Source organism: Sphingomonas sp. BAUL-RG-20F-R05-02, assembly GCF_022662305.1.
Taxonomy (GTDB): Bacteria; Pseudomonadota; Alphaproteobacteria; order Sphingomonadales; family Sphingomonadaceae; genus Sphingomonas.
Genome location: NZ_JAKNQH010000007.1, coordinates 57,528 through 112,920, shown reverse-complemented (window position 1 = coordinate 112,920; position 55,393 = coordinate 57,528). Strand labels below are relative to the sequence as shown.

Below are 55,393 nucleotides of genomic sequence, written 5' to 3'. Positions count from 1 at the left end.
AGCGAATAGGCCGGTGCCTCTTCGATCAGCTTCGGTCCACCCGGTAGCGGCCGATCGCTTCCCGCCTTGACCTGACCGCTGAAGCGCTTGCCCGTGTAGCTCACCCCGACATCGGTAGCCTCGCGGCTGCCCGGCAGGCCGGCAAGATCGATCTTGGTCATATCACCCGATACGGCGAAACGCCGCCAACCGACCGCAACACCAAGATTGTACGCGATCGGCGCGAGCTGTACCGCCGCAACCGACGCGCCACTGGTCCGTTCCGCCGCCAGCACCCCACGCGAGGATCGCGCCTGCACGGCCACGGTAACGGCACGGCTGCCTTCACGATGCGATTCGGCTGGCGTGAAGCGAAAACCCGCCGGGTCAAGCCCGCCCTGCGCAAGCAGCGCGGCCAGCCGGGGATCGGCCGACGCGGGGGTGAACGCGCCGATACCGCCATAGACCGGCGCGGTCGTGCGGACGGCACGCAGCTTGGCATCGTCCGATGCGCCGATTGCGGGCGCCACGGCGAGGCCGACGGCGATCAACGCCCCCACCCCTATTCCCGATAGCAGCCGAATCGAAATCACCGAACAGTCCCCGTTTCCCTTTGCCGGCAAAGCCTTGCGCTTACCCGCTCTTATAAGTTGGAACGCGCCTATCACGATTCCATTCCCGCCTGCCACTATACTGACGCAATTTATCCGGCATGTGGTTCCCGGGCCACAGGGTGCCGGTCGCGCTCGCGGCTTGCGGCGGGGCCGGTACATTCTATAGAGACAGGCTTCTTCATGACCACGCTCAGGAAACCGCCCATGTCCCGCCCGTTGCGCACCGCGATCGTGGTCTCGCTGCTTTTGTCGTCTGCCGCCTGCGCCCACAAGGGTGGTCATCCCAAATCGGCGGCGTTGGCGCCGTCGAAGATCACCACCATCGGCGTCAACGCCTATCTGTGGCGCGCCAGCCTCGACACGCTGAGCTTCATGCCGCTTCTCCAGACCGATTCCAACGGCGGCGTGATCGTCACCGACTGGTATGTAAACCCGGCCGCGCCGACCGAGCGGATGAAGGTCACGGTGACGATCCTAGACCAGGATCTGCGCGCCGATGGCCTCCGGGTCGCAGCGCTTCGCGAAGTCAACCAGAACGGCCAGTGGGTCGAATCGCCGGTGCAGGCCGCGACCGTGCAGAAGCTGGAAGACATCATCCTCACCCGCGCACGCGACCTGCGCAGGGCCGCGATCACGAACTGAACCGCCCCTAGCGGAGTACCAATACCATCATGTCACGCTTCAACAGCCTGAAGTCGGACGCGGCGTGGCAGGCGGCGTGGGACCAGCACCGTACCTTCGCCGCGCGCGACGATTCCTCTAAGCCGCGTAGCTATGTGCTTGAGATGTTTCCCTATCCTTCGGGGAAAATCCACATGGGGCACGTCCGCAACTATACAATGGGCGACGTGCTGGCGCGCTTCCGGCGGATGACGGGCCACGAAGTGCTTCACCCGATGGGCTGGGACGCGTTCGGCATGCCCGCCGAAAACGCGGCGATGGAGAAGCACGTCCACCCCGGCGGCTGGACCCGCGACAACATCGCGACGATGAAGGCGCAGTTGAAGCGGCTCGGCTTCGCGCTCGACTGGAGCCGCGAGTTCGCGACCTGCGATCCTGAATATTACGGGCAGGAACAGGCACTATTCTTGGATCTGTTCGCGCACGATCTCGTCTATCGCAAGGAATCGTCGGTCAACTGGGACCCGGTCGACATGACCGTGCTCGCTAACGAACAGGTGATCGACGGACGCGGCTGGCGCTCTGGTGCTTTGGTCGAGCGGCGCAAGCTGTCGCAGTGGTTCCTGAAGATCACCGACTTCGCCGACGAGCTGCTCGCCGGTCTGGGTGAGCTTGAGCACTGGCCCGACAAGGTCAAACTGATGCAGGAGAACTGGATCGGCAAGAGCCAGGGGTTACGTTTCACGTGGAACCTAAGCGACGGCGAACAGGTCGCGGTGTTCACCACCCGGCCCGATACGATGTTCGGCGCGAGTTTCGTCGCGGTGGCGGCGGATCACCCGATCGCGCAGAAGCTAAGCGCCGGAAATTCTGAGGTCACCGCATTCATCGAGCGGTGCAAACAGGGTGGTACCACCGCCGCCGAACTGGAAACGCAGGAGAAGCTCGGCTTCGACACCGGGCTGACCGCGACTCATCCGTTCGACCCAAACTGGCAGGTGCCGGTCTACATCGCCAACTTCGTTCTGATGGACTATGGCACCGGCGCGGTGTTCGGCGTGCCCGCGCACGACCAGCGCGATCTCGATTTCGCGCGCAAATACAATCTTCCGGTGCGCCGCGTCGTGGCGGAGGGTGACGACACCGATCCGGTGTTCGTCGGCGACACAGCATATACCGGGCCGGGCACGCTGGTGAACTCGCAGTTCCTCGACGGGCTTGAGATCGAGGATGCCAAGCGCGCTGTTATCCAGCGTGCCGAGGCCGAAGGCTGGGGCACAGGGTCGACCGTGTTCCGCTTGCGCGACTGGGGCGTCAGCCGTCAGCGCTACTGGGGCACGCCGATCCCGATTATCCACTGCGATGCCTGTGGCGCGGTGCCGGTGCCGCGCGAACAGTTGCCGGTGGTGCTGCCCGAGGACGTCAGCTTCGACATCCCCGGGAATCCACTCGATCGCCATCCGACCTGGAAGCATGTCCCCTGCCCGTCTTGCGGCGGTGATGCGCGGCGGGAGACCGATACGCTCGACACGTTCGTCGATTCGTCGTGGTACTTCATCCGTTTCGCCAGCCAGCCGGGTGACAAGCCGTTCGACCGGGCGGCGGCGGAAAAGTGGCTGCCGGTCGCGCAATATATCGGCGGGGTGGAGCATGCCATTCTCCACCTGCTCTACGCACGGTTCTGGACGCGCGCGCTTAAGCATATCGGCATGCTCGACATCGCCGAGCCGTTTGCCGGATTGTTCACGCAAGGCATGGTGACGCACGCGAGTTACTACCAGCGCGGCCAAGAGCACGAACGGCCAACGTACTTCGAACCGTCGGCGATTTCACGGCGTGCGGACGGCAGCGCCTTCGTTACGGACACCGGCGAGGATGTGATCGTCGGTCGCGTCGAAAAGATGTCGAAGTCGAAGAAGAACACCGTCGACCCGACTGAGATCGTCGATCAGTATGGCGCCGATGCGGTGCGCTGGTTCGTGCTGTCCGACTCTCCGCCCGAGCGCGACCTCGAATGGAGTGAGGCCGGTATCGAAGGCTCGTGGCGGTTCGTGCAACGGGTCTGGCGGTTGTTCGAGAACGACGGCACGTCAACGGAAGCGGTGAGCGATACCGACATGCCGCTGCGCCGGCTGGTCCACCGCACCACCGATGCGGTCGCCAAAGCGATCGAGGGGCTGCAGTTCAACAAGGCGGTGGCTGCGCTCTACACACTGGCGAATGCGATCGAGAAGGCACCCGCATCGCCCGATCGGCAGAATGCCGCGATGACCATGCTCCGGCTGGTCGCGCCGATGACGCCGCATATCGCGGAGGAACTGTGGTCGATGGCAGGACAGGATGGGCTGATCGCCGACGCCGCCTGGCCGGAAGTCGACCCTGCCCTGCTTGTCGAGGAAGAGGTGACGATCGCCATTCAGGTCAACGGCAAGCTGCGCGACACGCTCACCGCCGCCAAGGGCGCCGACAAGGCAACGCTGGAGGCAATGGCACGCGGATCCGAAAAGGTAATCGCCTTTTTGGAAGGCAAGGAGCCGCGCAAGGTCATCGTCGTGCCTGACCGCCTCGTGAACCTCGTCGCATGAGGGTGCGTGCCGCCGCTCTGTTGCTTGCGCTGGCGCTGCCAGGGTGCGGGCTCCATCCGCTGTACTCCGGCGGCAGCAGCGGGGCCGTCGCGACGATGCTGACCCGTGTCGAAGTCGCGCCGATCGCAGGCAAGTCCGGCTGGCTGATGTCCAATGCGCTACGCGATAAGCTGGCGGCAAATGGCGAGGCCCCGCTGTACCGGCTTGAGGTCCGCCTCGACGACAAGATCATCGGCCTGGGCGTGCGGAGCGATGACAGCGTGTCGCGTGAACGGCGCACGCTGCGGGCGCGCTATCAACTGGTCGAGCTTGCCAAAGGTACCGTGGTGTTGGACGCGACAGCCGGATCGGATGCGGGCATCGACGTGGTCAATTCCGAATATGCCACGATCGCGGCCGAAAACACGGCTTTGGAAAACCTCTCGGCCATCGTCGCAGATCAGATTGTGTCGCGCGTCGCGCTATACGCCGAACACGCGCCCGCGTCCGAGCCGTGAAGGCAAACGCCAACCAGATACGCACCGCCATCGATGCGGCTAGTCCCGACGTTCGCTTGTATCTCTTCCATGGACCCGACGAGTCCGGCGCACGCGAGTTGGCGGCGCGGCTCGGACGGGCGCTTGGCCCGGAAGCCGAGCGGATCGATCTCGAACCCGCCCAACTGCGCAGCAACCCCGGACTACTTGCCGATGAGGCGGCAGCGCTGTCGTTGTTCGGCGGCGCACGTCATATCCGCGTCGCCGGCGCGGGCGAGGAAAGCCTAGAAGCGCTGACGTTGCTCCTAGACGCTGATCGGAGCGGCAACCCGGTGGTGGTGCTCGCCCCCACGCTCAAGGCCACGGCCAAAGTCGTCAAGCTTGCACTCGCCCACCAACGCGCGATGTGTCTGGCCTGCTACCTGCCAGAAGGTGGCGATGCCGACCGTCTCGCGACCGCGATCGCGCGTGAGCATGGCCTGCGAACGACCGGCGGCACCGCTGCAAGGCTCGCAGCGGCAAGCGGTGGCGATCGCGCCGTGATGACACGTGAGCTGGAAAAGCTTGCGTTGTATCTTGACGCGGCACCGGAGCGGCCACGCGAACTGGACGATGCCGCACTGGACGCAGTCGGCGCCAATCTCGGCGACAGCGAGATGTCGCGCGCGATCGAGGCTGCGCTCGACGGTCATCCCGACACGCTCGCGGACGAACTCGCCGGCCTCGCGGAAGCGGGCGTATCGCCGATCCCGGTGTTGCGGCAACTCACCCGGCGCCTGATCGCGCTAGCCGAGATGCAGGCGGACATCGACGCGGGTGCAGACCCGAAGGCGCTGATCGAGCGCGTGTTCTTCCGCGAGCGGGCTAGCACGACACGTGCGCTACGGCTGTGGGATACTGCCCGGATCAGCGACGCGATCGAGCGGATCCGCCAAGCCGAGCGTGCGATCATGTCGCCGAATAATCCCGGAAACGTGGTCGCCGATGCTGCGATGACCGTCATCGCGCGGATGGCGGCCCGGCAACGTTGAACGTCAGATCCGCTCGCCGCTGAGGCGCTGGCACAGCATGTCGAGTTGATCGAGAGTCGAGAAGCCGAGCGTCAACGAACCTCCCTTGGCACCATAAGCGATCCGCACCGACAGCCCGAGCAGATCGCCAAGCTGATGCTCCAGCGCGCTGAGATCGGCATCGCGCTCGCCGCTACCGTGACCACGTACCCGCGCGGTTTCAGGCTTGACCGTCCGCGCGAGCTTCTCGGTATCTCGGACCGACAGCCCTTTGGCGACAACCTGGTCGGCCAGCGCCTCAACGTCCGGCGCGCCGATCAGTGCGCGGGCATGGCCCATGCTGATCGCGCCATCGACGACACGATCCTGCACCGGCTTCGGCAGTTCCAGCAGGCGCAGCAGATTGGCGATATGGCTGCGCGACTTGTGCACGATCTTGCCGAGCGCTTCTTGCGTGTGGCCGAAGTCGGCAAGCAGGCGCTGATACGCCTCCGCTTCTTCGATCGCATTGAGATCCTGGCGCTGGATGTTTTCGATCAGCGCGACTTCCAGCGTCTCGGTGTCGCTGAAGTCACGCACGATCACCGGGACTTCGTGCAGCCGTGCACGTTGCGCAGCGCGCCAACGGCGTTCGCCCGCAACGATCTGGTATCCTGTGCCATGCGGTCGCACGACGATCGGTTGAATCAATCCGCGTGCACCGATCGACTCTGCCAGTTCGTCCAGTGCCTCTTCCTTGAAGTGACGACGCGGCTGGCCCGGGTGCGGTGCAATCGACCCCACCGGGAGCATGCGCACGCCTTGCGCGACCGGTTGGCTCGCGCCGACCGGTTGCTCGCGCGTCATCTCGCCCATTAGGGCGCCTAGACCGCGCCCTAGGCCTGATCGACCTTTGGGACGGCTGATCGGTGTGGTGCTGTCGTTCATGCCGCCGCTTTGGTCGAGTGGTCAGGTGTGAAGGAGTCGGGCAAACGCGTCAGCAACTCACGAGCAAGCGCGATATAGGCCTCCGATCCTGAACAGCGGAAATCATAGATCAGTGCGGGCAAACCATGACTGGGTGCCTCGGACAAGCGCACGTTACGCGGGATGACGGTGTCGAAAACGACGCGGCCAAGCACAGCGCGCACGTCCGCTGAAACCTGCTCGGTAAGCCGGTTGCGGCGATCATACATGGTGAGCGCAACGCCGATGATCGACAGACCAGGGTTGAACCGCTCCCGGATACGTTCGACCGTGTTGAGCAACTGGCTTAACCCCTCCAACGCGAAGAACTCGCACTGCAACGGCACGAGCAGCGAATTCGAAGCTACCATCGCATTCAGCGTGAGCAGGCCCAACGATGGCGGACAGTCGATCAGCACCACGTCCCAGCGCTGATCCGAACGACTGATCGCGCGGCTGAGCCGGTGGGTGCGCTCTTCATACTCGACCAACTCGATCTCCGCGCCGGAGAGATCGACGGTAGCGGGCACGAGATCAAGACCAGGAACACAGGTGCCGATCACCGCTTTTTGCAGCGGCACCTCGCCCAGCAGGACATCGTAGATCGAGCACTCACGCTCGTTCCGGCCGACGCCGAGCCCGGTCGACGCGTTACCCTGCGGATCGATATCGATCAGCAATACGCGCTTGCCCGTCGCGGCGAGCGCGGTACCAAGATTGATTGCGGTGGTCGTTTTACCCACACCACCTTTTTGGTTGGCGACCGTTATGACTTGCATCGACGCGCCACTCCTCGTGCTACCACGATCAGAGATTCTGTGTTGGTAAGGCTCTGTTCCACGTGAAACGCTCCATGCCATGCATGCCGGGCGATTGCCACCTCTTCACGCGCCGACTGGCCTTTTGGCAGCAACCATAGAGTGTCTGGGGCAGCACAGTATGATGCCGCGCCAAACAGATCGATCAGCGGCGCAACGGCACGGGCGGAGATCACCGTTGCGCGTTCACGGACGGTTTCAACTTTGCTGGCGATCACCGTGACCCGGCTTTCGAGGCCTAGACTTTGCGCTGTCTCTTGCAGGAACGCGACACGACGCTTGCGCGGTTCGACGAGCAGCACGGGCCGGTCTGTCAGTGCTGCTACAACCAATCCGGGGAAGCCGGCGCCGCTGCCGATATCGAGCCACGTCCCAGACTGCCCTTCCGCGAAGCCAATCAACTGCGCTGAGTCTACGATATGCCGAGCCCAGATCGTCTCCAGAGTCGAACGCGCGACTAGGTTTTGTTGCCCAGCCTCCGCTTCGACAAGCGCGACCAACCGCTCCATCTGATGCTGTGCCGTCGAACCGAACCGCTGTACGATCCAGTCCCGTGCTTCCTCTTCCGTCATGCTGCCTGCCGCCCGCGCGCGTGCAACAGGATCGCGGCGAGCGCAGCCGGTGTGATCCCGCGCAGTCTGCTGGCCTGTCCTAAGGTTGCCGGACAGGCTTTACTCAAGCGCTCTACCATCTCGTTCGATAACCCCGGGATCACGGCATAATCCAGATCGCCAGCGAGGCTGACGGTGTCGTTTTGCCGGACTTGCGCGACTTCCTGCTCCTGCCGTGCGAGGTAAGGCGCATACCGCACGTCCTCGATAACCTCCCCCAACAGGTCCGCATCAGTACCGGTGAGGAGGTCCGCCGCGACATGTTCGACGGTCACGCCCGCGATGCGTAGCCATTCTGCGCCGGAACGCTTGTGCGGCCCGTCGCCGAGAGGAGCGCCGCGTGCAATGAGATCCGCAGGCGATGCCGGTTGCTCTAAACGCTCCATAATCTCGCCACGCGCTTCTTCACGTTGACGCATGCGTCTTAGCCGCGCCGCACCAAGACACCCTGCAGCAGCCGCAATCGGGTTCAACCGCGTCTCGGCATTGTCCGCTCGCAATCGTAGCCGATACTCCGCACGCGCGGTCAACATTCGGTACGGCTCTGTCACACCTTGCAGTACAAGATCGTCGATCATCACGCCAAGGTAGCTGCTCGCGCGATCCAGCACGACGGGCGCAAGCTCCAGTGCGTGTGCGGCTGCGTTAATCCCGGCGAGCAGACCCTGCCCCGCTGCTTCCTCATAGCCGGTGGTGCCGTTGATCTGCCCACAGCAAAACACACCGGAGATCGCGCGCAACTCGAGGGTCGGCGCGAGCGCGCGGGGGTCGACGTAATCATATTCTACCGCATAGCCTGGCGTCAGGATACGCGCTCGCTCCAGCCCCACGATCGACGCGATCAGCGCGGTTTGTACGTCGAGAGGAAGAGATGTCGAAATGCCATTGGGATAGATGACGGGATCATCCAAACCCTCCGGCTCCAGGAAAATCTGATGGCCCTCGCGATCGCCAAAGCGATGGATCTTGTCCTCGATCGAGGGGCAATAGCGTGGTCCCGCTCCTGCAATCGCGCCGCCAAACAATGGTGAGCGATCTAGGCCCGCGCGGATAATGTCGTGGGTCGTCGTGTTGGTCCGCGTGATCGCACAGTGCAGTTGCGGCAGAACGCGCGAGGTGGTGAGCGGCGACATTGTCCAAGGTTCGGCGTCGCTTGGCTGCTCGTCGAGCCTCGCCCAGTCGATCGTGCGACCATCGAGACGCGGCGGCGTACCAGTTTTCAGGCGTGCCATCGGTAGGCCGGCGCCACGAAGCTGCTCAGCCAAAAGGCTAGCTGCACCTTCATCGATACGGCCCCCCGTGGCGCGCTCTTCGCCGCGGAAGATCTTCCCGCCGAGGAACGTGCCGGTTGCCAAAACGACCGAATGCGCGACAAGGGAGGTATCGTCACCTAGAACCACCCCGGTGACGCGGTTCCCTTGAGTAACAAGCGCAGCGGCTTCGCCGGCAACAATCGTAAGGTTAGGTTGCTCCGCCAGCATGTGCTGAATCGCCGCGGCATAGCGCCGCCGATCGGCCTGAACGCGTGGCCCCTGCACCGCCAGCCCTTTGCTGCGGTTGAGCATGCGGTAATGCAGCCCCGCCGCGTCGGCCGCACGGGCAATCAACCCGTCGAACGCATCGACTTCGCGGACCAGATGGCCTTTGCCCAATCCGCCAATCGCGGGGTTACAGGACATCGCGCCGATCTTAGTCGGATCGAAACTTACCAGCGCGGTACGCGCACCACGCCGCGCAGCCGCAGCGGCGGCTTCGGTCCCGGCATGGCCGCCACCGATGACGATCACGTCAAATCTGCTCATGCCGCTTCGCTATGCCGGAGTAGCGGGCAAGTCAAAGCGTTCCACGTGGAACGCTCATTTGCCGATGCAAAATCGGCCGAACAGGGTGTCGAGCACCGCCTCGACATTGGCACGTCCCGTAATCGCGTCGAAGGCAAGCCGGGCGCTGCGGATCGCCTCTGCTCGCAACAGGATATCCTGCTCGCCCGCCCCCTCGCGCAGTACCACCTCTGCTTGTGCGAGGAGTTTCCGCTGTCGGGCGTTGATCGCCATATCGTCTGAAACGCCGCCGATCTCCGCAGCCCGTTGACCAAGCACATCCCAGAGCTGCTCGATCCCCACGCCGCTATGCGCCGATACCGAAAACGCCGGTCCATCTGGCATGTCCTCCCGTCCGGGCAGATCAGATCGGCCATGCAGCCACAGCGCGTGTTCTATCGAAGGTGCCGCATCGTCGAGCCAGATCACGATATCGGCTCCAGCGATCGCAGCCTCCGCTCGTTCGATCCCGATCCGTTCGATCTGATCCGCGTCGGCATCACGCAGACCTGCGGTATCGGTCAGCACGAACGCGATCCCGGCGCGAACGACAGGCGCTTCGATCCGGTCGCGCGTCGTCCCCGCGATCGGCGAGACGATCGCCACGTCGCGCCCGACCAGACGGTTGATGAGCGTCGACTTGCCGCTGTTTGGGGGACCGGCAATCACGACACGGATACCGTCGCGCAAGCGTTCGACCGACGCCGCAGCGACGAGTGCCGCAAGTTCGTCGGCCAACACGACCATAATCTGCCCCGAAGACTGTGTGACCTCGGCCGGAACATCGTCCTCATCCGAGAAGTCGAGCGCTGCCTCGATCCCGGCGGCAAGCGCGAGCAGTCGGTCGTTCCAGCCCTCGATACGCTGACGGAGACCACCTTCCGACAAGCGCAATGCCGCACGACGTTGCTGTTCGGTTTCGGCGCTAAGGAGATCGCCCAGCCCTTCCGCCTCAGTCAGATCGATGCGGCCGTGTGCCAACGCTCGGCGGGTGAACTCGCCCGGTTCGGCAGGTCGCAGACCCTGGATGCTCGCCAGCGTATCCTCGAGCGCACGCTGCGTCGCACGGCCACCGTGGATGTGCAGTTCGACCAGATCCTCGCCGGTTGCACTGTTCGGTCCCGGAAACACCAGGACCAATCCACGATCGAGCAATATACCGGTAGAGGGATCGCGCAGCGATCGTACGCGGGCATTGCGTGGCGATGGCAGCGAGCCGGCCAGCTGTGTGGCGGCTGCGAGCGCCTGCGTGCCGCTGATCCGGAGGATCGAAATGGCCGCCGGTGCAACACCACTGGAAACCGCGAAAATCGTATCCATCATGGTTTGGACGACGCACCTTCGAACATCTTGCGCCAGAAGCTCATGCCCGCGTCGTTGACCGGCGCCCAGCTCCGCATCATGTTTTCCATCACGTCAGGCGATACCACGCCGTCCATCGACTGAGTCAGCATCTCGATATATTTGTCATGCACCGGCGTGAAATCCGGCAGGCCCATCACGCGGCGCGCTTCTTCCGGGGTGCAATCGACCTCGACATTGATCTTCATCGCCGCGTCCTTGGCTTGAGCGTCGGAATTGACGGCTCCATAGTCGCGCCATGTATGCGCGCGACTTCGCCCGGATCGCAACGCCCATCGGCGTGGTGCGGCTGATCGGCACGCCCGACGTGATCGAGCGCGTGATGATCGAAGCAGATTCGGGTGAGCGGGTCGCGGGGTCAGGTGCGCTGGCGGATGGCGCCGCGCAAATCGCGGCATATTTTGCGGGTAGGCTAACGGTATTTGATCTGCCGTTGGCGGTGTCGCCCTCCCCGCGTGGGGAAGAGATGCGGGCGGCGATGGTCGCGGTGCGGTTTGGCGAGACGCTCAGTTACGGGGCGCTGGCGCGGACGATCGGCACCGGTGCGCGCGCGATCGGGCAGGCGTGTGCGCGCAACCCGCTGCCGATCATCGTGCCGTGTCATCGGGTGACCAATGCGGACGGGTCGCTGGGAGCGTATTCGGCTGGCGACGGGGTGGCGACCAAGCGGTGGTTGCTGAACTTCGAGGGTAGTGGCTCGCGGCTGCTTTGAGCGCGTAAAAAAAAGCGCGGGCACAGCCCGCGCTGCCGTCGGTCGGTGCGGTGCACCGCCGGCCGGATCGACGCGAGTCCTGCGCCCGCATGGCGCAGGCCGCATTCGATCACTGGTTCATGCTGTCGAAGAAATCCTCGTTGGTCTTCGAGTTCTTCATCTTGTCGAGTAGGAACTCCATCGAATCGATCGTGCCCATCTGCATGAGGATACGGCGCAGCACCCACATCTTGGACAGCTTGCCCTGATCGACCAGCAGCTCCTCCTTGCGCGTGCCGGACTTGCCGACGTCGAGCGCCGGGAAGATGCGCTTGTCCGCGACCTTGCGGTCGAGCACGATTTCGGAGTTACCGGTGCCCTTGAACTCTTCGAAGATTACCTCGTCCATGCGGCTGCCGGTATCGATCAGCGCAGTCGCGATGATCGAAAGCGAGCCGCCCTCCTCGATGTTGCGCGCCGCACCGAAGAAGCGCTTCGGGCGCTGGAGTGCGTTCGCGTCGACACCACCGGTCAGCACCTTGCCCGACGACGGCACCACCGTGTTGTAGGCGCGGCCGAGACGGGTAATCGAGTCAAGCAGGATCACCACGTCCTTTTTGTGCTCGACCAGCCGCTTGGCCTTTTCGATCACCATCTCGGCGACCTGGACGTGGCGGGTGGCGGGTTCGTCGAAGGTCGACGACACCACCTCACCCTTCACCGAACGTTGCATGTCGGTGACTTCCTCGGGCCGCTCGTCGATCAGCAGCACGATCAGGAACACTTCCGGGTGATTGTCGGTGATCGCCTTCGCGATGTTCTGGAGCATCACCGTCTTGCCGACGCGCGGCGGCGCGACGATCAGCGTGCGCTGACCCTTGCCCTGCGGCGACACGATGTCGATCACCCGCGCCGACTTGTCCTTCATCGTCGGATCGGCGGGATCGAGCGTCAGCTTCTGTTCGGGGTACAGCGGCGTGAGGTTGTCGAAATTGACGCGGTGGCGGACCGCATCGGGATCGTCGAAATTGACCGCGGTGAGCTTCACCAGCGCGAAATAGCGTTCGCCGTCCTTCGGCCCGCGAATTTCCGCCTCGACCGTGTCACCGGTGCGCAGGCCGAACTTCCGCACCTGGTTGGGCGACACATAGATATCATCCGGCCCGGCTAGGTAATTCGCCTCGGGCGAGCGCAGGAAACCGAAGCCATCCGGCAGCACCTCGATCGTACCCAGCCCCATGATCTGCTCGCCATTTTCGGCGGCGACCTTGAGGATCGCGAACATCAGATCCTGCTTGCGCAGCGTCGAGGCGCCCTCGATGCCGAGGCCTTCCGCCATCTCGACCAGTTCGGCGGGTTTTTTGTTCTTTAGGTCTTTGAGATGCATGGGGGCGTGTCCGCAGGATGTGCTGGATGGGTACGCGTCGGTCGGCGAGGATCGCACGACGATGCTGCAGGGAGGATGCCGTAAAACGAACGCCAGGACGGCGCTGCGCAGCGACATGCCACGCAGAGCTAGGTCCCGCCTTGCCGCAAGTCAAGTCAGAACGGCTGGACGATCACCAGAATGACGATCAGCGTGACGAGGATCGCGGGAACCTCGTTGACCATGCGCAATGTGCGCCCCGCCAGCGTCGCCTGTCCACGCGCCAGCTTCTTGGCATAGCCTACCGCCCAGCCGTGATAGCCTGTCAGGATCACCACCAGCGCAAGCTTGGCGTGCAGCCAGCCCAGCCCGGGCGCACCCTTGAACAACCCTGCGTTCGCCGCCAGCAGCAGCCCCAGCAGCCACACCAGCACCATCGCCGGGGTGAGAATGATCGATCGCAGCTTGCCCTCGCGTTCGACCCAGCGGGCGGCTTCCTCGGGCTGTCCGAGCGCCTCCTGATGATAGACCAGATAGCGTGGCAGCATGAACAAGCCCGCCATCCAGAAGATCACGAAGATCAGGTGCGCTGCCTTGACCCAGGGATAGGCGTTGCCGAGGAAATTCATCGCGCGCTCCGAACCAGCGCCAGCAAGCGCTCGACATGGGCAATCGGCGTATCCTGAAGGATACCGTGCCCGAGGTTGAAGATATGGGGCCGATCCGCAAACGCCTCAAGCACGTTTGCGACGGCACTCTCCAGCGTCTCGCCGCCGGCAATCAGCGCGAGCGGATCAAGATTGCCCTGCACCGGCATGTCGGCGGGCAGGTGCGTGGCCGCCCAGTGCGGATCGACCGTCTCGTCCACGCCGACCGCATCGACCCCGGTCTCGCGCGCATAGGCGGGCAGCTTGCCGCCCGCGCCCTTGGGGAAGCCGATTACCGGGACATGCGGGTAGCGCGCGTGCAAGGCGCTGACGATCGCCGCATTGGGGGCGATCACCCAACGTTCGAACTGTGCGGGTGCGAGCGAGCCGGCCCAAGAGTCGAACAACTGCACCGCCTCCACCCCGGCTTCGATCTGCGCCGAGAGGTATTCGACGGTCGACTCCACGATAGCATCGACGATCGCCGCGAAGCGCACCGGATCGGCATAGGCAAACCGCCGCGTCTCGCTCTGGTCGCGACTGCCGCGCCCCGCGACCATATAGGTAGCGACCGTCCAGGGGCTTCCCGCGAAGCCGAGGAACGTCGTCTCGGCCGGCAGGGCTGCCGCCACCCGCCGCACCGTTTCGTACACCGGATCTAGGAAGCCCGGGTTCGCGGTCAGCGCCTCAAGCGCGTGATCGACCAGTGGCGGGCTGAGCGCCGGCCCCTCCCCCACCCCGAAGGTCAGCGTTTGGCCGAGGGCTGCCGGCACCATCAGGATGTCGGAGAACAGGATCGCCCCATCGAAGCCGAAACGGCGGATCGGTTGCACCGTCACCTCCGCGGCGGCTTCAGGATCGGTGGCGAGTGCGAGGAAGCCGCCCTTCTCCGCTCGCAGCGCACGATACTCCGGAAGGTAACGCCCGGCCTGCCGCATGAGCCACACCGGCGGCACCGGCTGTCGCCACCCCCGTAACGTCGCGAGTAAGGGCTTCAACGGATGGTCTCGGGGCTCAAGGACGGTCTACCTCTTACTATAAAGAAGAATCTAAAAGGATGTGGAGGTGATTGGCACGTGGAAGCCGGGGCTTATGCCGCCGTCCCCGAAATGCCAACAGCTTGACGCCCCGAACACCGCCAAACGCATCGGATTCGATTCCGTCGCACCCGCTTTCCACAGGCTGTGGACAAATCGCCGCGATGTGCACGCCGCTGTGGAGAAAACGCGGCTTTTCCACCGTCCGATCGGCCTTTTCGCAAAAGCAAAGTTCCGCTAGCGATCGTCCCGATGTTATCCACACTTCTGTCCTGCTGAGGCTCCGCGGATGCGGCTGCACCTCCATCTCCTCTCGGATTCGACCGGCGAAACGCTGGAGAACATCGCCAAGGCCGCGCTTGCGCAGTATGACGACGTCGAGACGATCCGGCACTTTTGGCCGATGGTGCGGACCGAGGGGCATCTCGAACGCATCCTTCAGGAGATTTCGCAAAATCCAGGCCTCGTCGTGTTCACGTTGGTCAACAGCGAGACGCGGCGAGCGCTGGAGATGCGCTGCCACGCGCTCGGCCTGCCGGCGGTGGCGCCGCTCGATGGCGTGACCAACGCGCTGTCCGGCTTGCTCGGCCAGCAGGCGAAGGCGCGGCCGGGGCGGCAGCACGTGCTCGACGCCGCCTATTTCGCGCGGGTCGATGCGATCCAGTTCACCATCGCACATGACGATGGTCTGGGCGCGGAGGACTGGGAGGAGGCTGATATCGTGCTGGCCGGCGTCTCACGCTCGTCCAAGACGCCGACCTCGATCTATCTCGCCAACCGCGGCTACAAGACCGCCAACATCCCGGTGGTGGTGGAAAGCCCGCCGCCGCGCGCGTTGTTCTCGCTGAAACGGCCGCTGGTGGTTGGGCTGACCACCAGCGCCGACCGGCTGATCCAGGTACGGCGCAACCGGTTGCTGTCGCTTAATCAGGCGCCGGAGACGGATTACGTCAACCAGGAAGCGGTCGCGCGCGAAGTGGCCTGGGCGCGGCGGATGTTCGCGGATAACGGCTGGCCGGTGATCGATGTTACGCGGCGATCGATCGAGGAAACGGCGGCGGCGATCATCGCGCTGGTCGCGGAACGGGGTGACGCATGAAACTGCTGCTCGCATCGAAAAGCGCATCGCGGCGGGCGATGCTGTCGGCGGCAGGCGTACCGTTCGAGGCAGTGTCGGCGGGGGTCGATGAGGAGAGCGCCAAGGCGGCGCTGCGCGCGGACGGTCTGCCGGCGCGCGATCTCGCAGATGCGCTCGCTGAGCTGAAGGCGCTGCGGGTGTCGCAGCGGGTGCCGGGGGCTTTGGTGCTGGGATCGGATTCGATCGTGGAACTGGACGACGGCACCATGCTCGACAAGCCGATTAGCCGTGAGAATGCCGCCGAGCATCTCCGCCGGATGTCGGGCAAACGCCACGATCTCGTCAGCGCGGCGGTGATCGCCGAAGTCGGGCGGCCGGTGTGGCGCGTGGTCGATCGCGCCAAGATGCACGTCCGGACGTTATCCGACGCGTTCATCGAGCAGTATCTCGACGCGGAATGGCCGGAGATTTCCGGCTGCGTCGGCTGCTACCGGATCGAGGGGCCAGGCGCGCAACTGTTCTCACGTATCGAAGGGAGCCAGTTTACCGTGCTCGGCCTGCCGCTGCTCCAGGTGCTCGATTATCTGCGCATACGAGGGGTGATGCAGACATGACGATGTACGCGGAAGTGATCGGTGATCCGATCGCCCATTCCAAATCGCCGCTGATCCACGGCTTCTGGATCGATGCGCTTGGGCTGGATGCAACATATGCCCGCCGGCATGTGTTGGCGGCGGATCTCGCCGGCTATTTCGCCGAGCGGCAGGCCGATCCCGACTGGCGCGGGTGCAACATCACCGTGCCGCACAAGCTCGCCGCGCTTGATCATGTCGGTGATCCCGGTGACGTGCGCGCGTCGATCGGCGCGATCAACACCGTGCTGCGGCAGGGCGACGGGCTGATCGGCACCAACACCGATGCCGCCGGCTTCTATACGCCGATCGCCGACCGCGATCTGGCGGGTAAGCCGGTGGTGGTGATTGGCGCGGGCGGTGCGGCGCGCGCGGTGCTGTTCGCGCTGGCGCGAGCAGGCGTCGGGCCGGTGACGTTGCTCAACCGCAACGTGCTGAAGGGCGCGGCGCTGCTGTCGGCGTTCGGTCTGAAGGGCAAGGCACTCCCACTCGGCAGTGCGATCCCGGCGGCGGCGTTGCTGGTCAACACCAGCACGCTCGGCATGGTCGGCCAGCCCGATCTCGACGTGGATCTCACCCCCCTGCCCGACGATGCGCTGGTATATGACGTAGTGTACGCGCCGATCGAGACGCCGTTGCTCGCGCAGGCCGATGCGCGCGGGCTGGAAACGGTCGATGGCCTGGAGATGCTGGTCGGACAGGCGGCAATCGCGTTCGAGCTGTTTTTCGGCGTCGCCCCGCCGCGCGACCGTGACGAGGAACTGCGCGCGCTGTTGCTGGCGTGATTGCGCTGGGCCTGACCGGCTCGATTGGCATGGGCAAATCGACGGTGGCAGCGATGTTCGCGGACGCCGGCGTGCCGGTGTTCGATGCCGATGCGGTGGTCCACCGGTTGCAGGGCGCGGGCGGGCGGCTGGTCGCGGCGATCGAAGCCGCGTTCCCCGGCACCACTGCGGCGGACGGCGTGGATCGCGCCAAGCTCGGCAGGGCGGTGCTGGGCGACGCTGCGGCGTTGCGGCGGCTGGAGGCGATCGTCCACCCTGCCGTCGCGGAGGAGCGCGCCGCCTTCCTCGCCGCCAACCGCGACGCCGCGATCGTGCTGCTCGACGTGCCATTGCTGTTAGAAACCGGCGGCACGCGGTATGTCGACAAGGTGGCGGTGGTCGATGCGCCGCCCGAGGTGCAGCGCGCCCGTGTCCTCGCCCGGCCGGCCATGACGGCGGAGAAATTCGCGGCGATCCTCGCGCGGCAGATGCCCAACGCGGACAAGATCGCGCGCGCCGATTTCGTCATCCCGACCGGCGGCACGCTGGCCGAGACGCACGCCGCCGTTGCGCGCGTGATTGCTTGCCTGAGCGGACCCGAAGCCCGATAATACCGCCATGCGCGAGATCGTCTTCGACACCGAAACCACCGGATTCAGCTTTGCCGACGGCGACCGTCTGGTCGAGATCGGCTGTATCGAGATGTTCAACCGCGTCGAGACCGGCAAGAGTTTCCACGCCTATTTTCATCCCGAACGCGCGATGCCGGCGGAGGCGCAGCGCGTCCACGGCCTCACCGATGCGTTCCTCGCCGACAAGCCGCTGTTCGCCCACGGCGTCGACGCGCTGGTCGATTTCCTCGGCGACGCGCCGCTGGTGGCGCACAATGCGACCTTCGATTTCGGCTTCCTCAACGGCGAACTCGGGCGGTGCGGACGGCCGCCGGTCGGCATGCACCGCATGGTTGATACCATCGTCATCGCGCGGCAACGCCACCCCGGTGCCAAGCACAGCCTCGACGCGCTGTGTTCGCGCTATGGCATCGACCGCAGCGCACGCACGTTTCACGGCGCGTTGCTCGACGCGCAATTGCTCGCGCAGGTTTATGTCGAACTCACCGGCGGGCGGCAGATCGGCCTTGGGCTGCTCACCGATACGCCGGTTCTCGAGCCTCAGGTCACCGTCTCGAGTGGCCCGGTCACGGTGCGGCCGCCCCGTACCTTTACGGCGAGCGCGGCGGAACTTGCGCGCCACGCCGCGTTTTTAAAGAATGTCACCGACCCGTTATGGGGTGCGGCGGCATCTGGTTGACGATAGCGGACGGAGGGTTCAGCCTTCCCGCCCGACATACAAGGAGAATACACATGGATATCCGAGTCTCCGGCCATCAGGTCGAAACGGGCGAGGCGATCAAGGTCCATGTCGACGAGCGCCTCCAGGCGATCGCCACCAAATATTTTGCCCGTGCCATCTCGGCGCAGGTCACCTTCAGCCCCGCCCCGCACGGCGCGTTCGCCTGCGACATCGTCGCGCACGTCATGCAGGGTCTGGTGCTGAAAGCTAACAACAGCGGCATGGAGGCGCACGTCGCCTTCGACGGTGCCGCCGACAAGATCGAGAAGCAGTTGCGCCGCTACATGCGCCGCCTGAAGGACCGCAGCGCCGTGCCCGCCGGTGGCGCCTCCATCGCTGACGACGGCACGGTCACCGACAACGCCGGCTACACCGTGTTCCAGGACAATCCCGCCGAGGAGGAGATTGAGGGCGATTACCCGCTGATCGTCGCCGAGACGCGGGTCGACGTGCCCGACGCCACCGTGTCGGACGCGGTGATGATGCTCGACCTGCGCAACACCGCCGCGCTGCTGTTCCGCAACGTCGGATCGGGCGCGTACAACATGGTGTACCGCCGGGGCGACGGCACGATCGGCTGGGTCGAGCCGCACCGCGCTGCGACTGGCGCGACAAACGGCATCGCCTGACGCTTTCGCCGGCGCGCATTCCGGTCTATGCGCGCCGGCGGAGAAGCGCCGGTGAACGGCCGAAGGAATGTCATGACTGAGTTCAGCGATCTGCTACTGCCCGGTGCGGTGGTGGCGGATCTTGCCGTTAGTGCAAAAAAACCGTTGTTTCAGCAGATCGGTATGATCGCCGGGTCGGCCTATGCGCTTGATCCGGTGACGGTGACCGACGCGCTCTCCGCGCGGGAGAAGCTGGGTAGCACCGGCTTCGGTGGCGGTGTCGCGACGCCGCATGGACGTATCGACGGGCTGCCCCACGTGGTCGGTATCTTCACCCGGCTGGCGCACGCGATCGATTTCAGGGCGGTGGACGATCTGCCGGTCGACATCATATTCACGTTGCTGTCGCCGCCCGATGCCGGAGCCGCACACCTGAAGGCACTCGCGCTGGTGTCGCGATCCTTGCGCGATCGCGCGCTCGTGGCAAAGTTGCGCGGTGCGGGATCGCCCGATGCGCTGTACGCGCTGTTCAGCACCGGCGAGGCGCGTGACGCCGCCTGATCCTGCCACGGCAGGGGAAGCAGCGCATTTCCGCGCGCTGGAGCATCTCTATGCTGCCGCACCGATCAATCGGCTGTTCGAGTCACGCCTGGAGATCTTCGAGGCGGGGGTCGCACGGATCCACTTCCAGGTGGATGAACGCTATTTCCATGCCGGCGGGGCGGCGCACGGTACAAGTTATTTCAAGATGCTTGACGATGCCGCCTTCTACGCGGCGAACAGTCTGGTGTCGGATCGCTTTCTGCTCACCACCGCGTTCAACCTGCTGTTGACCAAGCCGCTGCGGAGTGGGCCGGTCATCGCCGAGGGTCGCTGGATCAGCGGGCAGCGGCGGGTGTTCGTCGCAGAGGCGCGGCTGATCGACGAGCAAGGCGATGAAGTGGCGCGGGGTACCGGCACGTTCATGCGCTCCCGAATCGCCCTGGCAGCGCTTCCAGGCTACCGGGTGGATGCATGAACGACCGCTTGCCGAGCGGCATATTGGTCTCCGCGCTGCTGCGGCGCGTCAACGACGCTGGCGGCATGGCCATGGTCTTGGCTAAAGGACACCAGCAAGCTGGCTCTATACTGCTAATTTTGAACGATAAAGGCCGGTTTGACGGGTTTGTCGAGCCCGGTCGGGATCTCTCCGGCAATCCTGTCCTCGTTTCCGCCGGTCCGGGCGATATCGATTCGCCGGCGGAGGTGACCGCATACTGGCAGCGCCGTCGTAGCCGCGACCCGGATCTGTGGGTCGTCGATCTCGACATCCCGTTTGCGCAACGAGTCGCCGCAGAAACAATCCTGCCGCGTTGACCATTTAACGTTCTCGCTGGCAAGGCGCGGACAACGTTTTCGCGTTGTGTCAGTCCGGGTGCGATCCGGAGTGGTTACGCAGTCGGGGGATGTCCGGGGGGACCGGCCTGTAACAGGGCAGGGTCGCTTGCGCGCACCACCGCACATTAGTCGATCGAATGTCGTTTCTGCATCGCGCTGCCACACTGGCAGCGATCTTGACCAGCTTCACCGGCCTCGCCGGGGCCAGCACTCCCGGCTTTGCTGTTCAAATCAATCAAAGTTATAACGCCCCTGCGGCAAAAATGGTTCCTGCCGTCCTCGTGACGCAAACCACACCAGATTCCAGCACTGCTCCCGCGGTTGATCGTGCCGATCCCGCCGAAGTCCAGCCTGCTCCCGCTCCCAGCTACGCCTCGCTCGACGATGCGGTCGCCGCACAAACCGATACCGCCCATTCTGACGACATCGCGCGCAACGATGCGCTGCAGTGTCTCGCTGGTGCGATCTATTTCGAGTCAAAGGGCGAACCGCTCAGCGGCCAACTCGCCGTTGCCGAAGTCATCATCAACCGCAGCAAGTCGGGCAAGTTTCCCACGTCGATCTGCTCGGTGGTGACGCAGCCCGGCCAGTTCTCGTTCGTGCGCGGTGGCCGCGTTCCCGACGTATCGGACAACCACAATTACCGTGTCGCGCTCGCCGTTGCGCGCGTCGCGCTCAACGATGCATGGGACAGCCCCGCGCCCAAGGCGCTGTTCTTCCACGCGCGTCACGCAAGCTTCAGCGCCAGCCGCACGCAGATCGCGTCGATCGGCAACCACATCTTCTATCGCTGAACGATCGTTACCGAACGGGCGGAATTGACCTGTTCGCGGAATGTTCTAGTGTCGAGTGATGCTCGCCACGCCTGATCTCGATACCGTCCGTCAGTCGCTGTGCGCCGCCGAGGTGGCGCGCGGCACCGTGCGGATGTTGCTACGCCACGATCTCGTCGCCATCGCCGAGGTGCCGCTCGACGGCGGCCGGCGGGCCGACCTGATGGCGCTCGACACGCGGGGCAACGTCGTGATCGTCGAGATCAAGGTGTCGCGAGCCGACCTGCTCGGGGATGGCAAATGGACCGACTATCTCGGCTGTTGCGACCGCTACTATTGGGCGGTGCCGGCCGGCTTCGATGTGTCGCCGCTCGACGGGGCGGCGTTCCTGCCTGAACGTACGGGCATCATCGTCGCGGATCGCTACGATGCGGTCATCACACGCGAGGCCCATACCACCGCCCTGCCTGCCCCGGCGCGGAAGCGCATAACACTGGCGTTTGCGCGCCGCGCGGCACGCAGGCTTATCGCTGTGCTCGATCCGGATGCGGTGGAGGGGTTCTGATCCGCTTTACAGTTTCGGCCCGGACACGACGCGCTTTGCAGCCTTCGGCGTCTCGTCGATCAGCTTGGCGATGGCAGGCGAGCGGGTGTCCTGATGCGCATAGTCGCGCGCCGACATGCCGGCGACGTTGTCGGTCTGGTCGGGATCGGCGCCTTCGCTGAGCAGCGTGCGCACCGTCGCCAGATCGCGGTGCTGCACCGCGCGGATCAACGGGGTTTCACCGCTGTTGTTGGCGAGGTTGACGTTTGCACCAGCCTTTTTGAGGATTTCGAGGATATCGCTGCGCCCGTTACCGGCGGCGATCAGCATTGCCGTCTCACCCTTGTTGTCGCGCAGGTTCACGTCGGCTTGGCTGGCGATCAGGAAGTTGAGGTAGGCCGTATCGCTCCGCTTCGTCACGATATGGATCGCACCCTCCCCCGTGCTGAAGTCGCGCGTGTTGACGATGGTCTGGCCGGGCTTGGAAAGGATCGCGATGACGTCGTCGTTCTTCGCATCGCGGATCGCCTGGAGGAATTTGTAACCCGCCGACTGGTTGAGCTGCGCGGTGGCAGGTGCGGTAGGGAGCGCCAGCGCGGCGACGAGAAGGGAAAGACCCGCAAGACGTGCGTTCATTGGTGAAATCGACCTTTTGCCTGTACGGTCCGGACTTGCGCCTGCGCCGCTATCAGATCAAGGCTGCCTGCACCATGAACGCAAATGTCCGCGCAATCACCGCGCTGCTCGCCGCGTCCCTGCTGGCCAGCATGCCAATAGCCTGTTCGCGAGCGCCCGAAGCTACCCAGTCGCCACCGCTCGCCGGTGCGAAGATCGGCGGCCCTTTCACGCTGACGGACCAGAACGGCCGCACGGTCACCGATGCGCGCTTCGCCGGTCAGTATCGGGTGATGTATTTCGGCTATACGTTCTGTCCTGACGTGTGCCCGACCGACATGCAGACGCTTGGCGCCGGCCTGCGCGCGTTCGAGGCGAAGGATGCCGCGCGCGCTGCGAAGGTGGTGCCGGTTTTCGTCACGGTTGACCCCGAGCGGGATACGCCGGCGGTGCTCAAACCCTTCGTTGCTGCCTTCCACCCGCGCATGGTCGGACTGACCGGCAGCCCGCAGGCGATCGCGGCGGTGACAAAGGAATATGCCGTGTTCTACCAGAAGCAGCCGCCCGCCCCCGGCGGGGGGTACATGGTGCAGCATTCGCGCGTTGCGTATCTGATGGATCCCAAGGGCCAGCCTGTGGCGCTGATCCCGGTCGACAAAACGCCTGACGCGGTGGCCGGCGAACTGGCGCGGTGGGTGAAGTGAGCAACCGGTTCTGGGAAAACACCCCGATCGAAAAGCTCGATCGCGCGCAGTGGGAGGCGCTGTGCGATGGCTGCGGCAAATGCTGCCTGCACAAGCTGGAGGACGATGAGACTGGCGAGCTCTTCCCGACCAACGTGTCGTGCCGGCTGCTCGACCGCCGGACCGCGCAGTGTTCGGATTACCGGCACCGCCATGCCTATGTCAGCGAATGCGTGCGGCTGAACCGGGACAACGTCTATTCGATCGACTGGCTGCCGACGACCTGCGCGTACCGCCTGCGTGCGGCGGGTGAGCCATTGCCGGGCTGGCATTACCTCGTCTCGGGGGATCGCGACGCGGTGCACCGCGCCGGTGAATCGGTAAAGGGCTGGACGATCTCCGAGGACGATGCCGGCGACTTCGAAAACCATGTGATCGATCGCGTATTGTGAGCGACGCGCTCGAGGTGGTGCGCCACCCGAGGGCGCGGCGGGCGCGGCTGTCGGTCGATCCGGCGAGCGGGCGCGTGCGGCTGACGCTGCCGCCGCGCGCGCCGGTGAAGGCGGCTCTGAAGTGGGCGGCGGGGCAGCAGGCCTGGATCGATGCGCAGCGTGCCCGCCTGCCGGAGCCGCGACCCTTCGCGCCGGGTGTGACCATCCCGATCGGCGGTGTGCCGGTGGGTTTGGACTGGGATCCCGGACGCCCCCGCAAGATCACGCTCGACGGCGATCGGCTGCTCTGCGGCGGTCCGCTCGATGGATTGTCGCGGCGTGTTGAATTGTGGCTGCGGCGCGAGGCGCTGCGCGTGTTGACGCTTGAAACCGCCGAACATGCCGCGCGCGCCGGCGTGACGGTCACCACCGTTAGTATCGGCGATCCGCGCGGGCGTTGGGGCAGCTGCGCGTCCAGCGGTGCGATCCGCTACAGCTGGCGGTTGATCCTCGCGCCGGCGTTCGTGCGGCGATCGACCGTGGCGCATGAGGTCGCGCACCGTGTGCACATGAACCACGGGCCGGATTTCCACGCGCTTGCCGCCGATCTCGACGACGGTGAGCCTGAGGAATCGCGGGCATGGCTCCGCGCGCACGGTGCCGCGCTTCACTGGTTCGGGCGCGGGTCCGCATAGCCGGGTTGCGGGCGCACCGGCGGCGGTGCGCCGACCGGACGATCGCCGCGCGGGCGGTTCGGCTGCTGATCGCGACCGAGCACATGATCCATCCACTGCTGATCGAGCTTTTCGGGGCGGGGTTGCGCGTCCTCGTCCGGAGCGACGGCGCCGTCGCCGATCGGATTGCCATCCGCATCGACGCGCTGGTCGCGAGACTGACGGGGTTGCGGTGCTTCGGGCTGCACCGGATTGCCGTCGTCATCGACGAACACACCGTTGTCCGGTTGGCCGTAGTAGCTTTCTTCGTCGGGTTCGATCGACATGTCGGGCAGCGTCACCTGCGTGTCGAACTGCTCGACCGGACGATTGGCGACTGCCACCGCCATGAAGTCGTGGAACGCCCTGGCTGGCGCGGTGCCGCCGTGCAGACCGGCGACGGGCCTGGCGTCGTCGCGCCCCATCCACACGCCGGTGGTAAGACCTGAGGAGAAGCCGACGAACCAACCGTCCTTGCTCGACGAGGTGGTGCCGGTCTTCCCCGCCACCGGGCGGCCGATCTGCGCGGCCTTGCCGGTGCCGGTGTTGACGGTGGTTTGCAGCAAATCGGTCATCTCGGCGGCGACATAGGGCGCGACGAGGACGTGGCTGGTGTCGATCTGCTGCGTATAGATGACCTCCCCGCCGGCAGTCACCTTGGTGATGCCATAGGGCGTTACCGCCACACCCTTGTTGGCGACGCTGGCAAACGCGCGCGTCAGATCGAGCAGATGCACTTCCGACGTACCGAGCACCATCGAGGGGTGGGTGTTGACCGGCGTGGTGATGCCGAAGCGCCGCGCCATATCCGCGACGGTGCCGAAACCGACCTCCTGCCCGAGCTTCGCCGCGACGGTGTTGATCGAATAGGCGAAGGCGGTGCGCAGTGTGGTCTGGCCGATGTTATGGCGCGCATCGTTGCGCGGGCTCCAGCCGTCGATCGTGATCGGCTCGTCAACGATCGAATCGTCAGGCTTGTGGCCCGCCTCGAGCGCGGCGAGATACACGAACAGTTTGAACGCGGATCCCGGCTGCCGCACCGCCGTGGTCGCGCGGTTGTAGATCGACGACACGTAATCCTTGCCGCCGACCATCGCGCGGACCGCGCCGTCGCGGTCGATAGCGACCAATGCGCCCTGCGCACCCGCCGGCGCATTGGTGCGCACCGCCGTATCGGCCGCGCGCTGCATGTTGAGATCGAGCGTGGTCCACACCTCGAGCGGGCGGGTCGGCTCGTCGATCAGCGTGGCGAGCTGCGGCAGCGCCCAGTCGGTGAAGTAGCGTACGCTGTTCTGCTTGGGCTCGGGCGCGAACTTGACGTTCTGGATATCCGCGTCGGCGGCTTCGCCCGGCGTGATCGCGCCGGTTTCCTCCATCAGCGAGAGCACCACGCCGGCGCGGTCCTTGGCGGCGGTCTCGTCGGCGGTCGGCGAATAGACGGACGGCGCCTTGACCAACCCGGCGATGATCGCGGCCTCTGCCAGCGAGAGGTGATCGGCACCATGACCAAAGAATTTGCGCGACGCTGCGTCGATGCCATAGGCGCCGCCGCCGAAATACACCTTGTTAAGGTACAGTTCGAGGATCTCGTCCTTCGAGAACTTGCGCTCCAGCGCGAGTGCGAGGAACGCCTCGTGCAGTTTGCGGCCGAGATCGTATTTGTTTGACAGGAAGATGGTCCGCGCAACCTGCTGCGTGATCGTCGACGCGCCCTGCTGACGCCTCCCGGTGCCGCGATTGGCGATGCCGAGCTTGATCGCGCGCGCCATGCCGACGGGATCGACGCCGATGTGGGAGCGGAAGCGGCGATCCTCCACCGAAATCATCGCCTCACGCATCACCGCCGGGATATGGTCGTAGGTCAGCCAATCGCCGTAGCTTGGGCCCAGCGAGACAATTACCGTGCCGTCGGCGGCATGCACGCGGATCATCTGTCCGTTGGGCGAGGACTTGAGCTGGTCGAAACTCGGCAACTGCGCACGCGTGACATAGACGGTGATCGCCATCGCCGCGAAGGCCAGCACGGCCAGCCCCACACCGATCTGGATCAGCAGGACGAGACGGCGGCGCCACAGCGGCTTGGTCGGGCGCGCGGGCGTGCGGGAACGGGTCTGGGAAGGTCTGGCCATGCTTGCGTCTCGCGATTACGCGCTTAACCGCAGCCGAACAAGCGGCCGCGTGGTATGCATCTACAGTTCGCACCGCTTCGGCGCCGATCCGCGTGGCGTGCACGTTGTTTGCTGCATTGCAATGTGTAAGGGCGTGGACATTGGCGACGCTTATGGGGGATCGCGACATGCAGATTACGATGATCGGCACGGGCTATGTTGGACTGGTGTCGGGCGCGTGTTTCGCCGATTTCGGCCACCGCGTGACGTGCGTGGACAAGGACGCCGGCAAGATCGAGCGGCTCCACCAGAACATCATGCCGATCTACGAACCCGGTCTCGACGCGCTCGTCGCCGATAATGTCGCCGCCGGCCGGCTGACCTTCACCACCGATACCGAGAGCGCGGTGGCGGAGGCCGACGTGATCTTCATCGCGGTCGGCACGCCGTCACGGCGGGGCGATGGCCATGCCGATCTGTCGTACGTCTATGCGGCGGTGCGCGAAGTGGCGGCGGCGGTCAAGAAGCCGGTGGTGATCGTCAACAAGTCGACCGTGCCGGTCGGTACCGGCGACGAGGTCGAGCGGATCGTGCGCGAAGTCGCGCCCGACGCGGACATCTGTGTCGTCTCCAACCCGGAATTCCTGCGCGAAGGCGCCGCGATCGACGATTTCAAACGGCCCGACCGTATCGTCGTCGGCACCGAGGATGCGCGTGCGCGCGAGGTGATGTCGGAAGTGTATCGTCCGCTGTTCATCAACCAGTCGCCGCTGATGTTCACCGCGCGCCGCTCGTCCGAGCTTATCAAATATGCCGCCAACGCTTTCCTGGCGGTGAAGATCACCTTCATCAACGAAATGGCGGATCTGTGCGAGGCGGTCGGCGCCAACGTGCAGGACGTGTCGCGCGGCATCGGCCTCGACAACCGCATCGGTTCGAAGTTCCTGCATGCAGGACCGGGCTATGGCGGGTCGTGCTTCCCCAAGGATACGCTCGCGCTGCTCAAGACCGCCGAGGATCACGAGGCACCGGTCAAGATCGTTGAGGCGACGGTCGCGGTCAACGACAGCCGCAAGCGCGCGATGGGGCGCAAGATCGTCAAGGCGATGGGCGGCGAGATCCGCGGCAAGACGGTCGCGCTGCTCGGCCTGACGTTCAAGCCCAACACCGACGACATGCGCGATTCGCCCGCGATCGCGATCGCGCAGACTCTGATCGACGAGGGCGCGCACGTCCGCGCCTATGATCCCGAGGGGATCGAGCAGGCCAAGCTGGTGATGAAGGACGTCGAGTTCGCCACCGACGCGTATAGCTGCGCGGAGGGTGCGTCGGCGCTGGTGATCGTCACCGAATGGAACGAGTTCCGCGCGCTCGACCTAAAACGCATCAAGTCAATCCTAGCCGAGCCGGTGCTGGTCGATCTGCGCAACATCTACACGCCGGCGGAAGTTCGACGGATCGGGCTGGACTATACGTCGGTCGGTCGCGGCTGACACACTGCGCCAGCGCTGACGATGAAGGGGCGGCCGTGCGAACGGTCGCCCCTTCATTGCGGCCATTCGAGCGGCGCTGCGGATTGGCGTGGTTCGGGCATTCCAGCCGTGGCAGGTGAGGTACCACGAAAAAGGGCGCCCGCGAACGGACGCCCCTTTTTTTAAACCCATTACCTCGGCTCAGCCGTCGTAATCGGCGCCCAGGTTCTGGTTGCGCGGCGGGGCGGCGGCAGTGAGGCGTAGCGCCTCGGCCGATGCTGCCAGCGAGCCGACCTCGTCCGGTGCGTCGTCGTCGTCGACCTGAACCTTCTGCATGCCGGAGATGACCGACTCTTCGAGGTGATCGGGACGAACCAGTTCCTCGGCGATCTCGCGCAGCGCGACGACCGGGTTCTTGTCACGGTCACGGTCGAGCATCAGCTCGGCGCCGCCGGAAATCTGCCGCGCACGCTGCGCGGCGAACAGCACCAGATCGAACCGGTTCGGGATCTTGTCGACGCAATCTTCGACGGTGACGCGCGCCATGAACGGCTTCCTTCGTGGATAATGCTGGGGATAAGCGTGGTGACCTACGCGCGTCACGCCGCCAAGTCAAGAAATGCGCCATGCCGGCGACTGAGGGTGCCGATTGCGACGCGAGCCTTGTGCGGTGGTGACGGCGGTACGTGATCGAAGCGACACTTGCCCAACCGTCTCCTGCGCGCCACGACGCCACCATGGCAGTGTCTGACTCACAACCGACGTTTACGGTCGACGGCAATCGTCTGCGCATGCTCGTCACCGGGCCGGAACGTTTCGATATGCTGATCGCGTTGATCGACGGCGCGCGAACCACGCTGCGCATGCTCTACTACATCTATGTCGACGATCGTGTCGGCGAGGCGGTGCGCGCCGCGCTGCTGCGGGCGGCGGCGCGCGGCGTGACGGTGTCGCTGATCGTCGACGGGCTTGGCAGCGAACATGCCGCGCAGCATCACTTCTTCGATCCGCTGCGCGATGCGGGTGTGCGCGTCTGCCGCTTCGTGCCGCGATGGGGGCGGCGTTACCTGCTGCGCAACCATCAGAAGCTGGCGCTGGCTGATGGCGAAGCGGTCGAGACGGCGCGCGCTATCATCGGCGGGTTCAACGTCGAGGACGGATATTTCGGCACACCGGCGGAACAGGCGTGGCGCGACCTCGGTCTGCTTGTCGAGGGGCCGGCGGCACACCGCATCACCGGCTATTTCGACGCGTTGTCGCAGTGGGCGCAGCTGCCCAAGGCACCGCTACGCGCGCTCGGCCGCGACCTGTCGAACTGGAGCGAGCCGCACGGGGCCGCGCGTTGGCTGTTCGGCGGTCCGACGCGGCGGCTGTCACCATGGGCGCGGGCGGTGAAGCACGACATGGACGGCGCACGCGACATCGCCCTGATCGCCGGCTATTTCGCGCCGAGCCCGGGGATGCTCAAGCGGCTCGATACCGTGGGCATGCGCGGGCGCGTGCGGATCGTACTGGCATCGAAGAACGATCACGGCGCGGCGATCTGGGCATCGCGCTTCACCTATGCCGGGTTGCTGCGCAAGCGTGTGGAAATCTACGAATATCAGCCGACCAAGCTGCATACCAAGCTCTTCGTCATCGACCACGTGGTGTATATCGGTTCGGCCAATTACGACGTGCGCAGCCTGTTCCTCAACCTCGAGATGATGCTGCGGATCGACGATGCCGCCTTCGCCGCGCATGTTCGCGGCTATTTCGATCGCGAAGTGGTGGATTCGGAGCGGATTACCCCGGAACTCTATGCCGAACGCACCAGCTGGTGGACGAAGATCAAACAGGCAGCGGCGTTCTTCGTGATGACGGTGCTGGACTATAACGTCACGCGCGGTCTCAATTTCGGACGCGAGCGGCAGCAATGATCGGCCGGATCGCGAACGATCCGGCCGACCCCGTTACTTGGCGCCGATGAACGGCAAGGGTGCACTCGCGCCGGTATAGGTCGGCAGCCGGCCGTCCCACTTCTCCACCGCGCGGAGGTTGACGATCTCCGGGTTGGTGCGGATCGCCTCCGCCTCGACCTGGATCGCCTTGGCGTCGCCCTGCGCCTTGGCGGCGCGGGCCTGCGCGTCGGCGGTCGCGGTGGCGACGTTGGCCTGCGCCGCGAGCGCCTGTTGTTCGTTGGCGATCTTGGCGTTGATCTGCGCCAGCACCGCGTCGGGCACCACGATGTTGCCCGCCCAGTAAAGCTGCTCGATCTGGAGCCCGAACGGCGCGAAATACGCTTGTACGTGGCGCAAGGCGGTCTGGATCAGCTCGCTCTTGTGCGGGCCGTAGATTTCCTCGACGCCGAGCTGCGCGGCGCGTTCGACCACGGCGTTGCGGATCGCATTGCGCACCGGCCCCGCCACGATCGCGTCCATCTCGGTGCGATAGCGCTGGAACAGCACCGGCGCGCGGCTGGCATCGACGTGATAGGCGACCGCGACATCGGCCGACAGACCGAGGCCGTTCTTGTCCTGGAAGCTGAACGACTCATCCGTGCCGTTCTGCTCGGTGGTGGAGTGCGTCCAGGTGTAGGTGCGCGTGAACACCGGATATTCGTAGATGTTGGTACCCGGAGGCGCGAAATACCAGCCGACCGGCAACGCTTGTGACGCGACGCCCGCGTTGCCGCCGATGTTGTTGACGCGGATGCCGACATAGCCCGGTTGCACCCGCGCGAACGCACCCATGAGGAAAATCGCCAGCACGCCGAAGGTGATGACCAGCATCACCGCCGTGCCCGTGCGCCGGACCGCGAAGCGACGCAACACGCCGCCTCCGATCCCGTCATCCTCGAAGTCCATGCTTCACTCCTGTTCATAGCCCAGCATGCGGACCACCCGCGCGAAGATGCGCGCAAGACCGGGCGGCACGAGCAGGAGCAACAGGATCGATAGCCAGAGGCCGGTCGACGTATGCGCGTTGAACAGCGCAGGCGCGACGAAAAGCAACAGCCAGAAGGCGGCGACCACAAGTGCAGTCGTCCCGATCCAAAGGCCCACGCCAGTCCGTCTGATGTCCTGCTCCGATCTACGTTTTGCTGCGATCGCCCTTATACTCCCGCCAGAAATCGGGCGAAATCGGAATCGCTCATCTTGCGCGCGTTGCACGATCGATTGCGTGGCTTGCAGCATGACCGGTTCCGTCGCGAGGAACGATGGGTTAGGCGAGGGGCATGACCAAGACGATCACCACGAGAGCAGGCTCGGTACTGCGCGATTTCCTGCGGCAGGAGGCGGCGGGCGGCATCGTGCTGATGGCGGCAGCAGCGCTGGCCCTGGTAATCGCGAACTCGCCCTTCAGCGACGGCTATTTCCACCTGCTGCACATGCGCACCGGACCTGTGCTGGCGCCGGCGCTCGGGGGAATGACGGTGCATCTGTGGATCAACGATGCGTTGATGGCGGTGTTCTTCCTGTTCGTCGGGCTGGAGATCAAACGGGAGCTTGTCGACGGGCGCCTGTCCAACCCCGCGCGGCGGCGGCTGCCGGTGATCGCGGCGGCGGCGGGGATGCTGGTGCCGGCCGCGCTGTTCCTCGCGGTCGCCGGCGGCGATGCGGCATTGCGGCCGGGCTGGGCAATCCCGGCGGCGACCGACATCGCCTTTGCCATCGGCGTGATGGCGCTGCTCGGCCCACGCGTGCCGCCATCGTTGAAGCTGTTCCTGACCACGGTGGCGATCGTCGACGACATGGGCGCGGTGGCGATCATCGCGGTGGCCTATACGACCGGGATCGACTGGATCGCGCTGGCCGGGGCAGGGGGGATGCTGCTGGTGATGGCGGCGATGAACCGGCGTGGTGTTATGAGGCTGGCGCCCTATCTGCTCGCCTTCGTAGGCCTGTGGTGGCTGGTGCTGCTCTCCGGCGTCCATGCCACCGTTGCGGGCGTGCTGGCGGCGGCGATGATCCCGATCATCCGCTCACGCGGTACGCCGGACGACGCGCACTCGCCGCTGCACCGGCTCGAACACGCGCTGTCGCCTTGGGTGGCGTTCGGCATCGTACCGCTGTTCGCCTTTGCCAACGCCGGCATTGCGCTTGGCGGCCTGCCGGCGGATGTGCTGCGCGCGCCGCTGGTGATCGCGGTGATGGTCGGGCTGTTCTTCGGCAAGCAGGCCGGCATCCTTGGTGGTGTCGCGCTGGCCGCGCGACTTGGCATCGCGGCGCGGCCAAGTGGTGCGTCCTGGGCTCAGCTATACGGCGTGGCGTTGCTCGCCGGGATCGGCTTCACCATGAGCCTGTTCATCGGCGGCCTCGCTTTCCCAGGCGGGGCGGCGTTGCAGGATCAGGTCAAGGTTGGCGTGTTGCTCGGCTCGTTGCTGTCCGCAGTGGCGGGTTACGCGATCCTGCGATCGTCGAGCACCGCCAGGCCCAGTACGCCGAGGCCCGCCAGCGCCAGCGCCGCGCCGACCCAGCCGGTCGACGTCCAGCCGTAACCCGCCGCGATCGCGATGCCGCCCAGCCACGGCCCCAACGCATTGGCGGTGTTGAACGCCGAATGGTTGAGCGCAGCGGCAAGCGCCTGCGCCTTTCCGGCCACGTCCATCAACCGGGTCTGCAACACAGCGCCGAGGGCGCCCGTGAAACCGATTGCGAACACGTCGAGGCAGATCGACCAGAAATGCGGCGCGGCAAGCGGGTAGAGCGCGAGCGACACGACGCTGCCGGCGAGCAGCACCGCCGCGGTCGGCATCAGCGCACGATCGGCGAAGCGCGGCGCGATGATGTTGCCGAGCGTCATGCCAACGCCGAACACCGCCAGCACCAGCGGCAGGCTCGCCGCAGAAGCGCGCGTAACGTCGAGCAACGTCGAGGCAAGGTACGTGTAGACGCAGAACATCCCGCCGAACCCGATCGCGCCGATGCCAAGCGTCAGCCATACGCGCTTGTTGGCGAGCGCGCTGAGTTCAGTGAGCGGGCTGACTCCCGGCTCCGGCGTGTCGCGCGGCGCGAACAAGGCGACGAGCAGCACCGTCAGCAGCGCGAGCACCGCCACCACGCCGAAGCCCCAGCGCCAGCCAACCGCCTGGCCCAGCCAGTTGGCGAGCGGCACGCCGAGGATCGTCGCCACCGTCAGCCCGAGCATCACCCGCCCGACCGCCTGCGAACGTTGATTGGTCGGCACCAGCGATGCCGCGACCAGGGAGGCGATGCCGAAATAAGCGCCATGTGGCAGGCCGCTCAGGAAGCGGAACAACAGCATCCAGTAATAGCTCGGCGCGAGCGCGGACAGGCCGTTGAACAGCGCGAAGGCGGTCATCAGCGCGATCAGCAGCATACGCCTGGACAGTTTTGCCGCCGCCACCGCCAGCAATGGCGCGCCCACTACAACGCCGAGCGCATAGGCACTGATGACGTGGCCGGCGGTCGGCGCATCGATGCCGAGACCTTTCGCGAAATACGGCACCAGGCTCATCGTTGCGAATTCGGTGGTGCCGATCGCAAAACCGCCCATCGCCAGCGCGAAGTGGATGACCGCGACGGGCGCGTTCGGGCGAGCGTCATCGATTGCGGGAGCGGTTGCAGGCATGGCGTTCAAGTGGCGATGCTGCGGTGCAGCGTCAACCGCAGTGCATGCAGGTGTACGCCTGCAAAGGACAATCGCTGCCTGACGAGTGGCAAAGTCGTCGATGCTGTGCGACGAGCATGGCTATGCCGTTCGTCTTTCTTGCTCTCGCCGGCGTCTTCTGGGGCCTTGGCTTCCCGTTGGGGAAGATCGCGCTGCACGAGATGGTGCCAGCGCACATGGTGCTGCTGCGTTTCGCTGTCGCGGCGATCGTGTCGCTGCCGTTCGCGCTTGCCTCGCGTGAGGCGCGGAGGCTGTTCCGCAACGGGCCGGTGGTGCTGGCTGGGATCTGCTACGGCGTCGCGTTCATGGTGCAGTTCGAAGGGCTGGCGCGCGTCACCGTGACGCTGGCGGCGCTGCTGGTCGGCGCGATGCCGGCGCTGATCGCGGTTACGGCGTTCGTCTTGCGCGAGCGGGTGAGCCGCGCGTCTTGGCTGGGCGTGATTGGGGCGACGCTCGGCGCGGTGCTGATCGCGGGCAAGCCGGACGGATCGGGCTCGCCGCTCGGCATCGCCTTGTCGCTGGTATCGCTGGTGATCTTCCTCGGCTGGCTGCTGGCGCTGCGCGGCGCGCCGAAAACGTCGCCCGGCATGGCAGGCGCGATGGCGGTGCCGGCCGTAACGGTTGTTATCGCCGCGATCACGGTGCTGCCGATCGCGCTGTTGCTGCATGGCGCACCGCCGCTGCACGTGTCGGCGGCGGCGTGGGGCGGGATCGTCGGGCAGGGGCTGTTGTCGACCTTCCTCGCGACGGTGGCGTGGAATGTCGGCGCCGCGCGGGTCGGGAGTGCTGCGGCGGGCGTGTTCATCAACATCGAGCCGCTGGTCGGGTCGGTGCTCGGCATCGGTCTGTTCGGTGATCCGGCGGGGGCGACGATCATCGTCGGCGGCCTGCTCATCATCGCCGGCAGCATCGTCACCGTGCTCGGCGAGCGTCCAGAACCCGAAGGCGGGGAGCGGATGGCGGACGCGGCACATGGCCTGTCCACCGACTGACGCTTAGCCGAGCGCGGCCGTCAACGTCGCGCGCACGCCGCCCACGCCGCTTTGCCCAACATCATATTCCACGATCGAGTGCAGGCTCTGCGCCATCGCGCGGATCAGTTTGGTGCCGACACCGGTGCCGCGCGCGGGCGCGGCGGTGTCCATGCCGATGCCGTCATCCTCGACAGCCAGCCGGAACTGCTCGTCCCCGACATGCGACAGCGCGATCCGCACCTCGCCGCCTTTGAGCGGGTAGGCGTATTTGCAGGCGTTGCTGACCAGTTCGGTGACGATCACGCCCAGCGACACCGCACGATCGGTCGTCAGCCGGATCGGTTCGGCGACGAGCGTCAGAGTACGCGGTTCCGCCTCGCTCGACCAGGTTTCGCCGAGTTCGTCGACCAGCGCGCCGAGATATTCGCGCATGTCGACCTGCTCGACATCGTTGGTGGTGTAGAGCCGGCGATGGACCTGCGCGATCGCGGCGATGCGGCGCTGCGTATCCTCAAGCGCGGCACGTGCGCTGTCGTCGACAAGCGCGGTCGATTGCAACCGCACCATCGCCGAGACGATCTGGAGGCTGTTGGCGACGCGGTGATTGACCTCGCGCAGCAGCGCCTCGAGCCGGGCATTGCTGGCGCGCAGCATCTGTTCGGCGGCGAGCTTGTCGCGTTCGAGCCGGGTGCGCTCCAGCACCTGCGAGAACGAACTGACGAGCAGATCGAAGAAGTCCGGGCCGACCGCCTTCACCACATAATCCGCCGCGCCGGCCTTCAACGCGGCGACGGCGATGCGGCCTTCCTCCGAACCGGTGACGTACACCACCGGCGGTGCGTCCGGGAGCGTGCGCAGATGTGCCAGCGTTTCAAGGCCATCCATGCCCGGCATGTAGTGATCGACCGCGATCAGGTCGAACCGCTGTGCCTTGGCAAGCTCCAGACCCTGCGGGCCGCCTTCCGCCACCGTCACGACGAAGCCATGCCGCGCGAGCGAACGCCCGACCAGCCGGCGAAGACCTTGGTCATCGTCGATATACAGGACGTGCGTCGCAGCAGAGGCGGGGACCGCGTTGAGCATCAGTCGCCTTCGATCTCCGGCACCTGGATGACCGACAGGAACAGGCCAAGCTGGCGAATCGCCTGCGCGAAGCTTTCGTAATTGACCGGCTTGGTGATGTAGACGTTACAGCCGAGATCATAGCAGCGCTGAATCTCGACCTTGTCATCGGTGGTGGTCAGCACCACGACCGGGGTGCGCTTCAGCTCGGGCGATCCCTTGATCTTGGCGAGAATGTCCGTCCCGCTCATGTCGGGCAGGTTGAGATCGAGCAGCACCAGCGCCGGACCGTTGTGCGCCGGGCCGTGCTCGTGGTTGAACAGGTAGTCGAGCGCGGTGGTGCCGTCGGTAAAATGGTTGATGCCGTTCAGGATGCCGGCACGGCGGATGTTCTTCTCGATCAGGCGGGCATGGCCCTCATCGTCCTCGATCATCACGATGCTGACGGAACGTTGGTCGGTCATGCTGGGTCTCGCTCGCTTCGGTTCTTGGTTTCGGCATAGATCAGGGGCAGGTTCACGCGGAAGGTGGAGCCCCGACCCAGTTCCGATGCCACGTCGATAGTTCCGCCAAGCCGATACGCCAAGGCGCGGACGTGCGCGAGTCCGATCCCTTCGCCCGGCTGATCCTGCGTACCGGAGCGGCGGAACAGATCAAAGATGCGGGAATGATCTGATGCGGCGATACCGCGGCCGTTATCCTCGACCTCGAACACCGCACGCATGCCCTCGCGTGCGCCGCGCAGCACGATGCGCCCCGGCCGTTTCGGATCGAGATACTTGACCGCATTCTCAACGAGGTTGGACAGGATCTGCTCGACCGCGAGCCGGTCGCTGACGATGCCGACCATCGGCTCCTTCACGATCATCTCGGCGCCGCGATCGTCGAGCAGATGCTGCAGGCTGCCGCGGATCGACACGGCGAGCGCCGCCATATCGAGCGGCTCGGGCGAGATCACGCGCCGGCCCTGACGCGACAGTTTGAGGATCGCGTTGATGAGCCGGTCCATCTTCTGCGTCGAGGTGCGGATGAAGCCGATCGCCTCGGGCAGATCCTCGCGCGCGGCGAGCCGCATGTCTTCGGTGACGATCCCGGGCGCCTCCGCCTCGGCCCGGTCGATCAGGCCAGAGATGGTTGCTGTCGCGGCCTCAAGTTCGGCGGTGAAGCCCATCACGTTGACCAGCGGCGAGCGCAGATCGTGGCTGACGATATAGGCGAAGCGCTGCACCTCCTCGTTCGCGCGGGTGAGATCGGTGGTCCGTTCCACGACCTGCTCCTCCAGCGACTCGGCGAAAGCCCGCAACTGGTCGCGCGAGCTGGCGAGATCGCGCGTGTAGCGCAGCACCGTCGCGATCGAGAGCAGCGCGACGACGAGCAGCAAGACCGCCGCGACGCCAAGCACGCCGTAAAATGCGCGCACGGCCGCACGCTGTTCGGCATCGCGGATCGCGAGCAGGCGTGACTCCTCGTCCGCCATCCGCATCAGCAGCGTCCGGATCTGGTACATGCGCCGCGCCACCCGCTCCGCGATGAAGCGCTGCACCGCCTCGCTCGTCCGGCCGGTTGCGGTGAGCGCGATCGATAGGTCGCGCTGCGTCACCAGGTTGCGCACCAGCGGCCGCAACGCCGCGACATTGGCGCGCTGGACCGGATTGTCAGACGTCAGCGCCGCGATACGGTCGATCTCGGGCGAGGTCTGCGCGGCGGCGAAAGTATAATTTTGTCGATAATCCGCGTCGCCGGTCAGCAGATAGCCGCGTCGTGCGGTTTCGCCCTGCTCAACCAGCGTGCGGGTCTGCGCGATCGCGAGCTTAACGGTGTATGTGTGGTTGACTGCGTCGGTATGCGCCTGATTGCGCGAGGTCGTCCACACCGCAGCCAGACCGGCGGCGAGCAACGCGATGAAGCCCACGGCCATGCACGTGATCAACAGACGGCCGACCGCTTCCTGCGTGCCGCCCACGGCCCGTATCACCCGTCCCATCATCGCTGTGGTTGGTAGAGCGCACCGCCGTAAAACACCAGTGGGACAGAATTGATATAGATCAACTCAGAACTGTCAGAGCAGGCGTTCCTGCAGGCTCTGCCGACCGACAAAGCCGCCGCCCTGCCGCCGCGCCAATTCGGTCTCGGCGGTGAAGCGCACGTCGATGTCACGGTCGCCGAGAAACTTGGTGAGCGAGTCATCCTCGATCTCGTGCCATTCCTTGCCGCGATCGGGGCCGTAGCGGACGCGCGGCAACAGGCCGGGCATGTTCGACCATTCGAGCAGCTGCTCGATGCTCGCCTCGTTCAGCATGTCGCGCAGGTGGAAGGCGGTGACATAGGCATCGGGGAAGGCGCGGTGCGCGGGCAAGCCGCGTTCATGCTCGATCCCCTCCGGCTTTCGCCAATAGCGCAGCACCTGGTTGGAGAAGCTGGGCGCGTCCGGCCACAGCCGCATCGCGCATTTCCAGGTGCAGATCCATTCGGCGCTGCGGGTCAGCGCAGGCGTGCAGAACTGCTGTTCGAAATCGGCGCGGTGCGCGGCGAGCGCGAGCCGGCGCGGCCACGGATCGAGCGCAGCGCGCGCGACATCGTGCCACAGCGGCGCATCCGCCACCTGTTCGTCGAGGATATGGTGGATCGCCTGGGTGATCGGCGGCATCGAGCGGCCCGGGTTTACGAGCCGCGAACCGCCTTCGCCAACCAGTTCCCATCTGCCGTCGGCCTGCAACGCGACATCCTGCCAGCCGATCTCACACACGCCGTGCGCGGGCGGGGCGGGGCCGGTGGTTTCGAGATCGACGACACGGATCATGGGCGGGGGCGGGGGTGGCGGCATGTCCTCTAGGTGGCGGCTCGGGCGGGGAAAAGCCAGCCCTGCCGCCGGATCACGTCGGGCGCACGATCCCGCTCGCCTCTAACTGCGCGTCGATTTGGGCGAGTAGCCGCTCCAGCCCCGCCGCATCATGCGCCTCGGCACGCGCGGTCAGCATGTCCTGCGTATGCGACGCGCGCAGCAGCCACCAGCCATCCGCCGTATCGACCCGCGCGCCGTCGGTGCGGTTCACGGCTGCGGCTTGGTCGGTGAGCCGGGCGAGAACCTCCTCGATCACCGCGAATTTCTGCGCGGCCGGCACCGCGAACCGGAGTTCGGGCGTGTTGACCATATGCGGCATCGCATCGCGCAGATCGGCAAGCGTGCGCCCGCTCGCCGCCACCGCGTCGATCAGCCGGACGGCGGCGTAATGCGCATCGTCCACCCCGCCGAATGCGCCGCCGAAGTAGATGTGCCCGCTCATCTCGCCGCCGATCACCGCAGCGGTCTCGCGCATCTTGGTCTTCATCAGGCTGTGGCCGGTCTTCCACATCACCGGCACGCCGCCGAGCGTACGCACCCGCTCGAACAGCGCGCTGCTGGTCTTCACGTCGCCGATCACGCTCGCCCCGGGAGCGCGGCTTAGCGCGGTTTCGACCAGAACGGACAGAACCTGATCCGCCGCGAGCGTACGGCCGAGGCTGTCGACCACGCCGATCCGGTCGCCATCGCCATCGAAAGCCACGCCAAAATCGAGCTGCTTGTCCACGACCAGCGCCTTGAGATCGGCCAGGTTCGGTTCTTCGGAAGGGTCGGGATGATGGTTGGGGAAATTGCCGTCGATATCGGTGAACAGCAGGTGATGCTCACCCGGCAGGCGCTGCACGAGCTGCTGGATCACCGTGCCGGACGCACCGTTGCCGGCATCCCAGCCAATCCGGTACGCCGCCCCGCCAAACCCGGCGACCAGCCGGTCGAGATAGGCGTGCAGCACGTCCGCCTTGGTTATCGCGCCCGCGCCCTCGGTCCAGTCGCCCGTCTCGGCAAGGTGGGCAAGCCGCTGGAGATCGTCGCCGAAAAACGGCGCGTGGTGCAGCGTGAACTTGAGGCCGTTCTGATCGGCGGGATTATGGCTGCCGGTTATCTGTATGCCGCCATCCACCGCTAACGTCGCCTCCGCGAACGCCAGCATCGGGGTCGGCCCAATGCCGATGCGCACCACGTCGACGCCGCTTGCCGTCAGCCCGGCGACCAGCGCCGCCTCCAGCGCGGGCGAGGTCAGCCGCCCGTCATAACCGACCGCGACACGCTGACCGCCCCCGCGCCGCACCACGCTCGCAAAGCCACGCCCGAGCGCATGCGCATCCGCTGTATGCAGCGTCTTGCCGACCACGCCGCGCACGTCATATTCGCGCAGGATGGCGGGGTCGATGCGGTGTGTCACCGCTTGAGCAGCACGTCGCGTGCGGCGTTGATCCGTCGCGCCAGATCGGCCGAGCCGCCGCGATCGGGATGGACCGCCGAGACCAGCCGGCGGTGCGCGGCGCGGATCGCGTCCGCGTCGGCCGATGCGCTGACGCCGAGGATCGCGCGCGCCTCTGCCTCGTCGATGCGCGCGGGCGCGGGTTTGCGACGCAGATAATACCAGCCGAACGCGATCAACGCGATCAGGACGAGGACCTTCGCCACTATGCGACTTGTGGGATGGCGACGTCGGGCAGCGACAGCGCGTTCATCATTTCGCGCAGCTCCTGCCGCGCGGCGACGTGGCTCAGCCCCATCTCACCGAACGCGCCCGCGTCGAGCATGGTCAACCCTTGCGGGAACAGTTCGCGGTAGATGACGCGCTCGCCCAGCCCCGGGATGATGCGAAAGCCCACTCGCTTGGCAAGCTGGTCGAGCGCGGAGGACACGCGCCGCATGTTGCGCGCCTCGATGTGCTGAACGCGGTTGCGCAACACCACCCAGTCGATCGTCGCGCCATCCGTGCGCGCCCGGATCTTCCGCGCGTCCCAGATCAGCTCGGCATAGAAGCTCGGTCGCGTCACCTTGTAGGTGTCGGGGTCGACTTGGCCGATCAGATCGAAGTCGACGAAACTGTCGTTCATCGGCGTCACCAGCGTATCGGCGCGCTGTGCCGCCAGCCGCGCGAACGGATCGTCGCGGCCCGGCGTATCGATGACGAGGAAGTCGCTGCCCTCGGACAGATCGGCGAACAGCTCCTCGAAGCGCTCCGGCGTCTTGCCGTCGTGCGTGGCGTGGCGCGGGATGATGAGATCACGCTCGGTGCGCTTGGCGGTGGTCGCGCGGTTGTCGAGGTAGCGCCCGACCGTGCGCTGCCGGTGGTCGAGATCGAACGCGGCGACGCGGCCGCCCTTCGCCGCCAGCGCGATCGCGACGTGCACCGCCGTCGTCGATTTACCCGTGCCGCCCTTTTCGTTTGCGAACACGATGATGTGCGGCTTTTTTCCGTCGCCCGGCAATGTCTTATGATCCTTGTGTTGCCCGTATCGGCCATCGCCCATAGAAGGCCGGGCCATTCTTACCGGAGGCTAGACGCCCATGCAAACCATCCGTCAGATCGTCCCGTTGCGAGACGCTATCGCTGCCTTCCGCGCGGCGGGCGAGAGCGTCGCGCTGGTGCCGACGATGGGCGCGCTCCACGCCGGGCACATGGCGCTGATCGAGGCGGCGAAGCGGCCGGGCCGGCGGATCGTCGCGTCGATCTTCGTCAATCCGCGCCAGTTCGGGGCGGGCGAAGACCTGTCGCGTTACCCGCGACGCGAGGCTACGGACTCGCAAATGCTGACCCGCGCGGGCTGCGACGTGCTGTGGGCGCCGCCGGTCGAGGAGGTGTATCCGGCCGGCTTCGGCACCAACATCTCGGTCGGCGGGGTCAGCGCCGGGATGGACGGCGCGGCCCGGCCGGGGCATTTCGACGGGGTGGCGACGGTCGTGGCCAAGCTGTTCAATCAGGTCCGCCCCGATGTGGCTTTGTTTGGCGAAAAGGATTTCCAGCAGCTCGCGGTGATCCGCCGCATGGTCGCCGATCTCGACTTCGATATCGAGATCGTCGGCGTGCCGACCCAGCGCGAGGATGACGGGCTCGCGCTCTCATCCCGCAACATCTACCTCGACGAGGGCGAGCGGGTGCGCGCGGTGGCGTTGCCGCGTGCGCTCGGCGTGGCGGCGCGTGAGATCGGGCGGGGCGGCGACGTGTCGACCGCGATCGCGGGCGCGCACGATATGCTGACGGGGGCAGGGTTCGCGATCGATTACGTCTGCCTGGTCGATGCCGAGACGCTGACCGAGCATCCCGAACCCGGCCGCCCGCTGCGCCTGCTTGCCGCCGCGCGGCTCGGCTCGACGCGGCTGATCGACAACATCGCGGTCGACATGCAAGCGATCTGAACACCCGCTTCGGCGTTTCGATGAAGTATCGATTCGTATGCGGACGAGCCGGCGCGGTGCCGTAGCCTGCGCTGCGAAGGCAAAACCCTGTAATCCTGCGGAGTTGATCCCGGGCTGCATAGCGCCGAATCGGGTCGTCGTTGCCGACCTGCGCGATATCCCGCTCCGGACTTATGCTTAATCGCCGTTAACCGATTCTTTAACGATCATGCGCGACACTGACGTCACAGAGTTGATCGTTAAAACGGGGGTTCACGGACATGGGCAGCAGCCTGAAAAGCGCGCAGTTTCTCATCGACAGTCGCATCGCCGATGCGGCACGCGGCGATGCGGGTGCGTTGTACGATCTCGGCATGGTGTATTCGAGCGGCGCATCCGGCGTCGGCATCGATCTGGTCGAGGCGCACAAATGGTTCAACCTCGCCGCCGTCGCCGGCAGCGAAGAGGCGATGGCCTGCCGTAGCGAGATCGCCGAGGACATGTCGCCACGCGAAATCTCGGTCGCACAGAAGGCTGCGCGCGCCTGGTTGGCGATGAGCAGCGCACGCCCGCGCTACGCCGCCTGAAAGCGCACCACCGTCCGTTCGTGCCGAGCGTAGCCTTGGCATATGCATCGACTTCGCTCGGGACGAACGGGTTTAGCGGGTCAGGCGATCAAGCCTCCTTTGCGGCCTTTGGTGCGACTTTCTTGGCAGGCGCCTTCTTGGCTGCCGCTTTGGCCGGAGCCTTCGCCGCCGCCTTCTTCGGCGCGGCCTTCTTGGCTGGTGCCTTCTTCTTCGGCTTGGCCGGTGCCGCCGCCGCGCGCGCATCGATCAGTTGCGCCGCTTCTTCAAGCGTCAGCGCATCCTTCTCGATCGATTTCGGCAAGGTCGCGTTGGTCTCGCCATCGGTGACATAGGCGCCGTAGCGGCCCTCCATCAGCTTGATCTCCGCCTCGGTACGGGGATGCTTGCCGAGCACCTTGAGCGGTTCGCGCGCAGCGCCGCGCTGCGGACGACCGCCACCCGCCGCCGCTTCGGCGAGTTTCACCACCGCCGCGTTCATGCCGGTCTCGAACACCTCCTCGGTCGAGGTCAACCGCGCGTACTTGCCGGCATGTTGCAGATACGGTCCATAGCGCCCGATCGAGGCGAGGATCGGCTCTGCCGTCTCCGGATGCGTGCCGATCGTGCGCGGCAGCGACAGCAGCTTGATCGCCCATTCGAGATCGAGTTCGGGTATGTCCTTAGGGATCGAGGCGCGCTTCGCCTCCTTGCCGTCGCCAAGCTGGACGTACGGGCCGAACCGTCCGGACTTGCGCTCGATCGGCAGGCCGGTGTCGGGATCGTTGCCAAGAATCTCGTTCTCGAGTGCGGCACCGTCTTCGGCTGCACCACCCTGGCCGAAGCGGCGGGTGTATTTGCATTCCGGATAGTTCGAACACGCCACGAACGCACCGAATTTGCCGCCACGCAACGCCAACTGGCCGACCCCGCAATTCGGGCACAGCCGCGGGTCGGCCCCATCGGCGCGCTCCGGGAACAGATAGGGCGCGAGGAACTTGTCGAGTTCCGCGGTCACTTCCGACGGCTTCTGCTCCATCACCTCGCTGGTGCGCGGCTTGAAGTCCTTCCAGAAAGCCTCCAGCACCGCCTGCCACTCGGCGCGACCACCCGACACCTCGTCGAGTTCGTCCTCGAGTCCGGCGGTGAAATCATAACCGACATAGCGTTCGAAGAAGCGTTCGAGGAACGCCGTCACCAGCCGCCCGCTTTCTTCGGCAAAGAAGCGGTTCTTCTCGGTGCGGACGTAGCTGCGATCCTTGAGCGTCTTGATGATCGACGCATAGGTGGACGGCCGGCCGATGCCGAGTTCCTCGAGCCGCTTGACGAGGCTGGCTTCGGAAAAGCGCGGTGGCGGCTGGGTGAAGTGCTGCTCGGCGTCGACCGCCTTCTTGGCTGGCGCATCGCCATCGCGCAGGCGGGGCAGGCGGCGGGCGTCCTCGTCGGCGCTGTCGTCGGTGCCTTCCTCGTAGAGCGTGAGGTAGCCGGGGAACAGCACGACCTGGCCGGTGGCGCGCAAAGCGGTGCGGCCGGTGCCCTCAGCCAGTTCGACGATCGTGCGCTCCATTCGCGCGGACGCCATCTGGCTGGCGAGCGCGCGCTTCCAGATCAGATCGTACAGCCGGCCATGATCGCCCGAGCCGGCGCGATCCTTGCCGAAATCGGTCGGGCGGATCGCCTCGTGCGCTTCCTGCGCGTTCTTCGCCTTGGAGGTGTAGTGGCGCGGCTTGTCCGGCACGTAACCGGCGTCATAGCGGTTGGCGATGGCGAGGCGCGCGGCGGAGATCGCACTGCCGTCCATCTGTACGCCGTCGGTCCGCATATAGGTGATCGCGCCGTCCTCGTAGAGCGACTGTGCGATCCGCATCGTGTGATCCGCCGAGAAGCCAAGCTTGCGCGATGCCTCCTGCTGGAGCGTCGAGGTGGTGAACGGCGGCGGCGGGTTGCGGGTGGCGGGCTTGGTCTCCACCGACTGGACGGTGAAATGCCCCGCCTCGACATCGGCCTTGGCGCGCATCGCGGTGGCTTCGTCGCCGATCGAGAGGCGGTCGATCTTGTCGCCGTTCCAGCGCGTCAGGCGCGCGGTGAAGGGCGTGCCGTCCTGCTCCATCTGTGCGGCAACCGACCAGTATTCCTGCGCGCGGAACGCCTCGATCTCACGCTCGCGCTCGACGATCAGCCGCAGCGCGACCGACTGCACGCGGCCCGCCGACTTGGCCCCGGGGAGCTTGCGCCACAGCACCGGCGACAGGGTGAAGCCGACCAGATAGTCGAGCGCGCGGCGCGCGCGATACGCGTCGATCAGATCGGTATCGAGTTCGCGCGGATGCTTCATCGCCTCCGTCACGGTGGCCTTGGTGATGGCGTTGAACGTCACGCGCTGCACATCCTTGGGCAGCGCCTTGCGGTTCTTCAGCACCTCCTGCACGTGCCACGAAATCGCCTCGCCCTCGCGATCCGGATCGGTGGCGAGGATCAGGCGGTCGGCAGTCTTGGCGAGATCGGTGATCGCCTTGAGCTGCTTGGTCTTGTCCGCGTAGTTTTCCCATTCCATCGCGAACCCCTCGTCGGGGTTCACCGAGCCGTCCTTGGGCGGCAGATCGCGAACGTGGCCGTAGCTCGCCAGCACGCGGTAGTCGGAGCCGAGATACTTCTCGATGGTTTTCGCCTTGGCCGGCGATTCGACGATAACTAGCTGCATGGCGGTTCGGTCACATCCTTACGTGTACGCACGAGGGTGAAAGGCTAGGCCGGGTGGCGTCAAGTGGGGTGCGCATAGCCGCATGCGCAAGGTTCGTCTCGGCGGATGATCGCCTTGACTCTTGGGCGGGCCGCCGCTAACCGCCCGCCTTCGCATTTGGTCCCGCACCCCGGTGAAGCGGTGGCCCCGGCATGTCTTGCCGGCGCGATGACCGGGTATCGATCGGCACGGTCTTTCAGAACGCGCCGGTCTTGTTGTTGGCAAGTGTCTAAGGAAATATCATGTCGAAGCGTTCCAGCGCCAAGCATAAACTCGATCGCCGTATGGGCGAGAACATCTGGGGCCGTCCCAAGTCCCCGGTGAACAAGCGTGAGTACGGCCCCGGCCAGCACGGCCAGCGCCGCAAGGGCAAGGTTTCGGACTTCGGTCTGCAGCTGCGCGCCAAGCAGAAGCTGAAGGGCTATTACGGCGACGTCACCGAGAAGCAGTTCCGCGCATGCTACCATGAGGCGGCACGCATGAAGGGCGATACCAGCCAGAACCTGATCGGCCTGCTCGAGATGCGTCTCGACATGATCGTGTACCGCGCCAAGTTCGCGCCAACCGTGTTCGCCGCGCGTCAGCTCGTTTCGCACGGCCACGTCCGCGTCAACGGCGTGAAGTGCAACATCGCCTCGCGTCGCGTGTTCGCTGGTGAAGAGATCACGCTGGGTTCGAAGGCGCAGGAAATGGCGCTGGTGATGGAAGCGCAGGCGCTGTCCGAGCGTGAGATCCCCGATTACGTCGCTCCGGACGGTGCCGCCAAGGTAACCTTCACGCGCGTGCCGACGCTCGACGAAGTGCCGTACCCGGTGAAGATGGAACCGAACCTCGTGGTCGAGTTCTACTCGCGCTGATCGAGATTTAGCGAAGCTAAATCGAGGTTCCTCAGCGCGAGTGGCCGGCGGTGCCATGGCGCTGACCGACGACGCGGGCTTCGCCCGCCTCGCCCACCCCGAGAAAACAAAAAAGGGCGGCCCGCAACGGCCGCCCTTTTTTATATCTCAGCCTTAAACCCACCCTCACGGCGTCGCCGGCAACCCCAGCGACTTGCGCAGAAACCCGTCCATCGTATCCAGCATCGTCGCGCGAACCGTATTATCCTCGAGTTGATGGTCGAGCGTCGGGATTTCGGAGTACGTCACCAGCTTATGCGCGCTCTTTAGCCGCGCCGCCATCAACCGGGATTCGGCGACTGAGACGTTACGGTCGAGATCGCCGTGGAACAGCAGCACCGGCGCGACAAAACGATCGGCATGCTGCGCCGGCGATCCCGCGGCGACATTCGGGCCATGACCGATCTGCGCGTCGATGAGGGGAAAGTTGGTGAAGTCGCGCCATTCCTGTCGGCGGCTTTCGAGATCGGTGACCGGCGCCACTGCGACGATCGCCTTGAACAACTGCGGATCGACCACTGCGGATTGCAGTGCCGCATAGCCACCGTATGACCAGCCGACGATCGCCAGTTTAGCTGGATCCGCGATGCCCTGCTTGACCAGCCAGCGCCCGCTGTCGTTGACGTCGCCAATCGCGATCGGCCAGGATTGAAAGCCGTTCTTTTCGAAGAAGGCGATCCCGTACCCGGTCGAGCCCCGAAAGTTGGGCTGGAGGACGGCATAACCGCGGTTCGCGAAAAATTGCGCCAGCCAGTCGAACCCCCATTCGTCACGCGCGTCCGGCCCACCGTGCGGCATGACGATCGAAGGCAGACTCTTGCCGGAACTTCCCGGCGGCAGCGTCAGATAGGCGGGGATCGTCGTGCCATCGGCGACGGTGACGCTGACCGCTTTGACCGTCGCCAGCGTGGTCTTGGCGAGTGCCTGGCGTACCGGCAGGAGTTCCGCCAGCTTACGGGTTGCTTTATCGTAGAGGTAATAGCGGCCGGGATCGACATCGCTGCCGGCAAAGATCACCAGCTTGCTTTCGTCGGCGGTGGCATCGACAATGTTGACGAGCGGCAGGCCCGGCAGCGCCTTCGAAAGCGCGGTCGACAGCTTGGCGAGGTCCGGATCGAAATACACCGTCTGGCGCTTGTCGGTGGCAAAGCTGACGCCGACCAGACGATCCTGTCGCCCGACCGATATGGCGGCATCGATATCTACATCTGGCCGGGCGAGAACCAGCTCCCGCTTCAACGATCCGTCGAGCGCGACCGCATAGAGCGCGGTACGGCCGTCGACTGCATCAAACCCATAGGCGACATTCTTGTCAGGATCGACCGCGACCGGATCGAACCCGATGCTGGTCGTGTCGGTCTGCTTGACGACGCCAAGCGGTTTCCACTGGCGGCTGTTCGGCGTGCGGTAGAATACGCTGACGGAATTCTTCATGTAACCGGCGGTATTCTCGCCGCGCAGCTTCATGATCCGCACGATGCCGTGGCCGTCGCTGATATACGCCTCGGCGCCCTTGCGAGGGGGCTCGACCATCGTGCGTTTGAGCGTGACCGTGTCGATACGGTCGACGCCCAGCCCCTCCTGTGTGCTGGCGACGAGGCTGCCCGTGGTCGATTCGGGCACGTAGGTGTGTGTCATCAGCACGCTGCCGTCGGCTCGGTCGGCCTGCCAGTCGATCACCTCGCCACCGCCAAGCGCGTAGTTCAGCGATCGATCGTTGGTGCGCGCGCTCAGCATGACGACACGCTTGCCGTCGGCATCGAGCGCGAAAATACGCGAGAACGGTAGCACGCGCTGCTGCGCGTCGGTCGCCACCATGTAGATACTGCAGACCAGCCGGGTATCGGTGGTCCAATGGCAGGATTGCAGCCGATCGGGATTGCCTGATGAGGATGAGATCGCAGTCAGCTCGCCGGTCGCGACGGTGGCGATGATGATGGCGTCACCGCGCGCACCGGTTGGAGCAATATACGCGATCCGTTTGCCGTCAGGTGAAATGCTGATCTGACGAACATCCTCGCGCGCGCCGAAATGCGTAGCGGCGTCGCTCGCCGCCCCAGCCTGCGATGCCAGCGACGCTACGGCCAACGCCGCCCATGCTATGTGTTTCATCCCGCTCCCCAAAACGTCCCCGGGGAAAGGCGTAGCTTCGTCACGCACCGTCGTAAAGCGGTCGCCAAAACGCAACCGGCCCGTCTGCCCCAGTGCGCAAACGGGACGGTTTCACGTGGAACGAAGCTGCTGCCTTTAGCGTGGTGCGACGGACAGTTTGAAGATCATCTCGCTGTGGTATGGCTTGCCGGGATCGACACGTGCCGACACGAAATCGGGATGGTTGGGTGAGTCCGGGAACTTCTGCGGCTCGAGCGAGACCGAATCGCCCATTCGATAGACGTGGCCATGCTTGCCGACGAACGTGCCATCGAGGAAGTTGCCGGTGTAGAACTGCACGCCCGGCTCGGTGCTCAGCACTTCGAGAACGCGGCCTGACGCCGGGTCTTCCAGCCGTGCGGCGAGTTCCGGCGTCTTGGTCAGGCCCTTGTCGAGCGCGAAATTATGATCGTAGCCTTGCCCAAAGCGGATCTGTGCGTCGCGCCCATCGCGGATGCCCTCGGCAATGACGCGGGGTGCGCGGAAGTCGAACACGGTGCCCTCGACCGGGCGACGCTCGCCGGTCGGGATCAGGTGCGCGTCGACCGGGGTGTACGCCTTGGCAGGGATCATAAGCGTGTGGAAGGTCGCACCCGCCGGTGCGCCCTCGCCGGCGAGATTGAAGAAGCTGTGATTGGTCATGTTGACGACGGTCGGCTTGGTGGTCTTCGCGTCGTAGCTGACCTTCAGCGCGGCACTCTCGTCGAGTGCGTAGGTGACGGTCGCATCGAGGGCGCCGGGATAGCCGGCGTCGCCATCCGGGCTCGAATAGGCGAGCACCACCGAAGCAGTCGGCCCCGATTTGACCGACACGATCTTCCAGACCTGCTTGTCGAACCCCTTGCCGCCGCCGTGCAGCGAATTGACCTTGTCGTTGAGCGGCAGCTGGTACGTCTTGCCGTCGAGCGTGAACTTGCCGCCGGCGATGCGGTTGGCATAACGCCCGATCGTCGCGCCGAAATAATTGGGGTGGCTCTGATACGTGGCCGCATCGTCATAGCCGAGTGCGATGTCGGCGAGCTTACCGTCGCGATCCGGCGCGATCAGCGACTGAAGCGTCGCCCCGTAGTTGAGGATGCGCGCCGATACGCCGTGACCGTTGGAGAGCGTCACCGCCTCCACCGCGGAACCGTCAGCAAGCGTGCCTGCCGCCTCCCGCTTGGCTTCGGCGGCGTTGGCCGCGTAGGGGGTGAAGGCGGTCGCCACGGCAAGAGCCGCCACGCCGGCGCGCCAGATATTCAGCATCCTCTGAGTCCCTTCCTGGAGCGCCAGCGATGCGGCGCCTTGTGCATGGAATGTATAGTCAGACAAGAATTGGCAGAGCAAGGCCCTGATGCCCATCGAAACGCCTGGCTAAGCGACGTTCTGCATAGCGCTCGCGGTATCCTCCAGCGCGAGATCAACGAGGATGCGCATGGCGGCATTTGCGGCGGCCGGGTCGCCGGCTGCGATGGCGTCGTAGACGCGAGCGTGATCGGGGATCGGGTTGCGCGGCAGCTCGCGCGCGCGCTGTTTATACTGTGTCGTCCAGCTTACCGCCGTGCCGATGCTGGCGGCGAGCACCATCATCGCGTCGTTGCGGGTGGCGCGCAGGATTGCATCGTGGAAATCGCGATCGGCGGCGCGGCCCGCCGCGGTGGCGAGCGAATGGCGACGCATTCGGCCGAGCGCGTCCTTAAGAATTCGCAGATCGTCGCGATCGCGTCGCTCCGCCGCGAACCCTGCCGCCGCCGGTTCCACCACCGCGCGCAGTTCGAACAGGTTGCGAACGAACTGCGCATCCGGCTCGCCCGCGAAGGCCCAGGTCAGAACGTCGGGATCGAGCAGGTTCCAGCGCGCGCGCGGCAGTACGCGGGTGCCCGCCTTCGGCCGGCTTTCGACCAGCCCCTTGGCCGCAAGCGCACGGATCGCCTCGCGGTACGCGCCGCGCGACACGTCGAGCGCTTCGGAGAAATCGACCTCGCTCGACAGGATATCGCCCGGCGCATAGGCGCCCGAGACGATCGCTATGCCGATCTTGTGCGCGATCGCGCCGTTCAGCCGGCGCCCGGTGCCGCGCGGCGTGCGTTCTACGACCGCGCCTTCCACGCCTTGGTCCTGTTCGGTCATCCTTATCTCCCGTTGCCAGCCGTACCAGCCGTTTCGCCGTTTCAAAACGAAAGATTGCATTGCCCGGCTGGCAAAAATAAGTAGGAGTAATCGAACGGCGGACACGAGCGGTCGGGCTGACCGCGCCAACCAGGCGGGAAGTTTGGTCGGGTTTTGGGTGCGCCGAGGTACTTTGACGGCAGAACGCGCCCGGTGCGCGCACCGAAGAGAGGATTGATCGCATGGCGCTTCGCCTGTTGCAGCACCGTACAGCATCCGGCACGCGAGCGGTGATCGCCGCCGATGGCGACCGCGCAGCATTCGTCAACGGGGTGGCGTCGATCCGCGCACTGGCGCTGAAGGCGATCGAGAGCGGCACCGGATTGGCGGACGCGGTGGCGGCGCTGGGCACCGGCGATACCGTCGACCTCGCCGCAGCCTTCGCGGCCGGCGAGATCATCGCCCCGATCGACCATGACGACAGCGCACACATGATCCTGGCCGGCACCGGGCTTACCCACCTCGGTTCGGCCGAGGGACGCGACAAGATGCACAAGGCCGCCGCCGCTGCCGAGACGCTTACCGATTCGATGCGCATGTTCCAGGAGGGTGTTGCCGGCGGCAAGCCCGCCGGCGGCGCGGAAGGCCAGCAGCCCGAATGGTTCTACAAGGGCGACGGTTCGCAACTCGTCGCGCCCGGCGCGCCGCTGGAAATGCCCGCGTTCGCCAAGGATGGTGGAGAGGAGCCCGAGCTTGCCGGCATCTACCTGATCGGCCCGGACGGTACGCCGTTCCGGCTCGGCATCTGCCTCGCCAACGAATTCAGCGATCATGTGACCGAACGGCACAATTACCTGTGGCTGGCACATTCCAAGCTGCGGCAGGCCTCGCTCGGCCCGGAACTGCTGGTCGGCGCGCTGCCCGACCACGTCGAGGGCACCAGCCGCATCGTGCGCGACGGCGAGACGCTGTGGAAGCAACCGTTCCTGTCGGGTGAGGCGAACATGTCGCACAGCTTCGCCAACCTTGAGCATCATCACTTCAAATACGACCTGTTCCGCCGCCCGGGGGACGTGCACGTGCACTTTTTCGGAACCGCCACGCTGTCGTTCAGCGCGGGGGTGCAAACGCAAGTGGGTGACGTGTTCGAGATTGCGGCGGCGCCGTTTACGCTGCCGCTGCGCAACCCGCTCGCCCGTGCCGAGCCAAAGCCGGCAGTCGTCAAGGCGCTCTGACCCCGTGGACCCGATCCGCATCGCCATCGTTGGCATGGGCAAGATCGCGCGCGACCAGCATCTGCCCGCGATCCTGGGCGACGAAGCGTTCAGCCTCGCCGCGACGGTGAGTCCGCTTGCGGAGCAGACCGTCGCGGGTGTGCCGCACCGCGCCAGCCTGGACGCGCTGTTGGCGGACGGGCCGGCGGTGGATGCGATCGCGCTCTGTACGCCGCCGCAGGTGCGCTACGATCTTGCCGCGCAGGCGCTGGCGCGCGGCATTCACGTCTTTTTGGAAAAACCACCAGGCGCGACACTCGCCGAAGTCGATGCGTTAAAGTCGCAGGCCGCCGAGACCGGCGTGACTCTGTTCGCGGCATGGCACTCGCGTTTCGCCGCCGGGGTCGCACCTGCACGGTCTTGGCTGGCGGAACGCCGGATCGACAGCGTGTCGATCGTGTGGCGCGAGGACGTGCGGGTCTGGCATCCCGGGCAGGCCTGGATCTGGCAGCCGGGTGGTCTCGGCGTGTTCGATCCCGGCATCAACGCACTGTCGATCGCGACGCATATCCTGCCGCGCCCGTTCTTCCTACGCGCCGGCACGCTCGCGATCCCGGCCAACCGCGCCGCACCGATCGCCGCCGATCTCACCTTCTGCGATACCGCCGGCATGACCATCCACGTCGATCTCGACTGGCGGCAGACGGGGCCGCAACGCTGGGACATCGTGGTTGAAACCGATGCCGGCACCTGCACGCTCTCTAACGGCGGCGCGGTGCTGACGCTGCCAGGCAGCGCCGATCACGGTGAGGACCGCGAATATTCCGGCCTCTATGCACATTTCGCGACACTGGTAAGTACCTGCCGCAGCGAGATCGACACACGCCCGCTCAAGCTCGTCGCCGATGTATTCCTGCGGGCACGACGCGAGAGCGTAGAAGCATTCAACGATTAAAACTGGGAGGATGATAATGCGGAAGTTCCTGCAGATGATGCTGACCGGCGCGGCGCTGGTCGCCGGCGCCACCGGAAGCGTGGCGCAACAATCGACGCCGTTGACCGAGACCCCGCCGCCGGCGGGCACCGCCACTGTGACGCTGCATGCCGACACGCCCGGCCCGGTCTACGATCGCCGCATCTTCACGCAGTTCGCCGAGCATCTCGGCAACGGCATCTATGGCGGCCTGTGGGTCGGCACGAACTCCAAGATCGCCAACACGCACGGTTTCCGCAACGACGTGGTTGGTGCGCTGAAGCAGCTCGGCGTGCCGGTGGTGCGTTGGCCCGGCGGGTGTTTTGCCGACGAATATCACTGGCGGGAAGGCATCGGCGCGCCCGCCAAGCGCCCGGTCAAGGTCAACACGCACTGGGGCGGCGTGACCGAACCCAATGCGGTCGGCACGCATGAGTTCATGGACCTGATGGACCAGCTCGGGTCCGAACCGTACATCTCCGGCAACGTCGGCAACGGCACCCCGCGCGAAATGGCGGAGTGGGTCGAATATATGACCGCACCGGCCGGCAGCCTTGCCGACGAACGCGCCAGGAACGGCCACAAGGCGCCGTGGAAGGTGCCGTTGTTCGGCATCGGCAACGAACTGTGGGGCTGCGGCGGCAACATGCGCGCCGAATATGCCGCCGACGAGACCAAGCGTTACGCGACCTTCATCGTCGCGCCAGAGGGCACCAGGATCGTCAAGATCGCGTCGGGCGCGAATGGCGACGATTACAAATGGACCGAAACCATGATGCGCGACGCCGCCGGGCAGATCGACGGCGTCTCGCTGCATTACTACACCGTGCCCGGCGGCGGCGGCTGGCCGCCCAAGGCATCCTCGACGCAGTTCGACGAAGCGGGTTGGGCGGAAACGCTGTCCGATACCGAGCGGATGGAGGAGCTGATCTCCAAGCACGCCGCGGTGATGGACAAATACGATCCCAAGAAGCGCGTCTTCCTGGCGGTGGACGAATGGGGCACCTGGTACAAGGCGGACCCGGGCACCAACCCCGGCTTCCTGCGCCAGCAGAACACGCTGCGCGACGCGCTGGTGGCGTCGATCAACCTCGACATCTTCGCGCATCATGCTGACCGCGTGCGGGTGACGGCGATCGCGCAGATGGTCAACGTGCTGCAGGCGATGATCCTTACCGAAGGCGACAAGATGGTGAAGACGCCGACCTACTACGTCTACCAGATGTACAAGCCGTACATGGACGCGACCGTGCTGCCGCTCGACATCAAGTCGCCATGGTACGGCAAGGACAAGTGGACGATGCCGCAGATCAGCGCATCGGCGGTGCGGGACAAGGCGGGCAAGGTGCATGTCGCGCTGTCTAACCTAAACCCGAATCAGCCGATCACGGTCAGCGTCGGGCTCGCCGGGGTTACGGCGAGCGCCGTGTCGGGTCAGATCCTCACCGCCGGGGCGATCAACGCGTATAACGACTTCAACACGCCGAACGCGGTGGCTCCTGCGGCCTTCACCGGCGCGCGGATCGACGGTTCGACGCTCAGTGTCGCGCTGCCGGCCAAGTCGGTGGTGATGCTCGACCTGCAATAAACGGTCGCGCGACAGGAGAAGACCATGCGGAGAGCCGTTCTCGGCATGGCGGCGCTGGCACTCGCAGGTCTTGCGAGTGCCCAGCAGTCGCCGGCACCCTCGGGTGTCACGCTCAACAGTCGGCTGACCGGCGATCTGGTGCCGACGCATGATCCGGTGATCGCGAAGGAACGCGGCACCTATTATGTGTTCGGCACCGGTCTGTCGGCGAAGACCTCGCCCGACCTGGTGCACTGGACGAAGGCGCCGCCTCCACTCACCGCGCTGCCCGATTGGGCGACAAAGGCGGTGCCGGGGGCGAAAGGGATGTGGGCGCCCGACATAGCGTTCGTGAACGGGCGCTGGCGGCTGTATTATGCGGTATCGACATTCGGCTCGAACCGCTCGGCGATCGGGCTGGCGACCAGCCCGACGCTCGATCCCGCCGCCCCCGGTTACGGCTGGCGCGACGAGGGGCTGGTGCTGATGTCGATGGCCACCAACGACTACAACGCGATCGATCCCAACTTGGTCGTCGACGCCACCGGACGGCAATGGCTGAGCTTCGGCAGCTTCTGGAGTGGGTTGAAGCTGGTTGAACTCGATCCCGCGACCGGCAAGCCGCTCCACCCCGCCGCCCAGCCGATCGCGATCGCGCACCGGCCTGCGCCCGCCGGCGCGCCGGCCCCGGTGGAAGCGCCGTTCATCATCCGGCATGGCGGCGCCTACTGGCTGTTCGCGAGCTACGACTATTGCTGCAAGGGCGTGAACAGTACCTACTATACCGTGGTCAGCCGGTCGAAAGAGATCACCGGTCCGTATCTCGGCAAGGACGGCAGCAGTATGCTGAACGGCGGCGGTACCGTGTTCCTGCGTGCCGACCTGCCCGAGAAGGGGCGTTTCCGCGGACCGGGCCACCCCGGCTTCCTGCACGACACGGACGGCAAGGATTACGTCGTCTATCACGCCTATGACAAAGACAAGAATGGTGCCCCGACGCTCCGGATCGCTTCGATCCGCTGGGGCGCCGACGGCTGGCCGCAAGCGGAGGATTGAACCATGACCGACCTGAATCGCCGCGGCTTCGTTGCCGCCGCCGCTGCACTTGCCGCTACGCCAGCGCTGGCGCGCGTCGCGCCGAAGCCCGTGATCGTCAATCCGCTGGTCAGGAACCGCGCCGACGCGCAGGTCTTCCGCTATACGGACGGCAATTACTACATGACCGGATCGGTGCCGGAATACGACCGGCTGGTGCTGCGCCGCTCGCGCACGATCGCTGGCCTTGCCACCGCGCCGGAACGCGTGCTGTGGCGACATGAGAAGACCGGGCCGATGTCCGGCTTTCTCTGGGCGCCCGAACTGCATCTCGTCGATGGCCGCTGGACGATGTATTACGCCGCCGGTCCGAGCGGCGGGGGTGACGACGTGTTCCACATCCGCACCTATGCGGTGGTGTGCGACGGGCCGGACCCGATGACCGGCACCTGGAAGGTGCTCGGCCAGCTCCAGACCGACTGGGACAGCTTCAACCTCGATTCGACCTCGTTCGTGCACAAAGGACAGCGCTACCTCGCCTGGGCGCAGCGCGAGCCCGGCATCGACACCAACAGCAACCTGTATCTGGCGCCG

Annotated in this window: 57 protein-coding genes and 1 pseudogene (2 of these 58 only partly in view); 31 read left to right on the top strand and 27 right to left on the bottom strand. The window is 65.5% G+C overall.

Going from position 1 to position 55,393, the window contains the following annotated elements; genetic code table 11:
- On the bottom strand, window positions 1-539 hold the 5' portion of the coding sequence (locus L8F97_RS15445; RefSeq protein ID WP_242152101.1) for a hypothetical protein. 151 nt of this gene lie to the left of the window's left edge; 539 of the gene's 690 nt are visible here — the first part of the coding sequence; its start codon is at window positions 537-539; the stop codon falls past the left edge of the window.
- Window positions 540-797: 258 nt separating this feature from the next.
- Between L8F97_RS15445 and L8F97_RS15440 the strand changes: the two genes are divergently transcribed.
- The 4 genes from L8F97_RS15440 to holA are packed head-to-tail and all read left to right on the top strand — an operon-like array spanning window position 798 to window position 5,306.
- Window positions 798-1,235, top strand: a complete 438-nt coding sequence (locus tag L8F97_RS15440; protein ID WP_242152096.1) for a DUF3576 domain-containing protein — start codon at window positions 798-800, stop codon at window positions 1,233-1,235.
- Between the two features lie 26 nt (window positions 1,236-1,261).
- Window positions 1,262-3,799 carry a leucine--tRNA ligase gene (gene leuS, locus L8F97_RS15435; protein WP_242152334.1) on the top strand — a complete coding sequence of 846 codons (2,538 nt, stop codon included), beginning with the start codon at window positions 1,262-1,264 and terminating at the stop codon, window positions 3,797-3,799.
- Window positions 3,796-4,296: an LPS assembly lipoprotein LptE gene (lptE, locus tag L8F97_RS15430; RefSeq protein ID WP_242152093.1), complete on the top strand. Its 501-nt coding sequence runs from the start codon at window positions 3,796-3,798 to the stop codon at window positions 4,294-4,296. Before leuS ends, lptE begins: the two co-directional genes overlap by 4 nt.
- Window positions 4,293-5,306 carry a DNA polymerase III subunit delta gene (gene holA / locus L8F97_RS15425; RefSeq protein WP_242152090.1) on the top strand — a complete coding sequence of 338 codons (1,014 nt, stop codon included), beginning with the start codon at window positions 4,293-4,295 and terminating at the stop codon, window positions 5,304-5,306. Before lptE ends, holA begins: the two co-directional genes overlap by 4 nt.
- Window positions 5,307-5,309: 3 nt before the next feature.
- Here holA and L8F97_RS15420 read toward each other — a convergent pair whose 3' ends face one another.
- Genes L8F97_RS15420 through L8F97_RS15395 form a run of 6 tightly spaced genes read right to left on the bottom strand, consistent with a single transcriptional unit; the run spans window position 5,310 to window position 11,029 of the window.
- On the bottom strand, window positions 5,310-6,212 hold the full coding sequence (locus L8F97_RS15420; RefSeq protein ID WP_242152087.1) for a ParB/RepB/Spo0J family partition protein: 903 nt from the start codon (window positions 6,210-6,212) through the stop codon (window positions 5,310-5,312).
- The gene (locus L8F97_RS15415; RefSeq protein WP_242152331.1) at window positions 6,209-7,009 is read right to left on the bottom strand and encodes a ParA family protein; all 801 of its coding nucleotides are present in this window, start codon (window positions 7,007-7,009) and stop codon (window positions 6,209-6,211) included. The genes L8F97_RS15420 and L8F97_RS15415 overlap by 4 nt, the downstream gene beginning before the upstream one ends.
- Window positions 6,997-7,620, bottom strand: a complete 624-nt coding sequence (locus tag L8F97_RS15410; protein ID WP_242152084.1) for a 16S rRNA (guanine(527)-N(7))-methyltransferase RsmG — start codon at window positions 7,618-7,620, stop codon at window positions 6,997-6,999. The genes L8F97_RS15415 and L8F97_RS15410 overlap by 13 nt, the downstream gene beginning before the upstream one ends.
- A complete protein-coding gene (gene mnmG, locus L8F97_RS15405; protein ID WP_242152081.1) occupies window positions 7,617-9,461 on the bottom strand; it encodes a tRNA uridine-5-carboxymethylaminomethyl(34) synthesis enzyme MnmG in 1,845 nt (614 codons plus the stop codon). Before mnmG ends, L8F97_RS15410 begins: the two co-directional genes overlap by 4 nt.
- Before the next feature lie 54 nt (window positions 9,462-9,515).
- Entirely contained in the window at window positions 9,516-10,802 is a 1,287-nt protein-coding gene (mnmE, locus tag L8F97_RS15400; protein WP_242152078.1) for a tRNA uridine-5-carboxymethylaminomethyl(34) synthesis GTPase MnmE, read from the bottom strand.
- Window positions 10,799-11,029 carry a DUF6489 family protein gene (locus tag L8F97_RS15395; protein WP_242152076.1) on the bottom strand — a complete coding sequence of 77 codons (231 nt, stop codon included), beginning with the start codon at window positions 11,027-11,029 and terminating at the stop codon, window positions 10,799-10,801. The genes mnmE and L8F97_RS15395 overlap by 4 nt, the downstream gene beginning before the upstream one ends.
- Before the next feature lie 50 nt (window positions 11,030-11,079).
- On the opposite strand from L8F97_RS15395, the gene L8F97_RS15390 reads away from it, so the two are divergent.
- A complete protein-coding gene (locus L8F97_RS15390; RefSeq protein ID WP_242152073.1) occupies window positions 11,080-11,553 on the top strand; it encodes a methylated-DNA--[protein]-cysteine S-methyltransferase in 474 nt (157 codons plus the stop codon).
- Between the two features lie 109 nt (window positions 11,554-11,662).
- On the opposite strand, the gene rho is transcribed toward L8F97_RS15390, so the two are convergent.
- From rho to hemE, 3 genes are all read right to left on the bottom strand, one after another.
- Window positions 11,663-12,919, bottom strand: a complete 1,257-nt coding sequence (gene rho / locus L8F97_RS15385) for a transcription termination factor Rho (RefSeq protein ID WP_242152071.1) — start codon at window positions 12,917-12,919, stop codon at window positions 11,663-11,665.
- 155 nt (window positions 12,920-13,074) lie between these two features.
- On the bottom strand, window positions 13,075-13,527 hold the full coding sequence (locus tag L8F97_RS15380) for a CopD family protein (protein ID WP_242152068.1): 453 nt from the start codon (window positions 13,525-13,527) through the stop codon (window positions 13,075-13,077).
- Window positions 13,524-14,543 carry a uroporphyrinogen decarboxylase gene (hemE, locus tag L8F97_RS15375; protein WP_277925005.1) on the bottom strand — a complete coding sequence of 340 codons (1,020 nt, stop codon included), beginning with the start codon at window positions 14,541-14,543 and terminating at the stop codon, window positions 13,524-13,526. Before hemE ends, L8F97_RS15380 begins: the two co-directional genes overlap by 4 nt.
- 328 nt (window positions 14,544-14,871) lie before the next feature.
- Between hemE and L8F97_RS15370 the strand changes: the two genes are divergently transcribed.
- The 11 genes from L8F97_RS15370 to L8F97_RS15320 all read left to right on the top strand — a co-directional run bounded on the left by L8F97_RS15370 (window position 14,872) and on the right by L8F97_RS15320 (window position 21,732).
- Window positions 14,872-15,681, top strand: coding sequence for a pyruvate, water dikinase regulatory protein (locus L8F97_RS15370; RefSeq protein ID WP_242152066.1), 810 nt, complete (start codon window positions 14,872-14,874; stop codon window positions 15,679-15,681).
- The gene (locus L8F97_RS15365) at window positions 15,678-16,274 is read left to right on the top strand and encodes a Maf family protein (protein ID WP_242152063.1); all 597 of its coding nucleotides are present in this window, start codon (window positions 15,678-15,680) and stop codon (window positions 16,272-16,274) included. Before L8F97_RS15370 ends, L8F97_RS15365 begins: the two co-directional genes overlap by 4 nt.
- Window positions 16,271-17,077, top strand: coding sequence for a shikimate dehydrogenase family protein (locus L8F97_RS15360; RefSeq protein WP_242152059.1), 807 nt, complete (start codon window positions 16,271-16,273; stop codon window positions 17,075-17,077). Before L8F97_RS15365 ends, L8F97_RS15360 begins: the two co-directional genes overlap by 4 nt.
- The gene (coaE, locus tag L8F97_RS15355; protein ID WP_242152055.1) at window positions 17,074-17,667 is read left to right on the top strand and encodes a dephospho-CoA kinase; all 594 of its coding nucleotides are present in this window, start codon (window positions 17,074-17,076) and stop codon (window positions 17,665-17,667) included. Before L8F97_RS15360 ends, coaE begins: the two co-directional genes overlap by 4 nt.
- Before the next feature lie 7 nt (window positions 17,668-17,674).
- Entirely contained in the window at window positions 17,675-18,367 is a 693-nt protein-coding gene (gene dnaQ, locus L8F97_RS15350) for a DNA polymerase III subunit epsilon (RefSeq protein ID WP_242152051.1), read from the top strand.
- A gap of 53 nt (window positions 18,368-18,420) precedes the next feature.
- Window positions 18,421-19,038, top strand: a complete 618-nt coding sequence (gene hpf, locus L8F97_RS15345; protein ID WP_242152047.1) for a ribosome hibernation-promoting factor, HPF/YfiA family — start codon at window positions 18,421-18,423, stop codon at window positions 19,036-19,038.
- Between the two features lie 72 nt (window positions 19,039-19,110).
- Window positions 19,111-19,578 (top strand): PTS sugar transporter subunit IIA, encoded by a 468-nt coding sequence (locus L8F97_RS15340; protein WP_242152044.1) that lies wholly within the window; start codon window positions 19,111-19,113, stop codon window positions 19,576-19,578.
- Window positions 19,529-20,035, top strand: a complete 507-nt coding sequence (locus tag L8F97_RS15335; protein ID WP_242152039.1) for a PaaI family thioesterase — start codon at window positions 19,529-19,531, stop codon at window positions 20,033-20,035. Before L8F97_RS15340 ends, L8F97_RS15335 begins: the two co-directional genes overlap by 50 nt.
- A complete protein-coding gene (locus tag L8F97_RS15330; protein ID WP_242152028.1) occupies window positions 20,032-20,373 on the top strand; it encodes a DUF1491 family protein in 342 nt (113 codons plus the stop codon). Before L8F97_RS15335 ends, L8F97_RS15330 begins: the two co-directional genes overlap by 4 nt.
- A 284-nt stretch (window positions 20,374-20,657) precedes the next feature.
- On the top strand, window positions 20,658-21,188 hold the full coding sequence (locus tag L8F97_RS15325) for a cell wall hydrolase (RefSeq protein WP_313932014.1): 531 nt from the start codon (window positions 20,658-20,660) through the stop codon (window positions 21,186-21,188).
- Between the two features lie 58 nt (window positions 21,189-21,246).
- The gene (locus L8F97_RS15320) at window positions 21,247-21,732 is read left to right on the top strand and encodes an MmcB family DNA repair protein (protein ID WP_242152014.1); all 486 of its coding nucleotides are present in this window, start codon (window positions 21,247-21,249) and stop codon (window positions 21,730-21,732) included.
- Between the two features lie 6 nt (window positions 21,733-21,738).
- On the opposite strand, the gene L8F97_RS15315 is transcribed toward L8F97_RS15320, so the two are convergent.
- Complete coding sequence (locus L8F97_RS15315) at window positions 21,739-22,347, bottom strand: ankyrin repeat domain-containing protein (protein ID WP_242152011.1); 609 nt, start codon at window positions 22,345-22,347, stop codon at window positions 21,739-21,741.
- A gap of 74 nt (window positions 22,348-22,421) precedes the next feature.
- On the opposite strand from L8F97_RS15315, the gene L8F97_RS15310 reads away from it, so the two are divergent.
- From L8F97_RS15310 to L8F97_RS15300, 3 genes are read left to right on the top strand one after another with little or no spacing between them, the layout of a single operon-like run.
- The gene (locus L8F97_RS15310; RefSeq protein ID WP_242152009.1) at window positions 22,422-23,030 is read left to right on the top strand and encodes an SCO family protein; all 609 of its coding nucleotides are present in this window, start codon (window positions 22,422-22,424) and stop codon (window positions 23,028-23,030) included.
- Window positions 23,027-23,461 (top strand): YcgN family cysteine cluster protein, encoded by a 435-nt coding sequence (locus L8F97_RS15305; RefSeq protein WP_409929051.1) that lies wholly within the window; start codon window positions 23,027-23,029, stop codon window positions 23,459-23,461. The genes L8F97_RS15310 and L8F97_RS15305 overlap by 4 nt, the downstream gene beginning before the upstream one ends.
- Window positions 23,458-24,135: a M48 family metallopeptidase gene (locus L8F97_RS15300; protein WP_242152002.1), complete on the top strand. Its 678-nt coding sequence runs from the start codon at window positions 23,458-23,460 to the stop codon at window positions 24,133-24,135. The genes L8F97_RS15305 and L8F97_RS15300 overlap by 4 nt, the downstream gene beginning before the upstream one ends.
- On the opposite strand, the gene L8F97_RS15295 is transcribed toward L8F97_RS15300, so the two are convergent.
- On the bottom strand, window positions 24,108-26,282 hold the full coding sequence (locus tag L8F97_RS15295) for a transglycosylase domain-containing protein (protein ID WP_242151999.1): 2,175 nt from the start codon (window positions 26,280-26,282) through the stop codon (window positions 24,108-24,110). The genes L8F97_RS15300 and L8F97_RS15295 overlap by 28 nt on opposite strands.
- A gap of 167 nt (window positions 26,283-26,449) precedes the next feature.
- Between L8F97_RS15295 and L8F97_RS15290 the strand changes: the two genes are divergently transcribed.
- Window positions 26,450-27,754, top strand: coding sequence for a UDP-glucose dehydrogenase family protein (locus L8F97_RS15290; protein ID WP_242151995.1), 1,305 nt, complete (start codon window positions 26,450-26,452; stop codon window positions 27,752-27,754).
- A 180-nt stretch (window positions 27,755-27,934) separates the two neighbouring features.
- Here L8F97_RS15290 and rpoZ read toward each other — a convergent pair whose 3' ends face one another.
- Window positions 27,935-28,279 (bottom strand): DNA-directed RNA polymerase subunit omega, encoded by a 345-nt coding sequence (gene rpoZ, locus L8F97_RS15285; RefSeq protein ID WP_242151992.1) that lies wholly within the window; start codon window positions 28,277-28,279, stop codon window positions 27,935-27,937.
- Between the two features lie 191 nt (window positions 28,280-28,470).
- Between rpoZ and L8F97_RS15280 the strand changes: the two genes are divergently transcribed.
- On the top strand, window positions 28,471-29,652 hold the full coding sequence (locus L8F97_RS15280) for a phospholipase D-like domain-containing protein (RefSeq protein WP_242151989.1): 1,182 nt from the start codon (window positions 28,471-28,473) through the stop codon (window positions 29,650-29,652).
- A 33-nt stretch (window positions 29,653-29,685) separates the two neighbouring features.
- Here L8F97_RS15280 and L8F97_RS15275 read toward each other — a convergent pair whose 3' ends face one another.
- Both L8F97_RS15275 and L8F97_RS15270 read right to left on the bottom strand, forming a co-directional pair.
- Window positions 29,686-30,579, bottom strand: coding sequence for an SPFH domain-containing protein (locus tag L8F97_RS15275; protein WP_242151986.1), 894 nt, complete (start codon window positions 30,577-30,579; stop codon window positions 29,686-29,688).
- A gap of 3 nt (window positions 30,580-30,582) precedes the next feature.
- Window positions 30,583-30,909, bottom strand: coding sequence for a hypothetical protein (locus tag L8F97_RS15270; RefSeq protein ID WP_242151983.1), 327 nt, complete (start codon window positions 30,907-30,909; stop codon window positions 30,583-30,585).
- A gap of 41 nt (window positions 30,910-30,950) precedes the next feature.
- On the opposite strand from L8F97_RS15270, the gene nhaA reads away from it, so the two are divergent.
- The gene (gene nhaA, locus L8F97_RS15265; protein WP_242151980.1) at window positions 30,951-32,213 is read left to right on the top strand and encodes a Na+/H+ antiporter NhaA; all 1,263 of its coding nucleotides are present in this window, start codon (window positions 30,951-30,953) and stop codon (window positions 32,211-32,213) included.
- Here nhaA and L8F97_RS15260 read toward each other — a convergent pair.
- Window positions 32,114-33,307 carry an MFS transporter gene (locus tag L8F97_RS15260; RefSeq protein WP_242152325.1) on the bottom strand — a complete coding sequence of 398 codons (1,194 nt, stop codon included), beginning with the start codon at window positions 33,305-33,307 and terminating at the stop codon, window positions 32,114-32,116. The genes nhaA and L8F97_RS15260 overlap by 100 nt on opposite strands.
- Before the next feature lie 122 nt (window positions 33,308-33,429).
- Between L8F97_RS15260 and L8F97_RS15255 the strand changes: the two genes are divergently transcribed.
- A complete protein-coding gene (locus L8F97_RS15255) occupies window positions 33,430-34,338 on the top strand; it encodes a DMT family transporter (protein WP_242151977.1) in 909 nt (302 codons plus the stop codon).
- A gap of 3 nt (window positions 34,339-34,341) precedes the next feature.
- On the opposite strand, the gene L8F97_RS15250 is transcribed toward L8F97_RS15255, so the two are convergent.
- From L8F97_RS15250 to L8F97_RS15220, 7 genes are all read right to left on the bottom strand, one after another.
- Window positions 34,342-35,403, bottom strand: coding sequence for a sensor histidine kinase (locus L8F97_RS15250; protein WP_242151975.1), 1,062 nt, complete (start codon window positions 35,401-35,403; stop codon window positions 34,342-34,344).
- A complete protein-coding gene (locus tag L8F97_RS15245) occupies window positions 35,403-35,846 on the bottom strand; it encodes a response regulator (protein WP_242151970.1) in 444 nt (147 codons plus the stop codon). Before L8F97_RS15245 ends, L8F97_RS15250 begins: the two co-directional genes overlap by 1 nt.
- Complete coding sequence (locus tag L8F97_RS15240; protein WP_313932011.1) at window positions 35,843-37,300, bottom strand: sensor histidine kinase; 1,458 nt, start codon at window positions 37,298-37,300, stop codon at window positions 35,843-35,845. The genes L8F97_RS15245 and L8F97_RS15240 overlap by 4 nt, the downstream gene beginning before the upstream one ends.
- A gap of 141 nt (window positions 37,301-37,441) precedes the next feature.
- Window positions 37,442-38,182: an exonuclease domain-containing protein gene (locus L8F97_RS15235; RefSeq protein WP_242151962.1), complete on the bottom strand. Its 741-nt coding sequence runs from the start codon at window positions 38,180-38,182 to the stop codon at window positions 37,442-37,444.
- Window positions 38,183-38,255: 73 nt separating this feature from the next.
- Window positions 38,256-39,626 (bottom strand): phosphoglucomutase/phosphomannomutase PgmG, encoded by a 1,371-nt coding sequence (gene pgmG, locus L8F97_RS15230; RefSeq protein ID WP_242151959.1) that lies wholly within the window; start codon window positions 39,624-39,626, stop codon window positions 38,256-38,258.
- Window positions 39,623-39,871, bottom strand: coding sequence for a DnaJ domain-containing protein (locus L8F97_RS15225; RefSeq protein ID WP_242151956.1), 249 nt, complete (start codon window positions 39,869-39,871; stop codon window positions 39,623-39,625). The genes pgmG and L8F97_RS15225 overlap by 4 nt, the downstream gene beginning before the upstream one ends.
- Window positions 39,871-40,665 carry a division plane positioning ATPase MipZ gene (locus L8F97_RS15220; protein ID WP_242151953.1) on the bottom strand — a complete coding sequence of 265 codons (795 nt, stop codon included), beginning with the start codon at window positions 40,663-40,665 and terminating at the stop codon, window positions 39,871-39,873. Before L8F97_RS15220 ends, L8F97_RS15225 begins: the two co-directional genes overlap by 1 nt.
- Window positions 40,666-40,744: 79 nt before the next feature.
- On the opposite strand from L8F97_RS15220, the gene panC reads away from it, so the two are divergent.
- Together panC and L8F97_RS15210 are read left to right on the top strand one after the other, a co-directional pair.
- A complete protein-coding gene (panC, locus tag L8F97_RS15215) occupies window positions 40,745-41,593 on the top strand; it encodes a pantoate--beta-alanine ligase (RefSeq protein WP_242151950.1) in 849 nt (282 codons plus the stop codon).
- 260 nt (window positions 41,594-41,853) lie between these two features.
- On the top strand, window positions 41,854-42,159 hold the full coding sequence (locus L8F97_RS15210; protein ID WP_242151947.1) for a hypothetical protein: 306 nt from the start codon (window positions 41,854-41,856) through the stop codon (window positions 42,157-42,159).
- A gap of 88 nt (window positions 42,160-42,247) precedes the next feature.
- Here L8F97_RS15210 and topA read toward each other — a convergent pair whose 3' ends face one another.
- On the bottom strand, window positions 42,248-44,836 hold the full coding sequence (gene topA, locus L8F97_RS15205; protein ID WP_242151944.1) for a type I DNA topoisomerase: 2,589 nt from the start codon (window positions 44,834-44,836) through the stop codon (window positions 42,248-42,250).
- Between the two features lie 281 nt (window positions 44,837-45,117).
- Here topA and rpsD point away from each other — a divergent pair, with 281 nt between their 5' ends.
- Complete coding sequence (gene rpsD, locus L8F97_RS15200; protein WP_242151940.1) at window positions 45,118-45,732, top strand: 30S ribosomal protein S4; 615 nt, start codon at window positions 45,118-45,120, stop codon at window positions 45,730-45,732.
- Window positions 45,733-45,897: 165 nt separating this feature from the next.
- Here rpsD and L8F97_RS15195 read toward each other — a convergent pair whose 3' ends face one another.
- The 3 genes from L8F97_RS15195 to L8F97_RS15185 all read right to left on the bottom strand — a co-directional run bounded on the left by L8F97_RS15195 (window position 45,898) and on the right by L8F97_RS15185 (window position 50,031).
- Window positions 45,898-47,883 carry an alpha/beta hydrolase family protein gene (locus tag L8F97_RS15195; RefSeq protein ID WP_242151938.1) on the bottom strand — a complete coding sequence of 662 codons (1,986 nt, stop codon included), beginning with the start codon at window positions 47,881-47,883 and terminating at the stop codon, window positions 45,898-45,900.
- Between the two features lie 135 nt (window positions 47,884-48,018).
- Window positions 48,019-49,167, bottom strand: coding sequence for an aldose epimerase family protein (locus L8F97_RS15190; RefSeq protein WP_242151935.1), 1,149 nt, complete (start codon window positions 49,165-49,167; stop codon window positions 48,019-48,021).
- Between the two features lie 108 nt (window positions 49,168-49,275).
- Window positions 49,276-50,031, bottom strand: coding sequence for a FadR/GntR family transcriptional regulator (locus L8F97_RS15185; RefSeq protein ID WP_242151934.1), 756 nt, complete (start codon window positions 50,029-50,031; stop codon window positions 49,276-49,278).
- A gap of 221 nt (window positions 50,032-50,252) precedes the next feature.
- On the opposite strand from L8F97_RS15185, the gene araD1 reads away from it, so the two are divergent.
- The 5 genes and pseudogenes from araD1 to L8F97_RS15160 form a co-directional block, all read left to right on the top strand.
- Window positions 50,253-51,245 (top strand): AraD1 family protein, encoded by a 993-nt coding sequence (araD1, locus tag L8F97_RS15180; RefSeq protein ID WP_242151931.1) that lies wholly within the window; start codon window positions 50,253-50,255, stop codon window positions 51,243-51,245.
- A gap of 4 nt (window positions 51,246-51,249) precedes the next feature.
- Window positions 51,250-52,179: a Gfo/Idh/MocA family protein gene (locus tag L8F97_RS15175; protein WP_242151928.1), complete on the top strand. Its 930-nt coding sequence runs from the start codon at window positions 51,250-51,252 to the stop codon at window positions 52,177-52,179.
- Between the two features lie 16 nt (window positions 52,180-52,195).
- A complete protein-coding gene (locus tag L8F97_RS15170) occupies window positions 52,196-53,785 on the top strand; it encodes an alpha-N-arabinofuranosidase (RefSeq protein ID WP_242151926.1) in 1,590 nt (529 codons plus the stop codon).
- A 24-nt stretch (window positions 53,786-53,809) separates the two neighbouring features.
- The gene (locus tag L8F97_RS15165) at window positions 53,810-54,820 is read left to right on the top strand and encodes an arabinan endo-1,5-alpha-L-arabinosidase (RefSeq protein ID WP_242151922.1); all 1,011 of its coding nucleotides are present in this window, start codon (window positions 53,810-53,812) and stop codon (window positions 54,818-54,820) included.
- Window positions 54,821-54,823: 3 nt separating this feature from the next.
- A pseudogene (locus L8F97_RS15160) lies at window positions 54,824-55,393 on the top strand (family 43 glycosylhydrolase); its annotated part runs 459 nt beyond the window's last position; the annotation flags it as partial.

Bases quoted from the DNA above. Each gene is read 5' to 3' on its own strand.
- L8F97_RS15440 (WP_242152096.1), top strand. From the start codon at position 798: ATGTCCCGCCCGTTGCGCACCGCGATCGTGGTCTCGCTGCTTTTGTCG.
- lptE (WP_242152093.1), top strand. From the start codon at position 3,796: ATGAGGGTGCGTGCCGCCGCTCTGTTGCTTGCGCTGGCGCTGCCAGGG.
- L8F97_RS15420 (WP_242152087.1), bottom strand. From the start codon at position 6,212: ATGAACGACAGCACCACACCGATCAGCCGTCCCAAAGGTCGATCAGGC.
- L8F97_RS15415 (WP_242152331.1), bottom strand. From the start codon at position 7,009: ATGCAAGTCATAACGGTCGCCAACCAAAAAGGTGGTGTGGGTAAAACG.
- L8F97_RS15410 (WP_242152084.1), bottom strand. From the start codon at position 7,620: ATGACGGAAGAGGAAGCACGGGACTGGATCGTACAGCGGTTCGGTTCG.
- mnmG (WP_242152081.1), bottom strand. From the start codon at position 9,461: ATGAGCAGATTTGACGTGATCGTCATCGGTGGCGGCCATGCCGGGACC.
- mnmE (WP_242152078.1), bottom strand. From the start codon at position 10,802: ATGATGGATACGATTTTCGCGGTTTCCAGTGGTGTTGCACCGGCGGCC.
- L8F97_RS15395 (WP_242152076.1), bottom strand. From the start codon at position 11,029: ATGAAGATCAATGTCGAGGTCGATTGCACCCCGGAAGAAGCGCGCCGC.
- L8F97_RS15390 (WP_242152073.1), top strand. From the start codon at position 11,080: ATGTATGCGCGCGACTTCGCCCGGATCGCAACGCCCATCGGCGTGGTG.
- rho (WP_242152071.1), bottom strand. From the start codon at position 12,919: ATGCATCTCAAAGACCTAAAGAACAAAAAACCCGCCGAACTGGTCGAG.
- L8F97_RS15380 (WP_242152068.1), bottom strand. From the start codon at position 13,527: ATGAATTTCCTCGGCAACGCCTATCCCTGGGTCAAGGCAGCGCACCTG.
- L8F97_RS15370 (WP_242152066.1), top strand. From the start codon at position 14,872: ATGCGGCTGCACCTCCATCTCCTCTCGGATTCGACCGGCGAAACGCTG.
- L8F97_RS15365 (WP_242152063.1), top strand. From the start codon at position 15,678: ATGAAACTGCTGCTCGCATCGAAAAGCGCATCGCGGCGGGCGATGCTG.
- L8F97_RS15360 (WP_242152059.1), top strand. From the start codon at position 16,271: ATGACGATGTACGCGGAAGTGATCGGTGATCCGATCGCCCATTCCAAA.
- dnaQ (WP_242152051.1), top strand. From the start codon at position 17,675: ATGCGCGAGATCGTCTTCGACACCGAAACCACCGGATTCAGCTTTGCC.
- hpf (WP_242152047.1), top strand. From the start codon at position 18,421: ATGGATATCCGAGTCTCCGGCCATCAGGTCGAAACGGGCGAGGCGATC.
- L8F97_RS15340 (WP_242152044.1), top strand. From the start codon at position 19,111: ATGACTGAGTTCAGCGATCTGCTACTGCCCGGTGCGGTGGTGGCGGAT.
- L8F97_RS15335 (WP_242152039.1), top strand. From the start codon at position 19,529: ATGCGCTGTACGCGCTGTTCAGCACCGGCGAGGCGCGTGACGCCGCCT.
- L8F97_RS15330 (WP_242152028.1), top strand. From the start codon at position 20,032: ATGAACGACCGCTTGCCGAGCGGCATATTGGTCTCCGCGCTGCTGCGG.
- L8F97_RS15325 (WP_313932014.1), top strand. From the start codon at position 20,658: ATGGTTCCTGCCGTCCTCGTGACGCAAACCACACCAGATTCCAGCACT.
- L8F97_RS15320 (WP_242152014.1), top strand. From the start codon at position 21,247: ATGCTCGCCACGCCTGATCTCGATACCGTCCGTCAGTCGCTGTGCGCC.
- L8F97_RS15315 (WP_242152011.1), bottom strand. From the start codon at position 22,347: ATGAACGCACGTCTTGCGGGTCTTTCCCTTCTCGTCGCCGCGCTGGCG.
- L8F97_RS15310 (WP_242152009.1), top strand. From the start codon at position 22,422: ATGAACGCAAATGTCCGCGCAATCACCGCGCTGCTCGCCGCGTCCCTG.
- L8F97_RS15295 (WP_242151999.1), bottom strand. From the start codon at position 26,282: ATGGCCAGACCTTCCCAGACCCGTTCCCGCACGCCCGCGCGCCCGACC.
- L8F97_RS15290 (WP_242151995.1), top strand. From the start codon at position 26,450: ATGCAGATTACGATGATCGGCACGGGCTATGTTGGACTGGTGTCGGGC.
- rpoZ (WP_242151992.1), bottom strand. From the start codon at position 28,279: ATGGCGCGCGTCACCGTCGAAGATTGCGTCGACAAGATCCCGAACCGG.
- L8F97_RS15280 (WP_242151989.1), top strand. From the start codon at position 28,471: ATGGCAGTGTCTGACTCACAACCGACGTTTACGGTCGACGGCAATCGT.
- L8F97_RS15275 (WP_242151986.1), bottom strand. From the start codon at position 30,579: ATGGACTTCGAGGATGACGGGATCGGAGGCGGCGTGTTGCGTCGCTTC.
- L8F97_RS15270 (WP_242151983.1), bottom strand. From the start codon at position 30,909: ATGCTGCAAGCCACGCAATCGATCGTGCAACGCGCGCAAGATGAGCGA.
- nhaA (WP_242151980.1), top strand. From the start codon at position 30,951: ATGACCAAGACGATCACCACGAGAGCAGGCTCGGTACTGCGCGATTTC.
- L8F97_RS15260 (WP_242152325.1), bottom strand. From the start codon at position 33,307: ATGCCTGCAACCGCTCCCGCAATCGATGACGCTCGCCCGAACGCGCCC.
- L8F97_RS15255 (WP_242151977.1), top strand. From the start codon at position 33,430: ATGCCGTTCGTCTTTCTTGCTCTCGCCGGCGTCTTCTGGGGCCTTGGC.
- L8F97_RS15250 (WP_242151975.1), bottom strand. From the start codon at position 35,403: ATGCTCAACGCGGTCCCCGCCTCTGCTGCGACGCACGTCCTGTATATC.
- L8F97_RS15245 (WP_242151970.1), bottom strand. From the start codon at position 35,846: ATGACCGACCAACGTTCCGTCAGCATCGTGATGATCGAGGACGATGAG.
- L8F97_RS15240 (WP_313932011.1), bottom strand. From the start codon at position 37,300: ATGGCCGTGGGCTTCATCGCGTTGCTCGCCGCCGGTCTGGCTGCGGTG.
- L8F97_RS15235 (WP_242151962.1), bottom strand. From the start codon at position 38,182: ATGATCCGTGTCGTCGATCTCGAAACCACCGGCCCCGCCCCGCCCGCG.
- panC (WP_242151950.1), top strand. From the start codon at position 40,745: ATGCAAACCATCCGTCAGATCGTCCCGTTGCGAGACGCTATCGCTGCC.
- L8F97_RS15210 (WP_242151947.1), top strand. From the start codon at position 41,854: ATGGGCAGCAGCCTGAAAAGCGCGCAGTTTCTCATCGACAGTCGCATC.
- topA (WP_242151944.1), bottom strand. From the start codon at position 44,836: ATGCAGCTAGTTATCGTCGAATCGCCGGCCAAGGCGAAAACCATCGAG.
- rpsD (WP_242151940.1), top strand. From the start codon at position 45,118: ATGTCGAAGCGTTCCAGCGCCAAGCATAAACTCGATCGCCGTATGGGC.
- L8F97_RS15195 (WP_242151938.1), bottom strand. From the start codon at position 47,883: ATGAAACACATAGCATGGGCGGCGTTGGCCGTAGCGTCGCTGGCATCG.
- L8F97_RS15190 (WP_242151935.1), bottom strand. From the start codon at position 49,167: ATGCTGAATATCTGGCGCGCCGGCGTGGCGGCTCTTGCCGTGGCGACC.
- L8F97_RS15185 (WP_242151934.1), bottom strand. From the start codon at position 50,031: ATGACCGAACAGGACCAAGGCGTGGAAGGCGCGGTCGTAGAACGCACG.
- araD1 (WP_242151931.1), top strand. From the start codon at position 50,253: ATGGCGCTTCGCCTGTTGCAGCACCGTACAGCATCCGGCACGCGAGCG.
- L8F97_RS15170 (WP_242151926.1), top strand. From the start codon at position 52,196: ATGCGGAAGTTCCTGCAGATGATGCTGACCGGCGCGGCGCTGGTCGCC.
- L8F97_RS15165 (WP_242151922.1), top strand. From the start codon at position 53,810: ATGCGGAGAGCCGTTCTCGGCATGGCGGCGCTGGCACTCGCAGGTCTT.